The sequence below is a fragment of the Halomonas sp. A29 genome (assembly GCF_046723295.1).
GTDB lineage: Bacteria > Pseudomonadota > Gammaproteobacteria > Pseudomonadales > Halomonadaceae > Halomonas.
In genome coordinates, this window is the sequence record NZ_JAXQPR010000001.1 from 562,345 (window position 1) to 620,015 (window position 57,671).

At 64.9% G+C, this 57,671-nt stretch carries 53 protein-coding genes and 1 pseudogene (2 of these 54 only partly in view); 17 read left to right on the plus strand and 37 right to left on the minus strand.

Going from position 1 to position 57,671, the window contains the following annotated elements; translation table 11 throughout:
- The 8 genes from gltB to pilM all read right to left on the minus strand — a co-directional run.
- On the minus strand, positions 1-2,581 hold the 5' portion of the coding sequence (gltB, locus tag SPH52_RS02740) for a glutamate synthase large subunit (protein WP_411793463.1). Its footprint begins 1,871 nt before the window's first position; only the first 2,581 of its 4,452 coding nucleotides appear in the window; its start codon is at positions 2,579-2,581; its stop codon lies off the left edge, out of view.
- Positions 2,582-3,047: 466 nt separating this feature from the next.
- A complete protein-coding gene (aroB, locus tag SPH52_RS02745) occupies positions 3,048-4,157 on the minus strand; it encodes a 3-dehydroquinate synthase (protein ID WP_411793464.1) in 1,110 nt (369 codons plus the stop codon).
- Between the two features lie 3 nt (positions 4,158-4,160).
- Complete coding sequence (gene aroK, locus SPH52_RS02750; protein WP_411793465.1) at positions 4,161-4,703, minus strand: shikimate kinase AroK; 543 nt, start codon at positions 4,701-4,703, stop codon at positions 4,161-4,163.
- The gene (gene pilQ / locus SPH52_RS02755) at positions 4,703-6,835 is read right to left on the minus strand and encodes a type IV pilus secretin PilQ (RefSeq protein ID WP_411793466.1); all 2,133 of its coding nucleotides are present in this window, start codon (positions 6,833-6,835) and stop codon (positions 4,703-4,705) included. Before pilQ ends, aroK begins: the two co-directional genes overlap by 1 nt.
- A gap of 54 nt (positions 6,836-6,889) precedes the next feature.
- Entirely contained in the window at positions 6,890-7,405 is a 516-nt protein-coding gene (locus SPH52_RS02760) for a pilus assembly protein PilP (protein ID WP_411793467.1), read from the minus strand.
- 14 nt (positions 7,406-7,419) lie between these two features.
- Positions 7,420-8,043 (minus strand): type 4a pilus biogenesis protein PilO, encoded by a 624-nt coding sequence (locus tag SPH52_RS02765; RefSeq protein ID WP_411793468.1) that lies wholly within the window; start codon positions 8,041-8,043, stop codon positions 7,420-7,422.
- Entirely contained in the window at positions 8,040-8,615 is a 576-nt protein-coding gene (locus tag SPH52_RS02770) for a PilN domain-containing protein (RefSeq protein ID WP_411793469.1), read from the minus strand. Before SPH52_RS02770 ends, SPH52_RS02765 begins: the two co-directional genes overlap by 4 nt.
- Complete coding sequence (gene pilM / locus SPH52_RS02775) at positions 8,612-9,673, minus strand: type IV pilus assembly protein PilM (protein WP_411793470.1); 1,062 nt, start codon at positions 9,671-9,673, stop codon at positions 8,612-8,614. Before pilM ends, SPH52_RS02770 begins: the two co-directional genes overlap by 4 nt.
- A gap of 272 nt (positions 9,674-9,945) precedes the next feature.
- On the opposite strand from pilM, the gene SPH52_RS02780 reads away from it, so the two are divergent.
- Both SPH52_RS02780 and SPH52_RS02785 read left to right on the plus strand, forming a co-directional pair.
- Complete coding sequence (locus tag SPH52_RS02780) at positions 9,946-12,471, plus strand: penicillin-binding protein 1A (RefSeq protein WP_411793471.1); 2,526 nt, start codon at positions 9,946-9,948, stop codon at positions 12,469-12,471.
- A gap of 109 nt (positions 12,472-12,580) precedes the next feature.
- A complete protein-coding gene (locus SPH52_RS02785) occupies positions 12,581-13,330 on the plus strand; it encodes a YdiY family protein (protein ID WP_411793472.1) in 750 nt (249 codons plus the stop codon).
- A 90-nt stretch (positions 13,331-13,420) separates the two neighbouring features.
- Here SPH52_RS02785 and SPH52_RS02790 read toward each other — a convergent pair whose 3' ends face one another.
- Together SPH52_RS02790 and rpmE are read right to left on the minus strand one after the other, a co-directional pair.
- Positions 13,421-14,692 (minus strand): malic enzyme-like NAD(P)-binding protein, encoded by a 1,272-nt coding sequence (locus tag SPH52_RS02790; RefSeq protein WP_411793473.1) that lies wholly within the window; start codon positions 14,690-14,692, stop codon positions 13,421-13,423.
- A gap of 274 nt (positions 14,693-14,966) precedes the next feature.
- Complete coding sequence (rpmE, locus tag SPH52_RS02795) at positions 14,967-15,182, minus strand: 50S ribosomal protein L31 (RefSeq protein WP_411793474.1); 216 nt, start codon at positions 15,180-15,182, stop codon at positions 14,967-14,969.
- A 183-nt stretch (positions 15,183-15,365) separates the two neighbouring features.
- Between rpmE and SPH52_RS02800 the strand changes: the two genes are divergently transcribed.
- From SPH52_RS02800 to tatC, 13 genes are all read left to right on the plus strand, one after another.
- Complete coding sequence (locus SPH52_RS02800; RefSeq protein WP_411793475.1) at positions 15,366-17,603, plus strand: primosomal protein N'; 2,238 nt, start codon at positions 15,366-15,368, stop codon at positions 17,601-17,603.
- 127 nt (positions 17,604-17,730) lie between these two features.
- Complete coding sequence (gene argS, locus SPH52_RS02805; protein WP_411793476.1) at positions 17,731-19,416, plus strand: arginine--tRNA ligase; 1,686 nt, start codon at positions 17,731-17,733, stop codon at positions 19,414-19,416.
- A 3-nt stretch (positions 19,417-19,419) separates the two neighbouring features.
- Positions 19,420-20,148: an SPOR domain-containing protein gene (locus SPH52_RS02810; RefSeq protein ID WP_411793477.1), complete on the plus strand. Its 729-nt coding sequence runs from the start codon at positions 19,420-19,422 to the stop codon at positions 20,146-20,148.
- A gap of 139 nt (positions 20,149-20,287) precedes the next feature.
- Entirely contained in the window at positions 20,288-20,806 is a 519-nt protein-coding gene (gene hslV / locus SPH52_RS02815) for an ATP-dependent protease subunit HslV (protein ID WP_167112359.1), read from the plus strand.
- Positions 20,807-20,817: 11 nt separating this feature from the next.
- Positions 20,818-22,140 carry an ATP-dependent protease ATPase subunit HslU gene (gene hslU, locus SPH52_RS02820; protein ID WP_411793478.1) on the plus strand — a complete coding sequence of 441 codons (1,323 nt, stop codon included), beginning with the start codon at positions 20,818-20,820 and terminating at the stop codon, positions 22,138-22,140.
- Between the two features lie 70 nt (positions 22,141-22,210).
- Positions 22,211-22,594: a gamma-butyrobetaine hydroxylase-like domain-containing protein gene (locus SPH52_RS02825; protein WP_411793479.1), complete on the plus strand. Its 384-nt coding sequence runs from the start codon at positions 22,211-22,213 to the stop codon at positions 22,592-22,594.
- Positions 22,595-22,701: 107 nt separating this feature from the next.
- Complete coding sequence (ubiE, locus tag SPH52_RS02830; RefSeq protein ID WP_411793480.1) at positions 22,702-23,469, plus strand: bifunctional demethylmenaquinone methyltransferase/2-methoxy-6-polyprenyl-1,4-benzoquinol methylase UbiE; 768 nt, start codon at positions 22,702-22,704, stop codon at positions 23,467-23,469.
- 7 nt (positions 23,470-23,476) lie between these two features.
- The gene (locus tag SPH52_RS02835) at positions 23,477-24,115 is read left to right on the plus strand and encodes an SCP2 domain-containing protein (protein WP_411793481.1); all 639 of its coding nucleotides are present in this window, start codon (positions 23,477-23,479) and stop codon (positions 24,113-24,115) included.
- Entirely contained in the window at positions 24,115-25,737 is a 1,623-nt protein-coding gene (gene ubiB / locus SPH52_RS02840) for a ubiquinone biosynthesis regulatory protein kinase UbiB (protein ID WP_411793600.1), read from the plus strand. The genes SPH52_RS02835 and ubiB overlap by 1 nt, the downstream gene beginning before the upstream one ends.
- A 30-nt stretch (positions 25,738-25,767) precedes the next feature.
- Positions 25,768-26,103: a phosphoribosyl-ATP diphosphatase gene (locus tag SPH52_RS02845; protein WP_411793482.1), complete on the plus strand. Its 336-nt coding sequence runs from the start codon at positions 25,768-25,770 to the stop codon at positions 26,101-26,103.
- Between the two features lie 46 nt (positions 26,104-26,149).
- Positions 26,150-26,419, plus strand: a complete 270-nt coding sequence (tatA, locus tag SPH52_RS02850; RefSeq protein ID WP_411793483.1) for a Sec-independent protein translocase subunit TatA — start codon at positions 26,150-26,152, stop codon at positions 26,417-26,419.
- 6 nt (positions 26,420-26,425) lie between these two features.
- Positions 26,426-26,863 (plus strand): Sec-independent protein translocase protein TatB, encoded by a 438-nt coding sequence (gene tatB, locus SPH52_RS02855; protein WP_411793484.1) that lies wholly within the window; start codon positions 26,426-26,428, stop codon positions 26,861-26,863.
- Entirely contained in the window at positions 26,860-27,645 is a 786-nt protein-coding gene (tatC, locus tag SPH52_RS02860) for a twin-arginine translocase subunit TatC (protein ID WP_411793485.1), read from the plus strand. Before tatB ends, tatC begins: the two co-directional genes overlap by 4 nt.
- A gap of 90 nt (positions 27,646-27,735) precedes the next feature.
- On the opposite strand, the gene elbB is transcribed toward tatC, so the two are convergent.
- Positions 27,736-28,398, minus strand: coding sequence for an isoprenoid biosynthesis glyoxalase ElbB (elbB, locus tag SPH52_RS02865; protein ID WP_411793486.1), 663 nt, complete (start codon positions 28,396-28,398; stop codon positions 27,736-27,738).
- A 242-nt stretch (positions 28,399-28,640) separates the two neighbouring features.
- Between elbB and hemB the strand changes: the two genes are divergently transcribed.
- Entirely contained in the window at positions 28,641-29,639 is a 999-nt protein-coding gene (hemB, locus tag SPH52_RS02870) for a porphobilinogen synthase (protein ID WP_411793601.1), read from the plus strand.
- Position 29,640: 1 nt separating this feature from the next.
- On the opposite strand, the gene SPH52_RS02875 is transcribed toward hemB, so the two are convergent.
- From SPH52_RS02875 to SPH52_RS02915, 9 genes are all read right to left on the minus strand, one after another.
- Positions 29,641-30,153 carry a DUF3087 family protein gene (locus tag SPH52_RS02875; protein WP_411793487.1) on the minus strand — a complete coding sequence of 171 codons (513 nt, stop codon included), beginning with the start codon at positions 30,151-30,153 and terminating at the stop codon, positions 29,641-29,643.
- Positions 30,154-30,232: 79 nt separating this feature from the next.
- Positions 30,233-31,315 (minus strand): 3-deoxy-7-phosphoheptulonate synthase, encoded by a 1,083-nt coding sequence (locus SPH52_RS02880; protein ID WP_411793488.1) that lies wholly within the window; start codon positions 31,313-31,315, stop codon positions 30,233-30,235.
- Positions 31,316-31,317: 2 nt separating this feature from the next.
- Complete coding sequence (locus SPH52_RS02885) at positions 31,318-31,482, minus strand: hypothetical protein (RefSeq protein ID WP_411793489.1); 165 nt, start codon at positions 31,480-31,482, stop codon at positions 31,318-31,320.
- Between the two features lie 344 nt (positions 31,483-31,826).
- Positions 31,827-31,952, minus strand: a complete 126-nt coding sequence (locus SPH52_RS02890; protein WP_411793490.1) for a hypothetical protein — start codon at positions 31,950-31,952, stop codon at positions 31,827-31,829.
- A 40-nt stretch (positions 31,953-31,992) separates the two neighbouring features.
- The gene (gene folM, locus SPH52_RS02895; RefSeq protein WP_411793491.1) at positions 31,993-32,706 is read right to left on the minus strand and encodes a dihydromonapterin reductase; all 714 of its coding nucleotides are present in this window, start codon (positions 32,704-32,706) and stop codon (positions 31,993-31,995) included.
- Positions 32,703-33,482, minus strand: coding sequence for an NAD(P)H-flavin reductase (locus tag SPH52_RS02900; RefSeq protein ID WP_411793492.1), 780 nt, complete (start codon positions 33,480-33,482; stop codon positions 32,703-32,705). Before SPH52_RS02900 ends, folM begins: the two co-directional genes overlap by 4 nt.
- Positions 33,483-33,497: 15 nt before the next feature.
- Positions 33,498-34,979 (minus strand): 4-hydroxy-3-polyprenylbenzoate decarboxylase, encoded by a 1,482-nt coding sequence (ubiD, locus tag SPH52_RS02905; protein WP_411793493.1) that lies wholly within the window; start codon positions 34,977-34,979, stop codon positions 33,498-33,500.
- 72 nt (positions 34,980-35,051) lie between these two features.
- Positions 35,052-36,311, minus strand: coding sequence for a transcription termination factor Rho (rho, locus tag SPH52_RS02910; protein ID WP_411793494.1), 1,260 nt, complete (start codon positions 36,309-36,311; stop codon positions 35,052-35,054).
- Positions 36,312-36,400: 89 nt separating this feature from the next.
- Complete coding sequence (locus tag SPH52_RS02915) at positions 36,401-36,547, minus strand: hypothetical protein (RefSeq protein WP_411793495.1); 147 nt, start codon at positions 36,545-36,547, stop codon at positions 36,401-36,403.
- 225 nt (positions 36,548-36,772) lie between these two features.
- Between SPH52_RS02915 and SPH52_RS02920 the strand changes: the two are divergent.
- A pseudogene (locus SPH52_RS02920) lies at positions 36,773-37,720 on the plus strand (Ppx/GppA family phosphatase); the annotation flags it as partial.
- Positions 37,721-37,752: 32 nt separating this feature from the next.
- On the opposite strand, the gene tilS reads toward SPH52_RS02920, so the two are convergent.
- The 17 genes from tilS to tsf form a co-directional block, all read right to left on the minus strand.
- Positions 37,753-39,057 carry a tRNA lysidine(34) synthetase TilS gene (gene tilS / locus SPH52_RS02925; RefSeq protein ID WP_411793496.1) on the minus strand — a complete coding sequence of 435 codons (1,305 nt, stop codon included), beginning with the start codon at positions 39,055-39,057 and terminating at the stop codon, positions 37,753-37,755.
- Positions 39,041-39,994, minus strand: a complete 954-nt coding sequence (gene accA / locus SPH52_RS02930; protein ID WP_411793497.1) for an acetyl-CoA carboxylase carboxyl transferase subunit alpha — start codon at positions 39,992-39,994, stop codon at positions 39,041-39,043. Before accA ends, tilS begins: the two co-directional genes overlap by 17 nt.
- Before the next feature lie 391 nt (positions 39,995-40,385).
- Complete coding sequence (gene dnaE, locus SPH52_RS02935) at positions 40,386-43,889, minus strand: DNA polymerase III subunit alpha (RefSeq protein ID WP_411793498.1); 3,504 nt, start codon at positions 43,887-43,889, stop codon at positions 40,386-40,388.
- Positions 43,890-44,018: 129 nt separating this feature from the next.
- Entirely contained in the window at positions 44,019-44,630 is a 612-nt protein-coding gene (gene rnhB, locus SPH52_RS02940; RefSeq protein ID WP_411793499.1) for a ribonuclease HII, read from the minus strand.
- The gene (gene lpxB / locus SPH52_RS02945; RefSeq protein WP_411793500.1) at positions 44,627-45,850 is read right to left on the minus strand and encodes a lipid-A-disaccharide synthase; all 1,224 of its coding nucleotides are present in this window, start codon (positions 45,848-45,850) and stop codon (positions 44,627-44,629) included. The genes rnhB and lpxB overlap by 4 nt, the downstream gene beginning before the upstream one ends.
- Before the next feature lie 23 nt (positions 45,851-45,873).
- Positions 45,874-46,641: an acyl-ACP--UDP-N-acetylglucosamine O-acyltransferase gene (gene lpxA, locus SPH52_RS02950; protein WP_411793501.1), complete on the minus strand. Its 768-nt coding sequence runs from the start codon at positions 46,639-46,641 to the stop codon at positions 45,874-45,876.
- Entirely contained in the window at positions 46,638-47,081 is a 444-nt protein-coding gene (gene fabZ, locus SPH52_RS02955) for a 3-hydroxyacyl-ACP dehydratase FabZ (RefSeq protein WP_263582367.1), read from the minus strand. Before fabZ ends, lpxA begins: the two co-directional genes overlap by 4 nt.
- A gap of 120 nt (positions 47,082-47,201) precedes the next feature.
- Positions 47,202-48,242, minus strand: coding sequence for a UDP-3-O-(3-hydroxymyristoyl)glucosamine N-acyltransferase (lpxD, locus tag SPH52_RS02960; RefSeq protein ID WP_411793502.1), 1,041 nt, complete (start codon positions 48,240-48,242; stop codon positions 47,202-47,204).
- Positions 48,243-48,290: 48 nt separating this feature from the next.
- Complete coding sequence (locus SPH52_RS02965; protein WP_411793503.1) at positions 48,291-48,797, minus strand: OmpH family outer membrane protein; 507 nt, start codon at positions 48,795-48,797, stop codon at positions 48,291-48,293.
- Between the two features lie 26 nt (positions 48,798-48,823).
- Positions 48,824-51,166 carry an outer membrane protein assembly factor BamA gene (gene bamA / locus SPH52_RS02970; protein WP_411793504.1) on the minus strand — a complete coding sequence of 781 codons (2,343 nt, stop codon included), beginning with the start codon at positions 51,164-51,166 and terminating at the stop codon, positions 48,824-48,826.
- A 120-nt stretch (positions 51,167-51,286) separates the two neighbouring features.
- Positions 51,287-52,645 (minus strand): sigma E protease regulator RseP, encoded by a 1,359-nt coding sequence (rseP, locus tag SPH52_RS02975; RefSeq protein WP_411793505.1) that lies wholly within the window; start codon positions 52,643-52,645, stop codon positions 51,287-51,289.
- A gap of 43 nt (positions 52,646-52,688) precedes the next feature.
- Positions 52,689-53,882, minus strand: a complete 1,194-nt coding sequence (gene ispC, locus SPH52_RS02980) for a 1-deoxy-D-xylulose-5-phosphate reductoisomerase (RefSeq protein ID WP_411793506.1) — start codon at positions 53,880-53,882, stop codon at positions 52,689-52,691.
- 16 nt (positions 53,883-53,898) lie between these two features.
- Positions 53,899-54,699, minus strand: coding sequence for a phosphatidate cytidylyltransferase (locus SPH52_RS02985; RefSeq protein ID WP_411793507.1), 801 nt, complete (start codon positions 54,697-54,699; stop codon positions 53,899-53,901).
- Positions 54,692-55,468: a polyprenyl diphosphate synthase gene (gene uppS, locus SPH52_RS02990; RefSeq protein ID WP_411793508.1), complete on the minus strand. Its 777-nt coding sequence runs from the start codon at positions 55,466-55,468 to the stop codon at positions 54,692-54,694. The genes SPH52_RS02985 and uppS overlap by 8 nt, the downstream gene beginning before the upstream one ends.
- A gap of 63 nt (positions 55,469-55,531) precedes the next feature.
- On the minus strand, positions 55,532-56,089 hold the full coding sequence (frr, locus tag SPH52_RS02995) for a ribosome recycling factor (protein ID WP_411793509.1): 558 nt from the start codon (positions 56,087-56,089) through the stop codon (positions 55,532-55,534).
- 4 nt (positions 56,090-56,093) lie between these two features.
- Positions 56,094-56,855, minus strand: a complete 762-nt coding sequence (gene pyrH, locus SPH52_RS03000; protein WP_411793510.1) for a UMP kinase — start codon at positions 56,853-56,855, stop codon at positions 56,094-56,096.
- Positions 56,856-56,972: 117 nt separating this feature from the next.
- On the minus strand, positions 56,973-57,671 hold the 3' portion of the coding sequence (gene tsf / locus SPH52_RS03005) for a translation elongation factor Ts (RefSeq protein ID WP_411793511.1). Its footprint extends 171 nt past the window's final position; the window shows 699 of its 870 coding nt (coding positions 172-870); its start codon lies off the right edge, out of view; its stop codon occupies positions 56,973-56,975.

Consider the following 57,671-nt stretch of genomic DNA (forward strand, 5'->3'; position numbering starts at 1 on the left):
TGTCGAAGCGCGGGATCAGCTCATCGACCGACTCCACCTCTTCGAGAGGCAACACCGTCTCGGCGAGCTTGAGCTTGAACAGGTCGCGCAGGGTCGCGGCGGGACGCTCGTTAACCAGTTGGGCAAATTTCTTCCACTTGGTGTAGTCGCCCTCCTGCACGGCTTCCTGCAGCGCCTTGATCACGTCCGGGTTGTAGGCATGGTACTCATGGTCGTGCACGTACTTGAGCAGACCACCCTGGGCGATGCCCTTGCGCGGCGTCCAGGCGTCACGGGCCAGCAGCTCCTGTTGCAACTGCAGCTCGCTGAAGCCGGTGCCCTCGATGCGCGAGGCCATGCCGGTGAAGCACAGCTCGATCACCTCGGAGCCCAGACCCACCGCCTCGAAAAGCTGCGAGCCGCGATAGGAAGCCAGCGTCGAGATACCCATCTTGGAGAGGATCTTGTAGAGCCCCTTCTGCATGCCCTTGCGATAGTTCTCGCGGGCATCCGCCGGGTTGCCGGTCAGTTCACCGGTGCGGTGCATGTCGGCCATGACCTGGTAGGCCAGCCACGGGAATACCGCGGTAGCGCCGACTCCGAACAGCACCGCCATCTGGTGGGCATCGCGGGCATAGCCGGTCTCCACCACGATATTGGCCCGCGGGCGCAGCGCCAGCTTGCCCAAGTGATGATGCACGGCGCCCACCGCCAAGGCGGCATGGATCGGCAACTGCCCCTGCGGCAGGTCGGCGTCGGAGAGCACCAGGATCACCTTGCCGTCGTGCACCGCCGCTTCGGCCTGGCGGCACAGTTCGACGATGGCCGCCTTGAGCCCCAGCTGCTCCGGGTCGTAGCCCAGGCTCAGTCGGTGGTGGGAAAAGGCCGGGTCGTCCTGCTCGAGCAGCGCGGTAAACTTGCGCGGCGACAGCACCGGCGTGGTCAGTATGATCCTGTGAGCGTGCTCGGGAGTAGCCCTGAACACATTGAGTTCGGCACCAATGCAGGTTTCCAGCGACATCACGATCGCTTCACGCAGCGGATCGATGGGCGGATTGGTGACCTGGGCGAACTTCTGACGGAAGTAGTCGGTCAGCAGGCGCTGCTTGCGCGACAGCACCGCCATGGGCGTGTCGTCACCCATGGACCCCACCGCCTCCTGACCGCTCTCGGCCAGCGGACGCAGCACCTGGTCGCGCTCCTCGAAGCTGACCTGGAACATCTTCTGCCAGGTCTTGACCGCATCAGAGTCCATGTTCTGGAAGCTGGCCAGCTCGGTCAGCGCCGACTCGAGGTAGTGCGCCTCCTCCTTCAGCCAGCGCTTGTAGGGGTAGGCGGACTGCAGGCGCTCGTCGATGTCGCGGGTATGCAGCACTTCGCCGGTATGGATATCCACGGCCAGTATCTGGCCGGGGCCGACGCGACCCTTGGCCACCACATCCTCGGGCTTGTAATCGTAGGTGCCGATTTCCGAGGCCAGGGTAATGTAGCCGTTCTTGGTGATCACCCAGCGTGCCGGACGCAGGCCGTTGCGGTCGAGCATGCAGATCGCCTGGCGGCCATCGGTCATGACCAGGCCGGCGGGGCCGTCCCACGGTTCCATGTGCATGGAGTTGTATTCATAAAAGGCGCGCAGCTCCGCGCCCATGGTCTCGACGTTCTGCCATGCCGGCGGCACCATCATGCGCACCGCACGATGCAGCTCCATGCCGCCCATCAGCAGCACTTCAAGCATGTTGTCCATGCTCGAGGAGTCGGAGCCCACGGTGTTGACGATCTCGTCGAGCTCGGCGATGTCGGGCAACCGCTCGTTGACGAAGTTCTCCTTGCGCGAGTTCGCCCAACTGCGGTTGGCCTCGATGGTATTGATCTCGCCGTTGTGGGCGAGCAGGCGGAACGGCTGGGCCAGCGGCCAGCGTGGCGCCGTATTGGTCGAGAAGCGCTGGTGGAAGACGCAGATCGCTGTCTGCAGTCGCTCATCGCCCAGGTCCTGGTAGAAGGCGGGCAGATCCACCGGCATTACCAGGCCCTTGTAGGAGAGCACCTGGGACGACAGCGAACAGACGTAGAAGTCCTCTTCGTCGCGCAGCATCTGCTCGGCGCGGCGGCGGGCCATGAACAGGTCGACATCGAAGCGTGCGGCATCGCCGAGCTTGCCCGGCTCGACGAAGAGGTGACGGATGCGCGGCAGGCAGGCACGCGCGATGGGGCCGCAGTAGGAAGGATCCACCGGCACGTCGCGCCAGCCGCGAATCACCAGGCCACAAGCACGCAGTTCCCCCTCGAGAACACCTCGCGCGCGCGCCTCCTTGGCATCGTCGTCGGGCAGGAACACGGCGCCCACGGCAAACTGCTCGCCGAGCTCGACATCGAGTGTCTCGCTGGCGACTTCCCGCATGAATCCCTCGGGCATCTTGAGCAGCAGGCCACAGCCATCACCGGTCTTGCCATCGGCGGCGATACCGCCGCGATGGGTCATGCAGGTGAGCGATTCGATGGCGGTACGCAGCAGGTCGTGGCTGGCCTGCCCTTCCATATGCGCAATCAGACCGAATCCACAGTTGTCACGGAACTCGCCAGGATGATGAAGGCCTCGGTTCATGGGCGTGCCTCAAGAAAGTCTATTGACCAAATGGCAGCTTTGATATATAATCATTGGTTTTGTTTTTATTATGGCCACTAGCTGTAGCCTGCTGCCGTCGCGAGAAAAAAGGACGACCAGCATAGACACTTTCTACCCTTCCGCGCAATCTCCCGCCTCGCCACGCCCCCTAAAACTTCTAGAAAATCCGCAACTTGCTGGACAAGCAAGAGCAAAAAAAACCAACAGCTCAAGGACTTGCGCCACGCATAAACGAATTTCAAACGATGCCAACAGGGCATGCTACTTTAGTCTAGTTTTGCGTTTTTACCCCATACCGATACGGCATGAGGCATGCGAATTTGATGCCGCTCGCGTGAACTGAAAGCCAAGGACAGGCGAAGACGGCAAAGGAAAAGGCCGCACGAATCGCTTCGTGCGGCCTATCTACCTGCGCCGGCCCGCCCGCAAGGAGCAGGCGCTCGCTTCAATCTCGAGGAAAGGTTGTCAGCAACTCCTCGAGCAGCGGCTGGGGCGTTTCGTCGTAAACCACTGCCCGACCCAGCGCCTCAAGTAGAACGAGGCGCAGGCGAGCATCGATGTTTTTCTTGTCCAGCCGCATGCGGGAAAGGAAGTCCTCCACCCCCATGTCAGCGGGAGCCACCAGCGGCAACCCGGCCGCGGCGATGATCGCGGCGGTACGCTCGACTTCGGCCGACGAGAGCCAACCCAGGCGCTGCGAGAGTTCGGCAGCCATCAGCATGCCGGCACCCACCGCTTCGCCATGCAGCCAATTGCCGTAGCCCTGGTGCGCCTCGATGGCATGGCCGAAGGTATGGCCCAGGTTGAGCAGCGCACGCACGCCCTGCTCGGTCTCGTCTTCGGCAACGATATCGGCCTTGAGCTGGCAGCTACGCTCGATGGCATGGGTCAATGCCTGGGGCTCCAGCGCCCTAAGCGCCGGCATCTCGGCTTCGAGCCAGGCCAGGAACTCCGCGTCGCGAATCAGCCCGTACTTGATCACTTCGGCAAGGCCCGCCGAAAGCTCCCTGGCCGGCAGGGTGTTCAGGGTATCAGTATCGATCAGCACCGTCCGCGGCTGCCAGAAGGCGCCGATCATGTTCTTGCCCAGCGGGTGGTTGACGCCGGTCTTGCCGCCCACCGAAGAGTCCACCTGTGCCAGCAGCGTGGTGGGCACCTGGATGAAGGCCACGCCGCGCTGGTAGCAGGCGGCAGCAAAGCCGACCATGTCGCCAATCACGCCGCCACCCAGGGCGATCAACGTACAGCGGCGGTTAAAACCGGCCTCGAGCAGGGCATCCCAGATACGGCTGACACTCGCCAGGGTCTTGGTCGCCTCGCCGTCGGGCAAGATCAGCTCGCGTACCTCGGCGTCGCGCGGCAAGCCCTCACGCAGACGCACCAGGTAGTGAGGAGCCACTGTTTCGTTGGTGACGACCATGATCTGCCGCCCAGCCAGGTAGGGAGTGAGCCAGGTGGTATCACCCAGCAGCCCCGGGCCGATATGAATGGGGTAGCTGCGCTCGCCCAAAGCGACCTGCAGGCTACAGCGGGACTGGGATTCGCTCATGGTCATGATTCAGGCCTTGGCTTGTAGGGGATCGGCCAGCCGCTGCACGCGACGCACGATTTCGTTGACCACGGCGCGGGGGCTGCGCCGGTCGGTACGCACCATGATGTCTGCCGTGGCGCGATAGAGGGGGTCGCGCAGCTCGAACATTTCGCGCAGCACCTGCTCACGATCGGGACGCTGCAGTAGCGGCCGGTTGCGATCCTTGGCCACACGCTTGAGCTGCTGCTCGACGGTGGTGAACAGATAGATCACTGTGCCTCGCTCACGCAGGCGACGACGGTTCTCCTCGCGCAGCACCGCACCGCCCCCCGTGGCTATGATCATGCCTTCGAGCGCGGTCAGCTCCTCGATCATCTGCACTTCGCGCTGACGAAAGCCCTCTTCGCCCTCGACATCGAAGATCCATGGGATGTCGGCACCGCAACGCGCCTGGATCTCATGGTCGCTGTCGAGGAAGTCACGCGAAAGCTCGGCCGCCAGAAGGCGGCCGATGGTACTCTTGCCGGCCCCCATGGGGCCGACCAATATAAGATTGGGCAAGTCCTGCATCAGCGAATCGCCAGGCCGTCCTCGAGTATCCGTGGAGTGATGAACACCAGCAGCTCCACCTTCTGATTGCTCGACTCATTGTACCGGAAAAGCCTGCCCAGCACAGGCAGGTCGCCGAAGAACGGCGTCTTGACCAGGCGGCTGAGCTGTTCGGTGGTGAGGATGCCGCCCAGCACCACGGTCTCGCCGTTATCGACCAGCACCTGGGTCTCGATGCGATTGGTATCGATAGGCGGCGCCTGGCCCGGCGCGGCCTCGCGGAAGCTGTCGTTCTTGATCACCAGATCCATGATGATGCGGTTGTCCGGAGTGATCTGCGGCGTTACTTCCAGCGACAGCTCGGCTTCCTTGAATTCGGTTTGCGGCACGTTGCCTTCGCCGATGGATTGATAAGCGCGCTCCTCGCCCTGGATGATGGTCGCCTTGCGCTGATTGGCGGTGATCACCCGCGGTTGGGAAATGGTCTGGCTCTTGTTCTCGCTCTCCAGCGCGCGTAGCTCGAGATCGAGCAGAATGTCGCCGGAGAGATAACCGAAGGCGAAGCTGGTCATGGGGTTGGCACTGCCCAGGTCGACCGCCAGGCCGCCACGCTGGAACTGGCTGCCGGACGGATCCTCGAAACCGCCGGTGAACTGACCGCGCGAGTCGCGCTGACCGGTGAAGCCGTCGCCATAGGCCGCAATGGGGGCGCCGGATGAGGCACCGCCCAGGTTGAGACGGCTGCTGCCGCGCGACGAAAGCCCCCAGTTCACACCGAGCTCCTGAGTCACTCCGTCGCGGGCGATGACGATACGCGCCTCTATCTGCACTTGACGCACGGCCACGTCGAGCTGGTCGAGGGTGCGCAGGATCTCCTGGATCTGGTCGGCGGTATCCTGGATCAGCAGCATGTTGGTGCGCGCGTCCACCGCCACGCGGCCGCGCTCGGTCAGCAGGCCAAAGCCATCGCCGCCGCGCAGCAGCTGGGCCAGGTCCTCGGCTCGGGCGTAGCGGACCTGTACGTACTCCGAAACCAGTGGGGTCAGCGTCTCGACCTGGGCGCGCGCCTCGATCTCCTGGCGCTCGAGGCTGGCGAGTTCGCTGGCCGGGGCCACGACGATGACGTTGCCTTCCTGACGGCTGGCCAGCCCATGGCTCTTGAGTACCAGGTCCAGCGCCTGGTCCCAGGGCACATCTTGCAGGTTGAGGGTCACCTGGCCGGTCACGCTGTCGCTGGCCACCAGATTGAGCCCGGTGAAGTCGGCGATGATCGCCAGCACCGAACGCACCTCGATATCCTGGAAGTTGAGCGTGATGCGCTCACCGGTGTAGGGGAACTGCTGGCGCGTGCGCTGCTCGCGCTCCTGCTGGGTGACGGGCTGGGCTTCGATGGTGAGCTGGCGCCCGCTCTGGGTAGAGAGCATGGCGAACTCACCGCTGCCCTCGATCTCCAGCGTCACGCCGTCGCGTCCCACACGGGGCGTGATACGTCGCAGAGGGGTATTGAAGTCGCTGACGTCGAGCACCTGATTATGCGCCTCCGGCAGGTCGACACCGACGAGTTCGGCGACGATACGATTGCGGCCCGACTCACGCACCCGGGCATCGACACCAGCCCGGTCGAAGGTAACGACCAACCGACCCGCACCGCCTTCACCGCGGCGAAAGTCGATATCGGCGATGGAAGGCATGCCACTTGGCGCGGTCGGCGCGGCCGCCGGCTGAGATGTCGCTGCGGATGCCGGCTCGGCACGGGCTACCGTCGGTGCCGCCCCCCCACCGCCAATGGCGAGCCTCAGGCGGTTGCCGTCCTGCACCGTGTCGTAGGGCAGGGGGCCCTCCATGTTGAAGACCAGGCGTGTGCGCGAGCCGGCCTCGAGGGCCGTGACCTGCTCGACCCCGCCGACGCCCAGGTCGAAGCGACGACGCTCCAGCGCGTTGGCCGTATCCACCAGATCGATGGTCAGCCGTGCCGGCTCATCCAGCCGGTAGCCGCGGACCTCCGGCACGCCCCCGCTGAAGGTCAGGTCGACCAGCAGCTCGCCGCGCTCGCCCTGGCGGAAATCCAGGCCGGTCAGCGTGGTTGCCGCTACGACGGGCAGCGCCGCCAATGTCAGGCAGAGTACCACCAGTGTTCGAATCACATGTTTCATCGTTGCCCTACTCCCTGCCTGTTACCAGCGCCCTGCCGGGCTACCGCGATATCCTCAACGCCTTCTCTCTTCCAACGCCATGCGCGTGGTGCGCTCCATCCAGCCGCCCCCTCCGGTGGGCACCAGCTCCACCAACTGCACCGTCGAGCCGGTAATGCTGACGATGCGACCGTGGTTCCGCCCCAGGTAGCTGCCAGTTCGCAGCCGATGCACCTCGCCACCCGGCGCCCTGACCAGCGCGTGGGTCTGCCCGCTCATGGTCAAAATGCCCACCAATTTCAGCGCCTCGAGGTCATACGCCTCGAGCGCCTCGCGGGCACGCTCGGCGTCGGGTGTCAGGTCGCTGCTACCCGCCGGCGCCTCTTCTGGTTCCGGCAGCTGCGCGCGGAAAGGGCTGCGACGATCGCTGGCCTGGTAGGGTACTGCCTCATAGGAGGGCACCTCGGGCATCTCCAACACACGCGGCGTGCCCGGGTTGTCACGAATGTCGGCCAGGCGACGATCCAGCTCGCCCAACTGGGGATCGGCACAGCCCACCAGTAGCAAGGCAACCAGGACCACCTGAATCATCAACGAGCACCGCCTCATCGCATCCCCTCCCCACCCTGGGGCCGGTAGCTGTATGTGCGGGCGAGCATCGACAGCCGCAGCCGATCGCTCCCTTCCACCGGCGCCAGTATGAAGTCATGCAGCGTGACGATGCGTGGCAGTGCCGCCACGCTGGCAAGGAAGCCGGCGATATGATGGTATTCGCCCTCTACCTGGAGGTCGAAGGGGCGTTCGATGTAGAAATCTCGCTCGACGGTGCTACGCAGGCGGATGAAGTCTATCGTCAGGTGATGGTTGAGGGCGCTCTCGCTGATGCTATCGATCAGCGAAGGAATTTCGGCGCCGGAGGGCAGCATTGCCATGAGCTCAGCCATGCGCGATTCGAGCACCACCATCTGCTCGAGCATGTCGGGCAGTCGCGCGGCCTGGGCGGCGCGATTTCGGTAGTCGACCAGCAGCCGCGCCTCCTCCCCCTGGGCCCGCTGCAGCTCGTCCGCCTTGGGGCCCGCCAGGTACCAGTGTGCAGCGGCGAATGTCAGCCCCAGCACCAGCAGGCAGCAGATCCATTGCAATAACAGTGGCCAGGCCCCCGATTCCTTGAGGTCCAACCCACGCCAGTCGAGCTCGCGGAGGCGACGAATCTCGGCCCGCAGATTCATGGCTCGCCCTCCGCTACCCCTTGCCCATCCTGCGCCCCATCCATGAGCTGCGTCACGCCAAGGCTGAAACGGCGCCGCTCACCGCCGTCGGACTCGACCTCGGAGAGCACCGGCTCGGAGAAAGCAGGCGCGGCGGACAGGGCCCGCATCTGCTCGGACACCCGGCGGTTGCTCTCCGCGTGTCCCGACAGGCGCAACTGGTCCCCCTGCCGGCTCAGCTGGGTATAGTACACCCCGTCGGCCAGGCTCAAGCTCAGGTCGCGGAACACGCGCACGGTCTGGGAGCGCCCCTGCTGCAGGTCGCTGAAGACCTGGACCTGTCCGATCATGCGTTCGCGTATGGCTTCGTACTCGCCGATCGAACGAATGTCCCCTTCGAGCTGCTGCATGCGCTCACGAATGTGCGCATTGCGCTCGCGCTGAGCATCCATGGCAGCGTCGTAGTAGTAGGTCAAGCCGAGCCCGCCCACCGCACCGACCAGCACCATGACCATCAGAGCCATATAGAAGTAGCGGCTGCGACGCTCTCGCTGCCGCTCCCGCCAGGGCAACAGGTTGATTTCGATGCTCATGACAACGACCTCATGGCCAGGCCGCATGCGGTCACCATGGCCGGCGCATCGTTGGCCAGGGTCTGGACATCGATACGGGGATTGATCCTCATACGCAGGAAAGGGTTGGCGATGACGACCTGCATCGCGCTCTCCCGGGCGAGCCGCTCGGCCAGGCCAGGGATGACACTGGAGCCGCCGGCCAGGACCATGCGCCGCACCTCGTGTTTGCGGCCTGCGGTATAATAAAGCTGTAGTGAGCGCCCGACCTGCTGGACCAAGGTATCTATGAAGGGTGCCAGCACGCTTGTCTGATAGTCCTCGGGCAGGCCCCCGCGCTTCTTGGCCAGGCCGGCCTCCTCCAGCGTCAGGCCGTAGCGCGTGCGGATCTCCTCGGTGAGCTGGCGCCCGCCGAAGACGGTGTCGCGGCTGTAGACGATGCGCCCGCCGCGAAGTACATGGAAGGCGTTCATGGTGGCGCCGATGTCGACCAGCGCCACACAGTCGTCCTCGCCAGCGGCCGGTGGCAGTTGCTGGCGCAACTCGCCGAAGGCGCGCTCCATGGCGAAAGTCTCGACGTCCACGGCTGCGGGCAGCAGGCCTGCCTGCTGCAAGGCATCGGTGAGCTGGTTGACGTCCTGCTGACGACAGGCGACCAGCAGGACATCCTGCTGGTCGCCATAGCGGGCATTCAGCCCCAGGCGCTGGAAATCGAAGGCGACTTCACTGAACGGAAACGGAATGTGTTTGTCTGATTCGAGTTGAATGCGCGCTTCGATCTCGTCATCGTTGAGCGAGGCGGGCAATGTCAGGGTCTTGGTGATCGCGGCGCTGGCCGGCACGGCGGCCACGGCCAGCCGGGAGGTGGGCCTGGCGCTCTCGACCGCGCGGCGCAGGGCATCGGCCACTTCGCCCATGTCGCGAATGCGGCGCTCTACCACGGCGCCTTCGCGCAAGGGCCTTACGGCATAGCTGTCGATCTGGTAGTGAGAGCCCACCCGCTTGAGCTCGATCAGTTTGACCGTTGCCGAGGTGATATCGACACCGATCAACCCCTTGGCGGAGGGTCTGAGTCGCATCAATCGTTGCCCTTGCGTAAGCCGCTGCGATAAACGCTAGTTATGATCTTGCTTTTTTTGCCTGCTTGCCCGATACGCAGAGGCTGACAAAGATCATACTCGCATTACTAGGAATGAGGTTACATGATATTTGGCCACTGCACACAAAGTTGGACGGGGCATCGCCTCAACGCTGGTGGCGAGTGGCTCTGGTTCTTTATAATGGTCTCGCCAGTGAAGGCTCTCTTCCATCGCCATTTCCTTCCTGCTCTCACCACGGATAACGCCTTTTCATGAAGTGGATCAAGACTCTGGTTCTCTCGGCCTTCTGGCTGCTGGTGTCGCTGTCCGTCGCTGCCCTGCTCAGCGTGGCCGGCGCAGCGCTCTATTTCACGCCGGGCCTGCCCGACGTCCGCCAACTGCAGGATTTCGAACTGCACACGCCGCTGCGCATCTTTACCCGCGACGGCAAGCTGATCGGCGAGTATGGCGAGGAGCGCCGCATGGCAGTCTCCTTCGACGAGATTCCCGAGGATTTCGTCCAGGCCCTGCTGGCGGCCGAGGATGCGGCCTTCTTCGAGCATCGTGGCGTCGACCCTCGCGGCCTGGCACGGGCAGCGCTGGAACTCGTCTCCAGCGGTGGCGACATCCAGTCGGGCGGTTCCACCATCACCATGCAGGTGGCGCGTAACTACCTGCTCACGCTCGACCGCACCTTCACACGCAAGATCCGCGAGATACTCCTGGCGCTGCAGATGGAGCGCATCCTGACCAAGGAGGAGATCTTCGAGCTCTACGTCAACAAGATCTTCCTCGGTCATCGTGCCTACGGTATCGCCGCCGCCGCGGAGGTCTACTACAACAAACCGCTGGAAGAGCTCAGTCTGGCGCAGAAGGCGATGATCGCCGGCCTGCCCAAGGCTCCGTCACTGTTCAACCCACTGGCCAACCCAGAGCGTTCGTTGATCCGGCGCAACTGGATCCTCTATCGCATGCGCCAGCTCGGCAACATCGACCAGGCCACCTACGAAGCAGCCGTGCAGGAGCCGACCACCGCACGTCGGCACGTCGCCCAGGTCGAGGTCGACGCCGACTACGTGGCGGAAATGGCACGCCAGTACGCCATCGAGCGCTTCGGCGAAGAGGCCTACACCGGCGGCTACCGGGTCCACACCACCCTGGACAGCGAGCTGCAACCCTTTGCCCGTCAGGCCCTGGCGCGCGGCCTGATCGACTATGACACCCGCCACGGCTGGCGCGGGCCAGAGGAGCGCGACATCCCCGCCAGTCTCGCCGAAGCCCAGGAACGTACCGAACGCCGCGGGCTGGAGGAGGAACTCGACGAGTCTCCCGAGATCATGGAGACCGCCCGCCAAGCAGCGGCGCGCAGCCAGACCCGCGTCGAGGGCATCGATGGCGACGTCAGCAACTGGCTGCGGGTTCTGGAGCGAACCCCCGGCTTCGGCCCGCTTCAGCCCGCCATCGTGGTCTCGAGCGAAGGCCGCGAGATGCGCGTACTGACCCGCAACGCCGAGCTCGTCACCCTTGCCTGGGACGGTCTCTCCTGGGCACGCGCGTATCGCAGTCCCAGGGCGCGCGGACCGGAGCCCAGCTCTGCCCGCGAGATCGCCGAGACCGGCGACCTGATACGCATACTGCAGCGCGACGACGGCAGTTGGAGGCTTTCCCAGCGCCCCGATGCCGAGGGCTCGATCGTGGTGATGAATCCAGCCGACGGCGCCATCCTCGCGCTGCAAGGCGGCTTCAGCTTCAATGCCAGCAAGTTCAATCGTGCGGTTCAGGCACAGCGGCAGTCGGGCTCGATCTTCAAGCCCTTCGTCTTCCTGGCAGCGCTGGATACCGGCTTGATGACGGCCTCCACCGTGGTCAACGATGCCCCGGTGGTCATGCACGACGGCAGCAGCCTGTGGCGCCCGGTGAACTCCAGCGGCGATTTCCTCGGCCCGACCCGGCTGCGCGTGGCGCTGGCACGCTCACGCAACCTGGTGACGATCCGCATCCTGCAGACCCTGGGGCTCGACAACACCATCGAGTATCTGGAGGGGTTCGGCTTCAGCAGGAGCCGGCTGCCGCACGGACTGTCGCTGGCACTGGGCAGCGCCGACCTGACGCCGCTGGAGATGACCAACGCCTATGCCGTATTGGCCAACGGTGGCTTCCAGGTTTCCCCCTGGTTCATCGAGCGCATCACTCGCGGCAGCGACGACCAGGTCATCAGCGAGGCCCGCCCGGCCATTGCCTGCCGCGACTGCCGCGAAGGCCAGACCGAGATCGAGATCGACGGCAAGCAATACGATGTAGCCCGCCGGGTTGCCGACCCCACGGCCGTCTACATTCTGCGCGACATGCTGCGCGACGTGATCGAGAGCGGTACCGGGCGAGCGGCATTGTCACTCAACCGCAACGACGTGGTGGGCAAGACTGGTACCACCAACGATCAGCGCGACGGCTGGTTTGCCGGCTACAATGACGATCTGGTAGCCACCGTGTGGATCGGCAAGGACAACAACGAGTCGATCGCCGAGTATGGCGGCAATGCTGCCCTGCCGATCTGGATCGACTTCATGGGCAATGCCCTGAACGGACGCCCCGAAGCCAGGCCCGACGCACCCGCTCAACTGGTCAGGGTACGCATCGACGAGCAGACCGGACGACGCCTGGCCGACGGCCAGCCCGGCGGGATCTCGGAAATCTTCCACCCGGACTACCTGCCCGACATGGAACCGCGTCGGATTGAGCAGGAGGTCGAGCAGCGCAGTGGCTCGCAGGGCACGGGAAGCTACGAGGCAATCTTCTGACAGGGATGACCCAAGGGCGGCAGGGACGCCGCCCACCGTCTTGCCAACCGCCAATACAGCCGCCTCTCGAGGCGGCCCGTTATCGGGACAACAGGACAGGTTCGCTGCTATGCCACGACTGATGCCATGGAGCGTCATTGGACTGACGCTATTACCGGGCACCGCCCTTGCCGCCAGTGTCTTCTATGCGCCTCCGCCACCCGCGGACGACAGCCCCACCTTCAGCGGTGAAGCCGAGCTCGGCTTCACCCAGCTCAGCGGCAACACCAACAGCCGAACCTTGATCGGCAAGAGCCGATTGACCTGGCTGACCAGCCGCTACTGGACGCACACCCTTCGCAGCGAGGTGCGCAACGTCAGCCGCAACGGCGACACCAGCGCCGAGCAGTACCTGCTCTCCGGCCGCGAGCGCTATGACTTCGACGGCCCTCACTACCTCTTCGGCTTCGCCCGCTGGGAGAAGGACCGCTTCAGCGGCTACGACCAGCAGTTCACCACCATCGGTGGCTACGGCCGTGACGTCATCGAGACCGACCGGCACCGCCTATCGCTGGAGGCCGGTCCGGGGTACCGCCACGACCGGATCGATGGAGAGGAAAATAACAACCTGGGGGTCGTCTACAGCGCACTCGACTACCAGTGGACGTTCTCCGAATACTCCCACCTGCGCCAGGAAATGTCGGTGGAAGCGACCGACGAGAACACCACGTCGAGGTCGGTATCGTCAATTACCGCCCGGCTCAACTCGCGCCTGTCGCTGCGCCTCTCACACGAAGTCAAGCATGACTCCGACCCACCCGAGACGGCGGACGCGAATACCGACCAGACGACCAACGCGACATTGCTCTACACCTGGTAGCCGCCCGCGGCGATACGCACCCGAGCTATGACGCACCGCGCCGGCCCGAAGGCCGGCGCGGTCGTTTGATGGCGATCCCTGGGAGGGGAGTCAGCCGCCGTAGACGTCGTCCACCGTCTTCAACGGGTAATGGGCCGGGTATGGGCGCCGGGCCACGCCGGAGTCCACCGCCGCCTGGGCCACCGCCGCGGGGATTCGCTCGAGCAGGCGCACGTCCACTGGTGTCGGGATGATGTACTCGGGACCGAACTCCATGTGCTCGCGCTCGTAGGCGTCGAGCACCTCCTGAGGTACCGGCTCACGAGCCAGATCCTTGAGTGCATGGACGGCAGCCACCTTCATTTCCTCATTGATACGGGTGGCGCGTACGTCCAGCGCACCGCGGAAGATGAAGGGGAAGCCCAGCACGTTGTTGACCTGGTTGGGAAAGTCGGAGCGTCCGGTGGCCATGATCACGTCGGGCCGCGCCTCGCGCGCCACGTCAGGATGAATCTCGGGGTCGGGGTTGGTACAGGCGAAGACGATGGGGTTCGGCGCCATCTTGCGCATGTGCTCGGCAGTCATCAGGTTGGGCCCGGAAAGGCCAATGAACACGTCGGCACCGTCGATCGCATCGTCCAGCGTGCGCTTGTCGGTTTCCACGGCGAATATCGCCTTGTAGGGATTGAGCCCCTCGCGACCGGCATGGATGACGCCACGACGATCGAGCATGATCAGGTTCTCGGAGCGAGCCCCGCAGGCCACCAGCAGCTTCATGCAGGCAATGGCCGCCGCCCCGGCACCCAGGCATACGATCCTGGCATCTTCCAGGCGCTTGCCGGCGATCTCCAGCGCATTGAGCATGCCGGCCGCCGTGACGATGGCAGTACCGTGCTGGTCGTCATGAAAGACGGGGACGCTGCACTGCTCGATGAGCGCCTCTTCGATCTCGAAGCACTCGGGTGCCTTGATGTCCTCGAGATTGATGCCTCCCCAGGTGTCGGCAATGCGCGCCACCGTGTCGATGAAGGCCTGCGGACTCTCGGCGTTGACCTCCACATCCACCGAGTTGATGCCCGCGAAGCACTTGAACAACACCCCCTTGCCTTCCATGACCGGCTTGCTGGCCAGCGGACCAAGATTGCCCAGGCCAAGAATGGCACTGCCATCGGAAATCACCGCCACGAGGTTGCCCTTGCCGGTATAGCGGTAGGCATTCTCCGGATCTCGGGCGATCTCGCGCACTGGCTCGGCGACACCAGGACTGTAGGCAAGGGAGAGATCACGAGCGGTAGCGGTGGGCTTGGTCAGCTCCACGGAGAGCTTTCCGGGAATCGGCTTGGCGTGATAGTCCAGCGCTGCCTGCTTCTTGGCGTCTGTCATGCTGAGAATCCGGTATCCATGCTTTGGGAGGGCCACCTACCATATAGAAAAAAGTCTCATACCTCAACGGCCGCCCTGTTCGGCGATTTTAAATACTCATTCGCGAACGTTCGTCACCATTTGCTGCAACTTATGCTAACCCCCGCATCCATAACCCTTTCCTTATTACCCCGACCCCTGCAGGAATAACCCCAAGCTCCAAAGCATACAAAAAAAGAAAACCCGCCACGAAGGCGGGTTCTCTCGAGCGATGCGTCCGTCGCAGCGGGGCGAATCAGCCACGCTTCATGGCAGCACCGAAACGCTTGTTGAAGCGCTCGACGCGACCACCGGTGGTCGCCTGCTTCTGCTTACCCGTGTAGAAGGGGTGGCACTGAGAGCAGACATCCAGTGACAGGTCATGGCCGGCAGTGGTGCCGATTTCGAAGGTCGCGCCGCAGGAGCAAGTCGCGGTGACCATCTTGTAATCCGGGTGAATACCTTGTTTCATCTTGAGCCTCATGGAGCTGTATGCCGCCACCTGATCCATTGCCAGGCACCGCATACTGGGTTGTCTGTCGTCGCTATTCGTTCAACGTTAAGTCGTTCAACCAACCGGTAGCCGCCAAGCCTGTTTCACGAGCCAGGTGCCACGACGGCCGAACATTCTAGCAGAGTCGACGCCGGAGGCAAATTGCCCGATTCCATCTCTTCATCCCCGCCTCGCGTGCTGCGCGTGGCGGTACCCACGCCCCTGAGACGCCTGTTCGATTACCGCCCAAGCCGCGAAACCCCTGCCTGCGGATGGCGGCCTGGCGTGCGCGTGCGCGTGCCGTTCGGCCGTCGTCAGGTCATCGGCGTAGTGATGGAGTGCAGCGAGCGCAGCGACTTCCCCCTGGACCAGTTGAAACCGGTGGAGGCCTGGCTGGACGCCGAACCACTGCCGGAGGACTGGCTGTGGCTGTGTCGCTTCACCGCACGCTATTACCAGCATTCACTAGGGGATACCCTGCATCAGGCGATGCCTGTACTCCTGCGCCAGGGCCGCCCCCTCGCCGGGCGCATGCGTGAACGCTGGCAAGCCCTCGCCGAGCCCGGTGCCAACGACCCGCGCTTGAAACGTGCACCGCGCCAGACCGAGCTACTGGCCATGCTGCGCCAGCACCCGCACGGGCTGCACACCCAGGCAATCGTGGCCCAGGGCTTCAGCCGTGAACAGCTGCTCGTCCTGGTGGAGAAGAGGCTGGTCGACCGGGAGGAAATTCCCCTGGCCGCCGCCGAGCCCGTTACCTCTCAACTGCTCGCCGAGCCGGCATTGCCGCTCAACCGCGAACAGGCCACGGCACTGGCGGCGATACACGAACGCCTCGACGGTTTTCATCCCTGCCTGCTGCACGGCGTGACCGGCAGCGGCAAGACCGAGGTCTACCTGCAGTTGATCGAGGCCGTGGTCGCCCGCGGCCGCCAGGCCCTGCTGCTGGTGCCGGAGATCGGTCTCACGCCGCAGACTCTGGCGCGCTTTCGCAGCCGCTTTCGGGTGCCAGTGGTAGCGCTGCACTCGGGACTCACCGACAACGAGCGACTGGACGCCTGGGAAGCGGTGGCCAGCGGCCGTGCGTCGATCGTCATCGGTACTCGATCGGCGATCTTCACGCCATTGGCACGGCCCGGCGTGATCATCGTCGACGAGGAGCACGACGGCTCGTTCAAGCAACAGGAGGGGCTGCGCTATCATGCCCGGGACCTGGCCGTGGTACGCGCCAAGCATCACGCCATCCCACTGCTGCTGGGCAGTGCCACGCCGTCGCTGGAGAGCCTCTACCACGCCGAGCGTGGCAATTACCGCCACCTGCGCCTGACTCGCCGCGCCAGCCGCCACGCACCGGCCCAGCTGGAACTGATCGACCTGCGCGGACGCCCGCGCCAGGGCGGGCTGATTCCGCCGGTCCTCGAGGCGATCCGCGAGACGCTCGAGGCCGGTCATCAGGTGCTGGTGTTCATCAACCGTCGCGGCTTCGCTCCCACCCTGGCCTGCCACGCCTGCGGCTGGCTGGCCGACTGCGATCACTGCGATGCGCGCATGACCCTGCATCGCCAGCCGCCGATGCTGGCCTGTCACCACTGTGACAAGCGCCGGCCGGTGCCGGACGCCTGCCCCAACTGCGGCAGCGCCGACCTGCGTCCGCTGGGCAGCGGCACCGAACGTACCGAAGAGACCCTGGCTGCGCTCTTTCCCAAGGTACCGGTGCATCGCATCGACCGCGACAGCACGCGGCGACGCGACGCCTTCGAGCAAACACTTGGCGAGGTCAGGCGCGGTGCCCCCTGTCTGCTGGTCGGCACGCAGATGCTGGCCAAGGGGCACCACCTGCCCCACGTGACCCTGGTGATCGTCGTCAATGCCGATGCCGGGCTCTATGCCAGCGACTTTCGTGCCCTGGAGCACAGCGCGCAGCTTCTGGTTCAGGTGGCCGGACGCGCCGGACGTGCATCGCACCCGGGGCGCGTGCTGGTCCAGACCCTGCATACCGACGATCCGCATCTGCGCCTGCTCGGCGAACACGGCTATGACGCCCTGGCCGAGCAACTGCTCGCCGAGCGCCGCGCCGCTGCCCTCCCCCCCTTCCGCTTCCTTGCCTTGCTGCGCCTGGAGAGCCCCCGCGAGGAAGCCGCCATGTCGCTTGGACGTGATGCATCGGCCATGCTACGGCAGTGGGTCGGTGAGCATGCCCCCGACGTGAACTGCCTGGGCCCGGTGCCCGCCCCCATGGAACGGCGTCAGAACCGCTATCATATCCAACTGATGCTGAGCGCTGGCCGCCGCAGCCAGCTGCATGCCGCCTGCGCACGACTGACCGCCTGGCTCGAGGCCTTGCCCGAGGCGCGCCGGGTGCGCTGGTCGCTGGACGTCGATCCGCAGACGCTGAGCTGAACGCGGCCTTTAAAGCCGCGGCACAATTGCCGATAATGGTCGACCAGCCCATTTCTCGTGGCCGTGCCTTTTTCGCCAGTGCCGCAAGTCACCTCGTGCGCCCGCCGCTACAGGACATAACCGCTTCATGAAAGAGACGATCATTTCCCTGCTCGAGAATGCCCTCGACACGCTCAAGCAGCAGGGCACGCTGCCCGCCGATACCGCACCGGCCATCAAGGTCGACCCGACCAAGGACAAGGCCCACGGCGACTACGCCACCAACCTGGCGCTGATGCTGGCCAAGCCGGCCGGCAGGAAACCCAGTGAACTGGCCGAAGCGTTGATCGCGGCGCTACCAGCGAGCGATGCCGTGGAGAAGGTAGAGATTGCCGGCCCCGGTTTCATCAATTTCTTTGCCGCCACCGACGCCGCTGCCCAGATCGTACGCCAGGCGCTCGATGCCGGCGACGCCTTCGGTCGCAGCCTGGTCGGCTGCGGCCGAAAGGTCCAGGTCGAATTCGTCTCCGCCAATCCCACTGGCCCCCTTCACGTAGGCCACGGCCGTGGCGCCGCCATCGGCGACTGCATTGCCCGGCTGCTCGAAGCGACCGGCCATGACGTCACCCGCGAGTTCTACTACAACGACGCCGGCGCCCAGATCGCCAACCTGGCGCTGTCCGTTCAGGCCCGCGCCAAGGGTCTCACGCCCGACGACGACGCCTGGCCCGACGACGGCTACCGCGGCGACTACATCATCGAGGTGGCCAACGACTACCTGGCCGGCGAAACGGTGCACGCCGACGACCGCCACGTGACCGCCAAGGCCGACCCCGACGACCTCGATGCCATCCGCGACTTCGCCGTGGCCTGGCTGCGCCGCGAACAGGATCTCGATCTCAAGGCCTTCGGCGTCTCCTTCGACGTCTATTTCCTCGAGTCTTCGCTCTACCGCGAAGGCAAGGTCGAGGAAACGGCCGAGCGACTGATCGAGAAAGGCCATACCTACGAGCAGGACGGCGCCCTGTGGCTGCGCACCACCGGTTTCGGCGACGACAAGGACCGGGTGATGCGCAAGTCGGACGGCAGCTACACCTACTTCCTGCCCGACGTCGCTTATCACCTGAACAAGTGGCAGCGCGGCTTCACCACGGTCATCAACGAGCAGGGCGCCGACCACCACTCCACCGTCACCCGGGTTCGCGCCGGCCTGCAGGCGCTGGAGGTCGGCATCCCCAAGGGCTGGCCCGACTATGTGCTGCACCAGATGGTGATGGTGACCCGCTCCGGCGTGGAGGTGAAGCTCTCCAAGCGCGCCGGCAGCTACGTCACCGTGCGCGACCTGATCGACGAGGTCGGTCGCGACGCCACCCGTTTCTTCCTCGCCGCACGCCGGGCCGACTCGCAGCTCACCTTCGACATCGACCTGGCACGCTCACAGTCCAATGACAACCCGGTCTACTACGTGCAGTACGCCCATGCCCGGGTGTGCAGCATGCTGCGCAAGGCCGAGGCCCAGGACCTCGGTTTCGATCACGACCTGGCGATGGTCAGCTTGGCGAAACTGGAGGAAGACCAGGAAAAAGCAGTGATGAACCGCCTGGCACGTTTCCCCGAAGTGGTCAGCCATGCCGCTGCCTGCCGCGAGCCGCAGCAGGTCGCTCAGTACCTGCTGGATCTCGCAGCTGAGTTCCACTCCTGTTACAACGCCGTCAAGGTCATGGTCGATGACGACGAGTTGCGCAACGCCCGCCTGGCCCTGGGCCTGGCCACGCGTCAAGTGCTGCGCAACGGCCTCGATCTGCTGGGTGTCAGCGCCCCGGAGGAGATGTAAGCCATGGCCGCCCGTCGCACGCCCAAGAAACGCGGCGCCACCAGCAGCAGCCGCAAGCGAGCCCCTGCTCGTGGCCACGGCTTTCGCCTTCCCGGCTGGGTATGGGGGCTTGGCGGTGTCATCGCGGGTTTTCTGCTGGCCCAGCACCAGCACGGTACCGCCCCCTGGCAGGAGGGCAGCGACTCGCCGTTGGCCAGCCTGATGCCACGCGCTCCTACCGAGGAGACCCAGCCTGCGCCGACCGTCGAGCCACGCGAGCCGCGCATGCCGACCTTCGAGTTCTATACCTTGCTGCCCGAAGAGGTCGTGGCACCGCGGGAGGTGGCCTCGACCGCCTCGCCGCCGGAACCGACCGTCGTCGTGCCCCCGCCACTCGAACCCAGCGCCGCCACCGAATCGGCGCCGGACGACGACCCCATCGCCCAGGTCATTGCTGCCAACCTGCGTGATGAAGTCAATGCCACCCCAGAGCGCGAAGCGGAGGCACCGGCAGGCACGCGCTACATGCTGCAGGCGGCCTCGTTCCGCGAGCCGGGAGAGGCCGAACAGCTGCGCCAGCGGCTGCGCAATCTGAGTCTGGTGGCTCAGGTGAGCCAGGTGCAGTCCGCCGACGGCCAGACCTGGCATCGCGTGATGGTGGGCCCCTACGACGATACCCGCGAGCTCAACCGGGCCGAGGACCTGATGACTACCCAGGGAATCACGCCGCTGCGGCATCGCGCCACCAACTAAGCCGACGGCCTCTTCGCCCCAGCCGCTTGAATTCACCGCTCATCGCCCACACTTCAGTTGAACGCTCATTCACGGCCCCGGCTCGACCGGGTGCCGAAAGTCACCGGGAGCCCAGGCTCCCCGTTACGGAGTTATCTCCATGACCACGATCGTTTCCGTGCGCCGCGGTGACCAGGTTGCGCTGGCGGGCGACGGCCAGGTATCGCTGGGCAATACCGTGATGAAGGGCAACGCCAGCAAGGTACGCCGCCTCTATCGCGGCCAGGTGCTGGCCGGCTTTGCCGGTGGCACCGCCGACGCCTTCACTCTGTTCGAGCGCTTCGAGGCACAGTTGGAGAAGTACCAGGGCAACCTGGTCAAGGCCGCCGTGGAGCTGGCCAAGGACTGGCGCACCGATCGCGCCCTGCGCCGACTCGAGGCCTTGCTGGCCGTGGCCGACAGGAACGCTTCGCTGATCATCACCGGCAACGGCGACGTGGTAGAGCCGGAGCGCGGCATCATCGCCATCGGTTCGGGCGGCAACTTCGCCCTGGCCGCGGCCCGTGCGCTGCTCGAGAACACCGAACTCTCGGCTCAGGAGATCACCGAGAAGTCACTCGAGATCGCGGGTGACATCTGTGTGTTCACCAACCATCACGTCACCCTCGAAACGCTCTGAAGGCCGCCACCATGTCACAGATGACCCCACGCGAGATCGTCCACGCCCTGGACCAGTTCATCGTCGGCCAGCAGGACGCCAAGCGCGCCGTGGCCATTGCCCTGCGCAACCGCTGGCGGCGTATGCAGCTCGATGACGACCTGCGCCCGGAAGTCACGCCCAAGAACATCCTGATGATCGGGCCCACCGGGGTGGGCAAGACCGAGATCGCCCGACGCCTGGCCAAGCTGGCCCGTGCGCCTTTCATCAAGGTCGAGGCGACCAAGTTCACCGAGGTGGGCTATGTCGGACGCGACGTCGAGTCGATCATCCGCGACCTCACCGAGGCCGCCATCAAGCTGGTGCGCGAACAAGCCAAGGATGAAGTCAGTCATCGCGCCGAGGACGCCGCCGAGGACCGCATCCTCGACGCCCTGTTGCCGCCACCTCGTGGCCAGGAGGAGAGCTCGCGCAGCGACAGCTCCACTCGCCAGATCTTCCGCAAGAAGTTGCGCGAGGGCGACCTCGACGACAAGGAGATCGACATCGAGATCACCCCTCAGGGACCAGGCATCGACATCATGACCCCGCCGGGCATGGAGGAGATGACCAGTCAGCTGCAGAGTCTGTTCTCCAACATGGGCCGCCACAAGACCGAGACCCGCCGGGTCAAGGTCAAGGACGCCTTCGCCCTGCTGCGCGACGAGGAAGCCGCCAAGCTGGTCAACGAGGAGGAGATCAAGCACCGCGCCATCGACGCCGTGGAGCAGAACGGCATCGTCTTCCTCGACGAGATCGACAAGGTGGCCAAAGGCAGCGGCCAGTCCAGTGGAGGAGAGGTCTCCCGCGAGGGCGTTCAGCGCGACCTGTTGCCACTGATCGAGGGCTCCACGGTCTCCACCAAGTACGGCATGGTCAAGACCGATCACATCCTGTTCATTGCCTCCGGCGCCTTCCACCTGTCGCGTCCGTCGGACCTGATCCCCGAGCTGCAGGGTCGCTTGCCGATCCGGGTCGAGCTCGAAGCGCTGACGCCGGAAGACTTCAAGCGCATCCTCACCGAGCCTTCCGCCGCCCTGACCAAGCAGTACAAGGCGCTGCTGGCCACCGAAGGGCTCGAGATCGACTTCACCGAAGACGGCATCGAGCGCATCGCCGAGATCGCCTGGAAGGTCAACGAAGGCACCGAGAACATCGGTGCGCGACGCCTGCATACGGTAATGGAGCGACTGTTGGAAGACGCCTCGTTCAAGGGCGCCGATTTCGGCGGCCCGTTGACCATTGACGCCGACTACGTCGACTCCCAGCTCGCCGAGCTGGCCATGGACGAGGATCTGTCGCGGTATATTCTCTAAGCTGTCATGTGAGTAGTCGTCCAAGCGCGGCCCGGACAGCCGCGCTTCACCAATGCCAGTGGAGCCCTGCATGACTGCCCCCATCCCCAGCAAGATCCACTATCACAAGAAGGCCCGCGAGCTGGAACTCACCTATGCCGAAGGTGAGAGCCACCGCCTGCCGGTCGAGTACCTGCGCGTCTACTCCCCCTCCGCCGAGGTGCGCGGCCACCACCCCAGTCAGGCCGTGCTGCAGGTCGGCAAGAAGCACGTCGGCCTGAAGAACATCGAGCCGGTGGGCCGCTACGCCGTCAAGCTGGCCTTCGACGATGGCCATGACAGCGGTCTGTTCAGTTGGGAGTACCTGCATGAGCTGATCGAGCACCGCGAGGCCTACTGGGCCGACTACCTCCAGCGCCTGGAGAAAGCCGGCGCCAGCCGGGAGCCGCTGGGCATCGAGATCAAGCAACTCTAGCAGCCTGTCAGCAGGTCAAAGACAAGGGCGCCGGGGGAAGGCTACAATGTGGCGCACCAAGAGGCCCTGTCCTCACCTTTCCGCAGCGATTCGGGAGCCCTTTTCGCATGAGCCCTCACTCCACCCCCGGGGACCAGCGCACCACTCACTTCGGCTACCAGGAAGTGCCGGTAGAGGAAAAGGCCTCGCGCGTGGCCGACGTCTTCCACTCCGTGGCGGCGCGCTACGACGTCATGAACGATCTCATGTCGCTGGGCATCCACCGCCTGTGGAAGCGTCTCACCATCGAGCGCAGCGGGGTACGCCCCGGCCATAGCGTGCTCGACATCGCCGGAGGTACCGGTGACCTGACGCTCAAGTTCTCGCGCATGGTCGGTCCCCGCGGCCGGGTGGTGCTGGCCGACATCAACGAATCGATGCTGCGGGTCGGTCGCGACAAGCTGCTCGACAACGGCGTCGGCGGCAACGTCGAGTACGTGCAGGCCAATGCCGAGTGCCTGCCGTTTCCCGACAACAGCTTCGACTGCATCACCATCGCCTTCGGGCTGCGCAACGTCACCGACAAGGACGCCGCACTGCGTTCCATGGCCCGGGTGCTCAAGCCCGGTGGCCGGCTGCTGGTACTGGAGTTCTCCAAGCCGAACAACCCCGTGCTGACCCGCGCCTACGACGAGTACTCCTTCCGCCTGCTGCCCTTCATGGGCCAGATGGTGGCGGGCGACTCCGACAGCTATCGCTACCTGGCCGAATCGATTCGCATGCATCCCGACCAGGAGACGCTCAAGAGCATGATGGAGACGGCCGGACTGGAGCGGGTCGAGTACACCAATCTCACTGGGGGCATCGTCGCCCTGCATCGCGGCATCAAGCTTTGAGGTCGCAATGACGTTGACTCCGCCCCTGCTGTTGGCCGGCATCGAGCGCACTCTCAATGCCCTGCTCGCCCGCGACCTGGCTGCACCCACGCGCCTGGCCCGGCTGGCCGGCAGCCGGCTGTTGCTGCGTCTGGAACGCCCCTCGCTGACGCTGCTGCTGAGTTTCCATCCATATGGCGTCGACCTGATGCGACAGCAGGAACCCGACGAAGGCAGCGCCGATGTCGTGGTCGAACTCGATGCCGAGACGCTGGGTGAACTGCTGGGTGGCGAATCGCTGGAGCGGCTGATGTTCCGCGGGCGCCTGGCGGTGCGTGGACACGTGCACATGCTCGACGAGGTTCGCGAGCTGTTCTTCGATCTCGACATCGACTGGGAAGCGGAGCTGGCGCGCTGGCTGGGCGAGGTGCCCGCCCACAGCCTGGCCGAGGGGCTGAGGCGCGTGGCACGCTGGGGCCTGCGCGCCCAGGAGGAGATGCGCGCCGACATCGCCGAATACGTTTTCGAAGAGGCGCGCCTGCTACCCGGCCACCAGCAACTCGAGACCCTGCGCGACCATCTCACCGAGCTGGAGATGGCCACCGACCGCCTCGAGGCCCGCCTGGCCAGGCTGCGCCGAGGTCTGGAATGCGAGGGTTCGTCATGATGGGGCTTCGCCTGCTGCGCATCATGTGGGTGATCACCCGCTATCGCCTCGATACCCTGTTGCCGCTGCAGCGCCTGCCCTGGTGGCTGCGCCTGGCCTTCCTGCTCTCGCCGCTGCGCCTGGTACCGGTGGGACGGCGCTCGGGCGGTGAGCGCCTGCGCCTGGCCCTGGAGTCACTGGGTCCGATCTTCGTCAAGTTCGGCCAACTGCTCTCCACGCGCCGCGACCTGCTACCCGAGGAGATCTCCGACGAACTCAGGCGTCTGCAGGACCAGGTGCCCCCTTTCCCCGCCGACGAAGCCCGTGCGCTCGTCGAATCCGAGCTGCGCATGCCGCTGGACGCCGCCTTCGCCCATTTCGAGCCCGAGCCACTGGCATCGGCCTCCATCGCCCAGGTGCACGCCGCTCGCCTGCACAGTGGCGAAGACGTGGTGGTCAAGATCATCCGTCCCGCCATTGACCGCGTGATGCGTCAGGACATGGCGCTGATGTACCGGGTGGCAGGCCTGCTGACCCTGATCCCCGAAGCGCGCCGATTGCGCCCTGTGGAAGTGGTGCGCGACTACGAGGCCACCCTGTTCGACGAGCTCGACCTGCACAAGGAGGCGGCCAACACCTCGCAGCTCAAGCGCAACTTCAAGGACTCACCGCTACTTCACGTGCCCACGGTGCACTGGTCGCATACCCGTCGACGGGTCATGGTGCAGGAGCGTATCCATGGCATCCCGGTGGCCGACATCGCCGCCTTGAAGGCCCAGGGCACCGATCTCAAGCGGCTCGCCGAGCGCGGCGTGGAAATCTTCTTCACCCAGGTGTTCCGCGACAACTTCTTTCACGCCGACATGCACCCGGGCAATATCTTCGTTTCCCGCGAGCACCCCAACGACCCACAGTACATCGCCATCGACTGTGGCATCGTCGGCAGCCTGACCCGCGAGGACCAAGACTACCTGGCGCGCAACCTGCTGGCCTTCTTCCGCCAGGACTACTACGAAGTCGCCGCGCTGCACATCGAGTCGGGCTGGGTGGGCGAAGATACCCGCGCCAACGAGTTCGCCGCCGCCATCCGCACGGTGTGCGAGCCGATCCTGGAGAAGCCGCTCAAGGACATCTCCTTCGGCCAGGTGCTGCTGGGCCTGTTCCAGACCGCGCGCCGCTTCAACATGGAGGTCCAGCCGCAGCTGGTGCTGTTGCAGAAGACCCTGCTCAACATCGAGGGGCTGGGGCGCCAGCTCTATCCCGACCTCGACCTGTGGAGCACCGCCAAGCCCTACCTGGAACGCTGGATGCACGAGCGCGCCGGAGCGGTGGGCCTGTGGGAGTCGATCAAGCGCCAGGCACCGGAGCTTTCACGCCAGTTGCCCGAGCTGCCCTCCGTGGCCCACCAGGCGCTGAGCCGTATCGAACGCGAACATCGTCAGCGGCGCCGCCAGGCCCAGGCCCTGGGCGGCATCCAGCACCAGCTGCGCGAAGGGCGTCGCGGTGGCCGCCGCCTGCGCCTGGGGCTGCTGCTGGCCGGGCTGGCACTGGCCTGGCAGCCGCTCAGCGAATGGGCCGCCACGCAACCCTGGCCGGTCCTGGTCGCAGGCCTTCTTGGTCTGCTGCTGCTGGCTTGGCAATGAACTTGACTCACCGCAACCGGAATCGCTCCCATGCGTGATATTCTCGACGAACTCTTCGACGTGCTGAGCCAACGCCGTAGTGCCGATCCCGCCGAATCCTATGTGGCCGCCTTGCATGACAAGGGGCTTAACAAGATACTCGAAAAGATCGGCGAGGAAGCCACTGAAACCCTGCTCGCAGCCAAGGATGCGGAGGCCGGTGGCGACGCTGAACGCAAGGCACTGGTCGCCGAAACCGCCGACCTGTGGTTTCATAGCCTGGTGATGCTGTCGCATCTCGGACTCGACCACCGGGACGTGCTCGATGAGCTGGCCCGCCGCTTCGGAATTTCCGGGCACGAAGAGAAGGCCGCAAGGTCAAAGTAAAAATGTCTTCCGGATCCGCCGGAAACCCGAATCAGAGGTAAGTTTCATGTTAGGTGGCATCAGTATCTGGCAACTGCTGATCGTACTCGGCATCATCATCCTGATCTTCGGCACCAAGAAACTGCGTAACGTCGGCTCCGACCTGGGTGGCGCGGTCAAAGGGTTCAAGCAGGCCGTCAACGAGGAAGACAAGGAAGGCAAGGGCGACAAGACCCAGGCCAAGGTGACCCACGAAGAGCAACCCAATACTTATGACGTCCGCGCCGAGGAGAAGAAGGCCTCGGACAGTGTCGAGGAACGGGAAGAGCGCAAGTAAGCCTCCATGTTTGATATCGGCTTCCTGGAACTGCTGATCCTGGGGATCGTTGGCCTGCTCGTGCTCGGACCGGAGCGCCTGCCCAAGGCTGCGCGCACGGCGGGGCTCTGGGTCGGCAAGATCAAGCGCACCGTGTCGAGCATGCAGCGCGAGATCAACTCCCAGCTCGAGGCGGAGGAGCTGCGCCAGAAGCTCAAGGAGCAGCAGACCAAGCTCGACGAGAGCCTGAACAAGGCCAAGCGCGACGTGGAGAGCATCGCCCAGCCCTACTCGTCGTCGACGCCCCGCAAGGGCGACGATGAGCGGCCAGATGCCGTCGAACGCAAGGCCGACGGCGAAACGCCGCCGGCCGCTGCGCGTCTCGATGATGCCCTGGCCGATGCCAGGGCGGCAGGCGACAAGCCCTCCTCCTCCGACGATGACAAGGACGCCGCTTCCCGATGAGCGACTCCGACGACAAGCAGGAACTTGGCCAGGCTCCCCTGATCGAGCATCTGATCGAGCTTCGCTCGCGACTGCTGCGCGCCGTGCTGGCGATCTTCGTGATCTTCCTGGGGCTCTACCCCTTCGCCAACGAGATCTACACCTTCGTCGCCCAGCCGCTGATGGGCATGCTGCCGGAAGGTTCCCAGATGATCGCCACCGAGGTGGCCTCACCGTTCCTGGCTCCGTTCAAGCTGACCCTGGTGGTGGCGGTATTCGTCGCCATTCCCTACGTGCTGCACCAGGCCTGGGCCTTCGTCGCCCCGGGGCTCTACGACAACGAGAAAGCCCTGGCCCTGCCGCTGCTCGCCTCCAGCGTGGGGCTATTCTATGCCGGTGCGGCCTTCGCCTACTATGCGGTATTCCCGCTGCTGTTCCAGTTCTTCACCCAGACCGGGCCGGAGAACGTGGCGGTGATGACCGATATCAACCAGTACCTGAACTTCGTCCTCAAGCTGTTCTTCGCCTTCGGCGTGGCCTTCGAGATCCCCATCGCCACCTTCCTGCTGATTCTTTCCGGTGCCACCACGGTGGAAAGCCTGACGCAGAAACGGCCCTACATCATCCTCGGCTGCTTCGTGGTCGGCATGCTGCTGACACCACCTGACGTGATCTCGCAGAGCCTGCTCGCCGTGCCCATGTACCTGCTCTACGAGGTGGGCATCCTGTTCGGCCGCCTGGTGAGGCGCAAGAAGCGCAAGGAGAACGAGGCGACACCGGCCGAAGAACGTGACGACGCCTGAACTGACCAGCACTGCCCACCCCAGGTCTGAACGCGAAGCGCCCCCCGCTCTTGCCTAGCGGGGGGCGCTTTTCATCGGGCTCAGCGACGCCTACAGGTCCATCAGCTCGTCGATACGGTCGACCAGCTTGAAGATGCCTGTGGCGGCCTCGCTGATGCGAGTAGCGAGCATGTAGGCCGGGGTGGTCACCACGCGGTTCTCGAAGTCCACCACGATATCCTCGACGCCACAGCTGCGATGCAGACCGCCCATGGAGCTGATCGCACCGGAAACGCCAGGATCGTGGCCAATCGTCACTGCGATGCCCGGCCCCAACAGCTTGGGCACCAAGGCCGGGGCGATGCACATCAGGCCGATGGGTTTGCGCGCCTCGTAGAATGGCGCCACCGCCTCGACCAGTTCCGAGAGCGGCTCCATCTCGCTGCCGGCTTCGGCAAAATTCGACAGGTTCTTGGCCGCGCCGAAGCCACCGGGCAGAACCACCGCGTCGAACTCGTCGACCTCGAGTTCCTCCAGCGGGGCGATATCGCCCCGCGCCAGGCGCGCCGATTCGGTCAGTACGCTGCGCGACTCGCCTTCGACGACATCGCCACTACGATGGTCGATCACATGATGCTGCATGATGTCAGGCGCGAAGCAGCGATAGCCGATACCCAACTGATCCAGCCGCAGCAGGGTCAGGGTGGTCTCGTAGATCTCCGAGCCGTCCTGAACGCCGCAGCCCGACAGAATGACCGCCACTTGTTTGCTCATGCCTTTCTCCTTGTAATGAGGCGCCTCGAATGAAGGGCTCTGCCTTAATCCTGAAGCCAACACTTTAGAGAGTCGGACCGGGTGCGACAAGGCGTGACTTCCCGCACGGGGTAGCACTGATATACTCGATGCAACGTATTCGACGTCATCGCACAGTTATCCTTGCCGGGGCACACCTCCGTTACGCCATGGTCCACGGGTGCAACGCGGCCCCACAGCCGGAGTAGAACATCTTGAGTTTCATGACCACGCGCCAGTTCCCCGCCACACGCATGCGCCGCATGCGCCGTGACGACTTCTCGCGCCGCCTGATGCGGGAATCGACCCTGACCGCCGCTGACCTGATCTGGCCGGTGTTCGTGCTCGACGGCGAGCAGCGCCGCGAGGCCGTGCCATCGATGCCGGGCGTAGAGCGGCTGTCGCTGGATCTGCTGATAGAGGAGGCACGCGAGGCACACGACCTCGGCATTCCCGCCCTGGCGCTATTCCCGGTGGTGGACCAAACGCTGAAGAGCGAACTGGCCGAGGAAGCCTACAACGCCAGCGGCTTGGTCCAACGTAGCGTACGCGCGCTGAAGGCTGCCGTGCCGGAACTCGGCATCATCACCGATGTGGCCCTCGACCCATACACCATCCACGGCCAGGACGGCATCATCGATGAAAACGGCTACGTGCTCAACGACCGCACCGTGGAGACCCTGCTCAAGCAGGCGCTGTCCCACGCCGAGGCCGGTGCCGACGTGGTCGCCCCCTCGGACATGATGGATGGTCGTATCGGCGAGATTCGCCAGGTGCTCGAGCAGGAGCATCTGCACAACGTGCGCATCATGGCCTACAGCGCCAAGTACGCCTCGAGGTACTACGGCCCCTTCCGCGATGCGGTGGGCTCGGCCGCCAACCTGGGCAAGGCCGACAAGCGCACCTACCAGATGGACCCGGCCAACAGCGACGAGGCACTGCACGAGGTGGCGCTGGACCTGGCCGAAGGTGCCGACATGGTGATGGTCAAGCCCGGCATGCCCTACCTGGACGTGGTGCGACGCGTCAAGGACGAGCTCCGGGTGCCCACCTACGCCTACCAGGTGAGCGGTGAATACGCCATGCACATGGCCGCTTTCGACAACGGCTGGCTCGATGCCGACGAGGTCATCCTCGAGTCGCTGACGTGCTTCAAGCGCGCCGGCGCCGATGGGGTGCTGACCTATTTCGCCAAGCGCGCCGCCCGGCTCCTGGCTGGCTAGCTCAACCCCTCTTGAAGGCCGCCAGGTCGTGGGGGTCGAAGCCTTCGACCTGAGCGGAGAGCCCACGCTCCTCGCGGAGCTGGCGAACCCTGGCGCGCTCACCGATCAGCTCGCTGTCGTCATCCAGAGTACGACCATTGAGCTCGGCTAACTGGGCCATGCCCTGGTGATAGGCCGTCATCAGGTGCAGGGCCACGCCGTTGCCCTGTTCCATTTCGCGGCGCAGGGTGGCGAGATAACCGCTGAGCCGGGAGAGATGGTGCTTGAGCTGCCAGACATAGCGCATCTCGCGCATCCACGGGCGCTCGCGCAGCACGGCAAAGGTCAGGCTAGTGAACAGCAACCCGAGAAATACACCCAAGGCGTTGAGCCACAGGCTAGAACCGAAGGTCGCCACCAATAGCTGGGAGAACACCAGGCCGAAGACGATCAGCTGACCCGCCATGGCAACGCTGATGATTTTCGCCTTGCGACGGTAGGTTTCGGGATCGTGGTGTTCGAAGATGAACGACATGGAGGGGCTCCTGTGGCGATGCGATGCCGGGATTATCCCGGCATCGCCCGCCGAGGTACAGTCGCCCCGCGACCGAGAGTCAGCGTAGCCGTTCGGCCGCTTCCAGCAGCAAAGCCTCGGTGGCCTGCCAGCCCAGGCAGGGGTCGGTGACCGAGACACCATAGCGCAGCGCGCCGGGGGTCAGCGGCTGCTTGCCCTCCTCGAGGTGGCTCTCCAGCATCAGTCCCATGAGAGACGTTTCACCCGCCGCTCGCTGCGCCACCACGTCACGCAGCACCTCGGCCTGGCGGCGATGATCCTTGCGTGCGTTGGCGTGGCTGCAATCGACCATCAGCCTTGCCGGCAGCTCGGCATTCTCCAGCGCCTCACGAGCGGCGCGTACCGAGCCACTGTCGTAATTGGGCCCATGATGACCGCCACGCAGCACCATGTGGGCGTGGACATTGCCCGACGTTTCGCGCAGTGCGGGCCGACCCTGCTCGTCGAGACCGAAATGCCGGTGCGGATGCGCCGCGGCGTGGATGGCGTCCACTGCGACGCCCACCTCGCCACTGGTGGCGTTCTTGAATCCCACCGCCGCCTCCAAGCCACTGGCAAGCTCCCGATGCAGCTGCGACTCGGTGGTGCGCGCCCCGATAGCGACCCAGGCCAGCAGGTCATCGAGGTAGGCGGCCAGCATTGGCTGCAGCACCTCGGTGGCGACCGGCAGGCCCAGCGCAGCGACTTCATGCATCAGGTGGCGGGAGAGGTGCAGGCCACGCGCCATGTCGCCGCTGCCGTCCAGGTCAGGGTCGTAGGCCAGCCCCTTCCAACCCACCGTGGTACGCGGTTTTTCCACGTAGACCCGCATGACCGGGAGCAGCCGGTCGTCTACCTTGTGGGCCAGCTCGGCCAGTCGGTGGGCGTACTCCAGTGCCGCCATGGGGTCGTGGATCGAACAGGGGCCGACCACCACCAGCATGCGGTCGTCGCGCCCACACAGGATATCGTGGATGGCCCGGCGCTGGGCCGAGAGGCGTTCCGCCACCCGAGGCGCGACGGGCAGGCGGCTGCGCAGCTCGCCAGGGGTAGGTAGCGTCATACTCGCCCGGCTGGGGGCGTCGACAGAGAGATCGGCATGGCTATCGGCCAGGTGTTCAGCGAGGGATGCTGGGGCATTCATGGTCAACTCCGTGAGGTCGGCAAACATCGTGTCGTCTTGCCACCGGACATCTCACGGTCGGAGGTGGCGCACTGGGCCGACCGCGTGGCGCTAAATCGCCAGCCATAGCCCCAGCCATAATAGTCGTGGCGGGCCTGGGCGGCGAAAGTGGCGCTGCGTGCGGTCATGGTGCGTCTCCTGTGGTTGAATTCGATCGGGGTCAAATGTGCCTGGCTATCTCGCGCCCCCCACAACGCAAAACCCCCGATCGGGGTTGCCGACCGGGGGGTTTCTGGGGAGGCAACCCGGTTAGGGTGTGCCTTTGCGGCTGTCCTCGCTCAGGACCCAGCCGCCGGCACACCGGCACTAAACCAGTACCAATACTGACCACCGAAACCAACACCACGCACCTGCTCCGCGCGGGGGGCGCGGTCGAAGGCGTTTGCGGTCGAGGGTCGGTTCGGTGTCATGGTCGTCTCCAATGTTCTGGCTTTATCGTGCCCGATCAGCACAGGCTTGGCAAGCGCGGCCGTCAGCCCGTGATCACCTGGTACCAGCCGATCGTGGCCGGCAGCGCAGTCATACTCACCAGCACTACCAAGCCCAGCACTATCGACAGCAGGCCGCTGTCGTCCTTGAAGTCATGGTCGTTCGCCATGTTGGTTCCTCGTTCACGAGTTATCAGGGGGAGGAGTATTCTAGCGGAGGTGGCGACCGCCATCGACTGGAAGCGTGATACCGGTGACGTAGCGGTTGTCGAGCAGGTAGCGCAGGCTCTGATAGATCACCCCCGGCCCAGGCACCATTCCCATCGCCGACTTCGCCTTGGCTTTCTCGGCATACTCTTCACCGTCACCTTCGGCCAGCATGATCAAGGCCGGGGCAATGGCATTGACCTGGATCGCCGGGGCATACATTGCCGCGAAGGAGAGCGTCAGGTTGGCAAGCCCCGCCTTGGTGGCAGCATAGGCGATATGCTGCTTCGAGCCCTTCTGCACCAGGTAGTCGGTCATGTGCACGATATCGCGCTGTGGCTCGCCGCAGGCTTCGAGCAATTCGCGACAGTGCAGATTGATCAGGTAGGGCGCCAGCATGTGGATGCGGAACAGCTGCTCGAATGCAGCCCCCGCGGCCTCGCCCCGAGCATCGCGAGTCCAGTCGCTGGCATTGTGCACGATGGCCCTCAGCGTAGGCGTCTCTTCCTTTAGCCGGGCAATGAAGTCGAGAATGCCGCTCTCACTGGCAAAATCCGCCTGCAGCGTCACGATGCCGCGCTTGCGCATGGCTTCGAGTTCGGGCCGCTCGCGCCGGTAGCTGACGATGACGGGATGGCCATCCTCTACCAGACGCTCGGCACAGTGACGCCCCAGGCGCTGGCCACCTCCGGTAATCAGGATAGGCGCGGCACTCACCGCGCGCTCCCCCGACGCAGCACGCCGGCGGTGGGTACCAGCGGCTGACGCGGCGCATAGGCGAAGACGTCGGAGAAGACTCGCGACGGCTCGAGGCCCAGCGAGGCCAGCACGTCGACGCAGGCGTAGACCATGCCCGGCGAGCCGGAAAGATAGACGTCATACGCGCTGATATCTTCGAGCCCGGCGGCCAGCGCCTGGTCAATTCGGCCCAGGTGCCCCTGGGTACGCACACCAGACACCGGGGGCTCCGGCGCCACCTCGGTGACCACATGGAAGTGTACGCTGTCGTGCTGCTCGGCCCACTCCCGTGGCAGGCTCTCGAGGTACAGGTCGCGGCGTTCGCGGGATGCCCACCACAGCTCGATGGGCCGCTGCGGCGCCTGATGCAGCGAGGCTTCGACGATGGCCTTCATCTGGGAAAAGCCTGTGCCGGCAGCGACCAGCAGCAGCGGGCGCTGGCTAGTCGGGTCGAGCACGCAGTCGCCGTCTGGCAGGCGCACCGTCAGGTGATGCGCCACCACGATCAGTTCACGCAGGCGGGCGGAGTTTTCGCGCTCCGGCCAGTGCTGGATGTGCAGCTCAAGGGTACCGTCGCCGGCATGGGCGCTGGCAATGGAAAACGGTACCCAGGTCTCGTCATCAAGCTTGAGTTCGAGATACTGACCCGGCTCGTGGGCCATGGCCTCGGCACGTCCTTCCAGGCGCACGCGGAACACGTCGGGGGTCAGGTCCTCCACTGCCGTCACCTGGCAGGTCAGGGTCCTCGGGGTCATGCAGGCCTCTTGTCATCAGGGTGTGGGGGGCAGGCTGATACCCAGCTCGTTCCAGCGCTCGCTGACGCGGGCCTTTACGGCTTCGTCCATGACGATGGGCGTACCCCATTCTCGATCGGTCTCGCCGGGCCACTTGCTGGTGGCGTCCAGCCCCATCTTGGACCCCAACCCCGCCACCGGGGAGGCGAAGTCGAGGTAGTCGATGGGCGTGTTCTCGACCATTACGGTGTCCCGGGCGGGGTCCATGCGGGTGGTGATGGCCCAGATCACGTCCTTCCAGTCGCGAGCATTGACGTCATCGTCGAGCACTACCACGAACTTGGTGTACATGAACTGGCGCAGGAAACTCCACACGCCCATCATCACGCGCTTGGCATGTCCCGGGTACTGCTTCTTCATGGTCACTATCGCCATGCGATAGGAGCACCCTTCCGGCGGCAGATAGAAGTCGACGATCTCGGGAAACTGCTTGCGCAGGATCGGCACGAACACTTCGTTGAGCGCGAGCCCCAGGATCGCCGGCTCGTCGGGAGGCCTTCCGGTGTAGGTCGAATGATAGATGGCGTCGCGGCGCATGGTCATGCGCGTCACGGTAAATACCGGGAACTCGTCGACCTCGTTGTAGTAGCCGGTGTGATCGCCGTAGGGGCCTTCCGGCGCCACGTCATCGGGATAGATGAAGCCCTCGAGGATGATTTCGGCCGAAGCCGGCACCTCGAGGTCGGCGTGGCCGCACTTGACCAGTTCGGTGCGCGAGCCACGCAGCAGTCCGGCGAAGGCGTACTCGGAAAGCGAATCCGGCACCGGTGTCACTGCGCCAAGAATGGTGGCCGGGTCAGCACCCAACGCCACCGCCACCGGGAAGGGCTCACCGGGGTTGGTCTGCTGGAACTCCTGGAAGTCGAGCGCACCGCCGCGGTGGGACAGCCAACGCATTATCAGCCGGTTCCTGGAGAGCTTCTGCTGGCGGTAGATGCCCAGGTTCTGGCGCTTCTTGAGCGGCCCGCGGGTAACCACCAGTGGCCAGGTGACCAGCGGCGCGGCATCGCCGGGCCAGCAGTGCTGGATCGGCAGCCGGCCGAGGTCGACGTCGTCACCCTCCAGTACAACCTGCTGCACCGGGGCACTGCGCACCGTCTTGGGGCCCATGCTCATGACCTGCTTGAAGATCGGCAGCTTGTCCCAGGCATCACGGAACCCCTTGGGCGGTTCGGGCTCCTTGAGGAAGGCGAGCAGCTCGCCCACCTCGCGCAGGGCCGAAACCGAGTCCTGGCCCATGCCCATGGCGACTCGCTTCGGCGTGCCGAACAGGTTGCCCAGAAGTGGCATGTCATGCCCTTTGACGTTTTCGAACAGCAGCGCCGGGCCACCGGCACGCAGGGTACGGTCGCAGATCTCGGTGATCTCGAGGTAGGGGTCCACCTCGGCAGAAACACGTATCAGCTCGCCCTGAGCCTCCAGAGCGGCGATGAAGTCGCGCAGGTCCTTGTACTTCATTCCAATTCCCGTTTCCGGAACGACAAAAGGGGCAGCATAGCATGCTGCCCCTTTCCGCACCGCCGATCAAACCTAGCGGCGTTTCATGGCTTCGAAGAACTCGAGGTTCGTCTTGGTATCCTTCAGACGATCGATGAGGAATTCCGTTGCGGCGGTATCGTCCATCGGGTTGAGCAGCTTGCGCAGGATCCACATACGCTGCATCTCGTCTTCGGAGGCGATCAGATCCTCGCGGCGAGTGCCTGAGCGGCGGATGTTGAGGGCCGGGTAGACGCGGCGCTCGGCGAGCTTGCGGTCCAGGTGGGCTTCCATGTTGCCGGTGCCCTTGAACTCCTCGAAGATCACCTCGTCCATCTTCGAGCCGGTATCGACCAGCGCGGTGGCGATGATGGTCAGGCTGCCGCCCTCCTCGATGTTGCGCGCGGCACCGAAGAAGCGCTTGGGCTTCTCCAGGGCGTGGGCGTCGACACCACCGGTGAGTACCTTGCCGGAACTCGGCACCACGGTATTGTAGGCGCGGGCCAGGCGGGTGATGGAGTCGAGCAGGATGACTACATCCATCTTGTGCTCGACCAGGCGCTTGGCCTTCTCGATGACCATCTCGGCGACCTGCACGTGACGCGCCGGCGGCTCGTCGAAGGTCGAGGCGACCACCTCGCCGCGCACGGTGCGCGACATCTCGGTCACTTCTTCCGGACGCTCGTCGATCAACAGCACGATCAGGTGGCACTCGGGGTTGTTGCGCGTGATCGAGGTGGCGATGTTCTGCAGCATCAGCGTCTTGCCCGCCTTGGGCGGCGAGACGATCAGACCGCGCTGGCCCTTGCCGATGGGTGCGGTGAGATCGATGATGCGCGCAGTGAGATCCTCGGTGGAGCCGTTACCGATCTCCATACGCAGCCGCTCTTGGGGGAACAGCGGCGTGAGGTTCTCGAACAGGATCTTGTGCTTGGCGTTTTCCGGCTTGTCGAAGTTGATCTGGCTGACCTTGAGCAGCGCGAAGTAACGCTCCCCTTCCTTCGGCGGACGAATCTTGCCGGAGATCGAATCACCCTTGCGCAGATTGAAGCGCCGGATCTGCGACGGCGAGACATAGATGTCGTCGGGGCCAGCCAGATAGGAGCTGTCGGCGCTGCGCAGGAAGCCGAAGCCGTCCTGGAGGATTTCGAGTACACCATCGCCGTAGATATCCTCGCCGCTCTTGGCGTGCTTCTTGAGGATGGCAAAGATGATGTCCTGCTTGCGCGAGCGGGCCAGGTTGTCGATGCCCATCTCACGGGCGATCTCCAGGAGGTCCGGCACGGATTTTTGCTTGAGTTCGGTAAGATTCATCGGTGCGTTCGGAAGTTGCTCATGTCAGCGTGGCGGCACGGCGGCCGTGGGAATGGTGCGGAGAAAAACGGTACGCCGCTTGGGTGCGTTCAGAGCCCGGGAGGCTGTCGCTCATGAGCGATGCCCGTCACGGTACGACCACTCTGCGCAAGGGTCACCGGCACGGTATCGTGTTCGAGGGAGCAGCGCTTCTTGTCGCTTGGACTCATCGCCTGGTGCGTTTCAAGTGCCACCATGGCTATCGGCACATGACTACGAGCGACAAAAAAGGGGCTGACTGACGACTTGATGTTGACCGCGACGCGGACGTCGTGTCTCGGTCGGAAAGCATTTCGGAACAGGCGAACGACCCGATGTTAGTCAAGGCCGGCGAGGAACGCAACCCCGTAGATCAACCTCATGCGATTGACACGCCCGCGGAGTCGCAGCACCCTTTAGCCATTCGCTATCAGGATGCTTCGATGAACTCACCCACGGAACGGCCCCAGCTCGTCGGCGACGCCCCCGATTTGGCCCAGGCACAGCGCCTGGCCGCCATCGATCTGGGCTCCAACAGCTTTCATTTGTTGGTGGCACATTACCAGGATGATGGAGGGCTGCAGGTAGTGGCCCGGCTGGGTGAGAAGGTGCAACTGGCCGCCGGCCTCGATGCCGACAACCGTCTGGACGAAGCCTCGATACAGCGAGCCATGGCTTGCCTCTCCCGTTTCGCCCCGCTATTGGACGGGGTCGCTGCCGATCGCCTGCGCGTGGTGGGTACCAGTGCGCTGCGCACGGCTCGCAACCGTCAGGTCTTTATCGACCGGGCGGAAGCGTTGCTCGGCTGTCGCGTCGAGGTAATACCCGGGCAGGAGGAGGCCCGCCTGATCTACCTGGGCGCGGCCCATGCCCTGGCCGAGAACGGTCGTCGCCTGATCGTTGACATCGGTGGCGGGTCCACCGAATTCATTATCGGCGAACGGCTGGAACCGCTGATGCTGGAGAGCCTCGACATCGGTTGCGTCACCCATACCCAGCGCCACTTCGCCGATGGCCAGTTGAGCGCGGCACGCATGGATCAGGCCGAAGCGGACGTACTGGCTCAGCTCGCACCGCTGCAGGCGAGCTACGGCGAGCTGGGCTGGGACGAAGCGCTGGGCTCCAGCGGCACCATCAAGGCAGCCGCCTCGGTGCTTGCCGCCAGCGGCGGCCCCCCCGGCGAGATCAACAGAAGCGGATTGAAGGCGCTGCGCCAGCGCCTGATCGCCTGCGGCCATCTCGATCGGGTCGCCCTGGAGGGGCTCAAGCCCGACCGTGCGCGCATCTTCCCTGCCGGCGTCGCTATCCTTGGGGCGATTTTCGAGGCGTTCGAACTGACTACGATGTGCTATGCCGATGGCGCGCTGCGTGAAGGCGTGCTTCTCGATATGCTGGTCCATGGGGTAGCGAGCCGATAGGGGCCTTACCCGCGCCCTATCGAGGCCTGCCACCCTTCCGCCACTGCCACCCAGCGTAACGAATCGGGCTGAAGCGCCGCTACGGGCGTCTGGTCATGCCAGGCCACCAGCAGCCGTTCACGCTCCCAAGGCGGCACATCCAGCTCCTGCAGCAGGCGCTTGAGGTCCCGTCCGCCCCGCCCTGCCAAGCGCAGCCGCTCTCCTCCTTGTCTCGCCCTCAGGGTCAGCCGCACCGCACGACCATCGGCTGGAGCCAGCCCCATGTGCACCTCTCCCCAGGGTAACGGCAGCGGGGGCGCGCCATCCCACTCGGTGCACCAGCCCACCCCCAGGGTCGCGTGTATCGGTCGTAGGTAGAGTTTTCCGCGCCAGACCCGGGCCTCGGCCCCGGTCCAGTCGAGCCGCACCCGGGCGTCGTGGCGAGCCTCGAGCTGAATCAGCAGGTTCTCGAGCCGTGCAGACGGCGGCGGTGCCAGCCCCAGCCGGCGGCAGGCATACCGCACCAGCGAGCGTCGACGTGCCGGCGCCAGCGCCCTGAGCCCCGCCAGCGGCAGTCGGGCAGGGTCGCCGCCTTGCGCGGTGAGGTCGCAATGGGCCAGCTCGTCGAGCAGAAGCTCCGCTTCGGCGGCACGCTGCGCGCTGCCCGCCAGGGCTTGGGCGGCGTGGGGCCAGCGCGACTGCAGCAGCGGCAGCACGCTACGGCGCAGGAAATTGCGGTCGAACGCTTCGTCGGCATTGGAGGGATCGTCGACCCAACGTACCCCGAGCCGCACGGCCTCGGCTTCGAGTTCGGCCCGCGAACGGGCGAGCAGGGGGCGCACGAGATGCCTTCCCTGCCACTCGCGGCCTGGCGGCATGCCCGCCAGGCCGCGCACGCCGCTGCCGCGCAGGGCGGCGAGCAGGAAGGTCTCGGCCTGGTCGTCGCGATGCTGGGCCAGCCACAGCGTCTCGCCCGGCGCCACCCGGCGGGAGAAGGCGGCATAGCGCACCTGTCGCGCCGCGCCTTCGAGCCCCAGCCCGGCGGTCTGATCGACCGTTACACGCTCAATGAACAGCGGCACACCCAGCCGCGAGGCGAGCCGCCGGCAATGGGCCTCGAAGCCGTCGGCGGCAACCTGCAGGCCGTGGTGGACATGCAGCGCATGGATCGGTCGGGGATGGCGCCGGCACGCCGCTGCCGTCAGAGTCAGCAGCAGGCTCGAATCCAGCCCGCCGGAGAGCGCCACCCAGACGACACGCCCCGGCGGGGTCTCCGCCAGGGCGTCATCGATCAGGGCCTGGAGCGACACGTTGCTATGCCGGCGCTCCATAACTCATCAACCTTTCGTATCTCCGCTCCAGGAGGGCCTCGGTATCCATCGCCTCGAGCCGCTCGAGGCTCGCCAGCAAGGCCTCCTTGACCCGTTCGGCGGTGGTCTGCGGATGACGGTGGGCACCGCCCAGCGGCTCCTCGATCAAGGTATCGACGAAGCCCAGCTCCTTGAGCCGTTCGGCGGTGATGCCCATCGCCTGGGCGGCATCGGCGGCCTTCTCGGCGCTCTTCCACAGGATCGAGGCGCAACCCTCGGGCGAGATGACCGAATAGGTGGAGTACTGCAGCATGGCCAGCTCGTCGCACACGCCAATGGCCAGCGCCCCACCGGAACCACCCTCGCCCACCACCGTGGAGATGATCGGCGTCTTGAGCCGCGACATGACCGCCAGGTTGTAGGCAATGGCCTCGCTCTGACCGCGCTCCTCGGCATCGATACCGGGGTAGGCGCCCGGGGTATCGATGAAGGTGAGTACCGGCATCTTGAAGCGCTCGGCCATCTCCATCAGGCGGCACGCCTTGCGGTAGCCCTCGGGGCGCGGCATGCCGAAGTTGCGGCGCACCTTCTCCTTCACGTCGCGCCCCTTCTGGTGGCCGATGACCATCACCGGACGGTCGTCGAAGCGGGCAATACCGCCGACGATGGCCGGGTCGTCGGCAAAGCGGCGGTCACCGTGCAGCTCGTCGAAATCGGTGAAGATATGCTCGAGGTAGTCGAGGGTATAGGGCCGCTGGGGGTGGCGCGAGAGCTGCGACACCTGCCACGGGCTCAGGTCCTTGAAGATCGACTCGGTGAGCTTGCGGCTCTTCTCCTCGAGGCGACTGATCTCGTCGCTGAGGTTGAGCTTGCTGTCGTTGCCGACCAGGCGCAGTTCTTCGATCTTGGCCTGGAGTTCGGCGATGGGCTGTTCGAAATCGAGGTAATTGGGATTCATAGTGGCTGGGCCGCCTTGTCATTGCTGTCGCCGGGGCATGATGAACGCTGTTCGTCCCGGAAGCCATAAAATCGAGTGTCGGGCATTATCGCACCCTCAACGCACGGCGCAAGGCGCGGAACAGCGGCTTTTCCGGCGACAGGTCTCTGCGGAGGCGCTGTGAACCCATCCCTGGGCGCTACTTTTGCCATCCATGGCAAAAGACCTCCGCTGCGACCTGTCCCCGGCGCCGCTCGCAGCCAAGGTGGTGAGTCCAGGTCCTGTCGAAAAGTCGGCGAGCGATGGTCAGACAAGGCAAAAAACGGCGCAAAAGCGGAGTTTACTTTAGTAAATGAGCATTTTAAGCCGTTTTTTAACGCCGTATGACCGAGCGCAGGCACTTTTCTTAGGCCTAGCGGTATTTGAGGCGCACGCCATCCTGCCCCTCCACCTCGCGCAGCGCTATCAGCAACTCGTCGCAGGGCGATACGCGCCACTGCGCGTCCAGCTCCAGCCAGCCGGCGGCCGCGTCGTTGCGGTAGCGCAGGCGCACCGGCAGGCCACTATCGTCGCGGTGCGGCGTGAGGCTGGCGCGCAGGCTGTCCACCAGACGACCGTTGACCCGGGTGCCATCCAGCGACAGCTCCACCGCCTCGCCGAAGCGGGCGCGGGCGGCCACCATCGGCGTGACCTCCTTGCCGCGCAGGCGCAGGCCACCCGAGAAGTCGTCGCTGGAGACCTCGCCTTCGACGATCAGCACCTGGTCGGCCTCAATCTGGCCGCGCAGGGAATCGAACAGTTCGCCGAACAGCGACGCCTCGATGCGCCCGGTGCGGTCGTCCAGGGTGATGAAGGCCATGGTATCGCCGCGCTTGGACTTCATGGTCCGCATGGCCACCACCAGGCCCGCCACTCGCTGCGGCTCGCGCGAGGGTTTGAGATCGCTGATGCGCGTGGAGACGAAGCGCGAAAGCTCCTTCTCGTACTCGTCGATGGGATGCCCGGTGAGATAGAGCCCGAGGGTCTCCTTCTCGCCGGCCAGGCGCTCCTTGTCGGTCCACTCACGGGCACGGCGATAGGCCTCGTAGGGGTCGCTATCGGCCTGCTCGTCGACGAAGGCCTCGCCGAACATGTCCATCATGCCCAGATTCTGATTGCTCTGGGTCTGGGCCGCGGCCTTGAGCGCGTCGTCCAGCGCGGCGGCCAGCACCGCCCGGTTCGGTCCCAGGTTGTCGAGCGCCCCGGAACGGATCAATGCCTCCAGGGTGCGCTTGTTCATGCGCTTGGGGTCGACCCGACGGCAGAAGTCGAACAGGTCGGTGAAAGGCCCGTCGGCCTCGCGTGCCTCGACGATGGCGCCGATGGGGCCCTCGCCCACTCCGCGAATGGCGCCCAGGCCGTAGACCACACGCCCCTCGGTATCCACGGTGAACTTGTAGCCGCCGATGTTGACGTCCGGCGGGGTCACGGTCAGGCCGATGCGCCGCGACTCCTCGATCAGCGGTACCACCTTGTCGAGGTTGTCCATCTCGGTGGACATTACCGCGGCCATGAACGGGCCGGGATAGTGCGCCTTGAGCCAGGCGGTCTGGTAGGAGACCAGGCCGTAGGCCGCCGAGTGCGACTTGTTGAAGCCGTAGCCGGCGAACTTCTCCACCAGGTCGAAGATGTTGCCGGCCAGCTCTTTGTCGATGCCGTTGGCCGCACAGCCCTCCATGAAGCCGGCGCGCTGCTTGGCCATCTCCTCGGGCTTCTTTTTGCCCATGGCGCGGCGCAGCATGTCGGCCTGGCCCAGGCTGTAGCCCGCCAGCACCTGGGCGATCTGCATCACCTGCTCCTGGTACAGGATGATGCCGTAGGTGGGCTCGAGCACCGGCTTGAGCCACTCGTGCTGGTAGTCCGGATGCGGGTAGGAGAGCTCGGCGCGACCGTGCTTGCGGTTGATGAAGTCGTCAACCATGCCCGACTGCAGCGGCCCCGGGCGGAACAGGGCGACCAGGGCGATCATGTCCTCCAGCGAGTCGGGCAGCAGGCGCTTGATCAGCTCCTTCATGCCGCGGGATTCGAGCTGGAACACCGCCGTGGTCTCGGCGCGCTTGAGCATCTCGAAGGTCTTCCCGTCATCGAGCGGGATGCTGTCGATGTTGAGCGGTCCTTCGCCCTTGACGGCCCGTACCTTGTCGACCATCTCCAGTGCCCAGTCGATGATGGTCAGGGTACGCAGACCGAGGAAGTCGAACTTGACCAGCCCGGCCTCCTCGATGTCGTTCTTGTCGAACTGCACCACCAGCCCATTGCCCTCCTCGTCGCACAGCAGCGGCGAGAAGTCGGTGAGCTTGGTCGGCGCGATCACCACGCCGCCGGCGTGCTTGCCGGTGCCGCGGGTGATGCCCTCGAGCTTGAGCGCCATCTCCCAGATCTCGGCGGCCTCTTCGTCGTTCTCGACGAACTCCTTGAGCGCCGGCTCGGCCTCGATGGCCTTGGCCAGCGTCATGCCCACCTCGAAGGGGATCAGCTTGGAGAGCTTGTCGCCCAGCGAATAGGGCCTGCCCTGGGCGCGGGCCACGTCGCGCACCACGGCCTTGGCCGCCATGGTGCCGAAGGTGACTATCTGCGACACGGCGTTGCGCCCATAACGGTCGGCCACGTACTCGATCACCCGGTCGCGCTTCTCCATGCAGAAGTCGACGTCGAAGTCGGGCATCGAGACCCGCTCGGGGTTGAGGAAGCGCTCGAACAGGAGGTCGTACTCCAACGGGTCTAGGTCGGTGATCTTCTGCGCGTAGGCCACCAGGGAGCCTGCCCCTGAGCCACGCCCCGGCCCCACCGGGACGTCGTTGTCCTTGGCCCACTGGATGAAGTCCATCACGATCAGGAAGTAGCCGGGAAAGCCCATCTGGATGATGATGTCGAGCTCGAAATTCAGCCGCTCGCGATAGCGCTTGTCGATCTCGGCATACTCGGCGCTGTCGCGGGGGTACTTTTCGGGCGGGTAGAGGAAGTCGAGGCGCTCGTCGAGGCCGTCGTGGGAGACCTTGCGGAAGAATTCGTCCTGGGTCATGCCCTCGGGGATCTCGAACTCCGGCAGGAAGATCTCGCCCAGGCGCACGTCGACGTTGCAGCGCGCGGCGATCATCACGCTGTTCTCGAGCGCCTCGGGGATGTCGGCGAACAGCTCGGCCATCTCCGCCGGGCTCTTGAGGTACTGCTCTTCGGTGTATTTGCGCTCGCGGCGCGGGTCGTCCAGCGCCTTGCCCTCGCCGATCGACACGCGGGTTTCGTGGGCCCAGAAATCGTCGCGCTCGAGAAAGCGCACGTCGTTGGTGGCCACCACCGGCGTGCCCGTGGCCATGGCGAGCTCCACCGAGAGGTGCACGCACTCCTCCTCCAGCGGCCGCCCGGTGCGGGTCAGCTCCAGATAGAAGCGATCCGGAAAGGCGGCTTTCCACTCCTCGAGCAGCGTGCGCGCCTCGTCAAGATGGTCGGCCAGCAGATGCCGGCCGATCTCGCCTTCGCGGCCGCCGGAAAGGGCGATCAGCCCTGCGTTCTGAGCCAGCACCCAGTCCTTGTCGAGCAGTGCACGCCCCTGGCGCTGCCCTTCCATCCAGCCGCGCGAAATCAGTTCGGTGAGGTTGCGGTAGCCGACTCCGTTCATTGCCAGCAGGGTCAAGCGGTAGGGGTGTGTCTCGTCATGGGGATTGGCAAGCCAGAGATCGGCGCCGATCACCGGCTTGAGGCCGCTGCCCTGGGCACCGCGGTAGAACTTGACCAGGCCGAACAGATTGGTTTCGTCGGTCACGGCCAGCGCCGGCATGCCCTGCTCGGCGGTGGCCTTGAGCAGCGGCTTGAGCCGCACCAGGCCGTCGACCAGGGAGTATTCGGTATGGACGCGCAGATGTACGAAGGGCGAGGTCATAAGAGGCTCGGGGCTTGGCGGTAAATGGTCGACACGTAAAACAGGCTATCGATCCTGCGGTACGGCTCAGAGTCCTGCTCCGCTCGGGCCGATCCGGCGTCCTCGCTACGAGCAGCAGCGGCTAACGCTCTAGAGCAGCTCGAGCTGCCCCTTCAACGGGGCGAAGGAGCGGCGATGCTCCGGCAGCGGCCCGAGGCGCTCCAGCGCATCCAGGTGCTCGGGCGTGGCGTAGCCCTTGTGGCGGGCGAAACCGTACTCGGGAAAAAGACCGTCGAGGGCCACCATCTGGGCGTCGCGAGCCACCTTGGCCAGTATCGAAGCCGCGGCGATGGCTGGATGGCGAGCATCGCCCTTGACGATTGCCTGGCCGGGAACATGATGCCCGGGCAGGCGATTGCCGTCCACCAGCAGGTACTCCGGTACCAGCGGCAGCGCATCAATGGCCCGCCGCATGGCCAGATGCGTGGCATGGTAGATGTTGAACTCGTCGACCTCGGCGTGGCTCGCCTCGGCCACGGCAAAGGCCAGCGCCTTGTCGCGGATCTCGGCGTCGAGCACCATGCGGCGCTGGGGCGTGAGCCTCTTCGAATCGGCCAGGCCTTCGATGGGGCGCAGCGGGTCGAGGATCACCGCGGCCGCAACTACCGCGCCGATCAGCGGCCCACGACCCACCTCATCGACGCCGGCCAGCAGATGGCCCTGGTAGTCGATCGTCAGCGGTGGCAGTTGGCAATCGTTCATGCCTCGTTCCTCTTGCCTGAGGCAGTGGCAACGTGTTCCAGCATTTCGCTCGCCACCGACTCGGGCAGCGGCCGCCCTGCAACCAGCGCCTCGATGGCGTCGACCGCCCTCGCACTGGCATTGCGCTGCAGCCCTGCGTGCAGGGCGGCGAAGCGCTCCTCGAGGGCCGTGCGCCCTTCGATGTCGTCGAGCATCGCCCCCATCCGCTCGACGATCGCCTCCACGCTGACATCATCCTGGATCAGTTCGGGTACCAGTGTTTCCTGGGCGATGAGATTGGGCAGCGAGATCCACTGGGTCTTGACCAGGCGGCTCGCCAACCAGTGGGTCAGTGGTGCCATGCGGTAACCGACCAGCATCGAGCGGTGGCACAGCATCGCTTCCAGCGCCGCGGTACCCGATGCCAGCAGCACGGCGTCGCTGGCCACCATCGCCTGACGGGCCTGGCCGTCGAGAAGCACGGCTTGCTCGGCGAGCAGCGGCCGCTGTTCGAGAAGCCCTTCGAGGGCTTCGCGGCGCAGCGGAGTCGCTGCCGGAATCACCACTCTCAGCGCCGGGCGGTCGCGGCATAGCCGCTCGGCGGCGTCGAGAAAGGTCTCGCCGAGGAAGCGGATCTCGTTGGCCCGCGACCCCGGCAGCACGGCCAGCACCGGGCCGCTTGATGACAGGCCGAGTTCAGCGCGGGCAGCGGCACGGTCATTGGTCAATGGCAATTCATCGGCCAGCGGATGGCCAACGAAGGCCACCGGCAAGCGGTGACGCTCATAGAAGGCCGCTTCGAAGGGCAGGAAGGTAAGCATGGCGTCCACCGATCGGGCAATGCCCTTCACCCGGCCCTGACGCCATGCCCACACCGTGGGGCTGACGTAATGGGCCGTGGTGAGGCCCGCTTCGCGCAGTTGACGCTCGAGGCCAAGATTGAAGTCGGGCGCATCGATGCCGATCATGATGTCCGGTTGCCAGGCCAGGGCGTCGGCACGCAGCGCACGGCGCACCCGAATCAGCTCGGGCAGGTGCTTGAGCACCTCCACCAACCCCATGACCGAGAGCGTCTCGAGCGGGAAGCGGCTATCGATCCCCTCGGCGATCATGCCAGGCCCCCCGATGCCGCGAAACTCGGCGTGGGGATGACGAGCTTTCAGCGCCCGCATCAGGCTTGATCCGAGCTGGTCGCCGGACATTTCGCCAGCGACGATGTAGACACGCGCGATCTTGCTCATATCGGAACCGTGGCCAGGTCGTGTCAGCGTATGATGCCCCGTGTCGAGACTTCGATGGAGGCGGCAAAGGCTTCGGTTTCGGCCAGCGAATAGCGGCTGCGGATCTCCTCCAGCGCCTGGGCGACGGTCAGTCCCTGGCGATAGACCAGCCGGTAGCTCTCCCCCAGGGCCTTGATGGCCTCGGCCGAGAAGCCACGCCGCTTGAGTCCGATCAGGTTGAGCCCGTGGGCCTTGGCCGGGTTGCCATTGATCATGACGAAGGCAGGGGTGTCCTTGGTGATGATCGAGCCACCGCCAGCCATGGCGTAATCACCGAAATGACAAAACTGATGGATAGCCGACAGCCCGCCGAGGATGGCGAAGTTGCCCAGGGTGACGTGACCTGCCAGGGTAGCCTGGTTGGCCAGTACGCAATCGTTGCCGATGACGCAGTCATGGCCGACATGCACGTAAGCCATGAACAGGTTGCGCGAACCGATGGTGGTCTCGCCGCGATCCTGGGCAGTACCGCGGTGCAATGTCACACACTCGCGAATGACGTTGTCGTCGCCCATCACCAGTCGCGTCGGCTCGCCGGCATACTTCTTGTCCTGGCAGTCCTCGCCTACCGAGGCGAACTGGAAGATACGGGTCCGAGCCCCGAGCACGGTCGGCCCCTTGATGACCACGTGCGGGCCGATACGGCTGCCAGGGCCGATCTCGACATCGGGCCCGATAACGCTGAAGGGTCCGACTTCCACATCCTCGGCCAGACGTGCTCCAGGGTCGACGATGGCAGTGGTATGTATCAAGAAACCTTCCTCTCCGCACAGATGACTTCGGCCTCGCAGGCCAGCTCACCGTCTACCGTAGCACGGCAGGCGAATTTCCAGATGCCACGCTTTTCACGTTCGACCTTCGCTTCCAGCCGCAGGCGATCCCCCGGCATTACCGGCCGTTTGAAACGCACGTTGTCGCTACCCACAAGATAATAGACGTAGCCGTCGGCAGGCAGCTTGTTGACAGTCTTGAAGCCGAGGATGCCGCATGCCTGGGCCAGCGCCTCGAGCACCAGCACGCCGGGCATGATCGGATGGTGAGGGAAATGGCCGTTGAAGAACGGCTCGTTGATGCTGACGTTCTTGTAGGCAACGATGGATTCGCCGAGGTTCAGTTCCAGTACCCGATCGATCAGCAGAAAAGGGTATCGGTGCGGCAGATACTCACGAATCTCGTTGATGTCCATTACCATCGTAGCGACCTCTGAAATGAAGTAGGGAAGCCATTGCGAGCGTTGTCGCGCATCGCCTCGGCTCCCCGAAAAAACGCCCGCATCAGGCAGGCGAGAATTATAGCGCCGCCCGATCCCGTCTCAACCCTCGTGGTTACGCTTCTCGAGACGTGCCAGACGCCTGGCCATGTCGTCGAGCTGCTTGAAACGCACCGCGTTCTTACGCCACTGTGCGTTGGACATGGCCCCGGTACCCGAGGAATAGACGCCCGGCTCGTGGATCGAATTGGTCACCAGACTCATGCCGGTGACCTGCACACCGTCACAGATCGTCAGGTGCCCGGAGAGCCCCACTCCGCCGCCCAGCATGCAGTTCCTGCCCACCCGGGTAGAGCCGGCAATGCCGACGCAGCCGGCAAGGGCGGTATGGTCACCGATGCGCACGTTGTGTGCGATCTGCACTTGACTGTCGATCTTCACGTCATTGCCGATCACGGTATCGTCCAGCGCCCCTCGATCGATACTCGAGCAACTACCCACCTCGACGTCATCGCCCAGTATCACCCCACCGAGCTGAGCGATCTTGTGCCAGCGGCTACCATCGTGGGCGAAGCCGAAACCGTCGCCGCCGATCACGCAGCCGCTGTGCAGGATGGCCCGCGCACCAATGATCACGCCATGGCAGACGGTGGCATTGGGATGCAGACGCGAACCCGAGCCGATGCGCGAGCCCGCCCCGATGAAGCAACCGGCGCCGACCACTACCTCGTTGCCCAGTTCGACGCCGGCTTCGATGACGGCATTGGGGCCGATCACGACCCGCTCGCCAAGCGCCACGTCGTCGGCCACCACGGCCGCTGGATGGATGCCCCCCTGCGGTGCTGCCAGTATCGGGTCGAACAGCTGCGACAGGTGGGCATAACCCAGATACGGGTTCTGCAACTCCAGGCGAGCCACCGGGCAGGACTTGGCATGCTCCGGATGCAGCAACACGGCACCGGCCCGCGCGCTGGCGAGTTCCTTCAGGTAGGAGCGATTGGCCACGAAAGCTACCTGATCGGGGCCGGCATCCTTGAGAGTGGCCAGCCCCCGGACCCGGTGGCTGCCATCGCCGACCAGGTGAGCGCCAAGCCGTTCGGCCAGCTCGGCCAGGGTGAATTCTGGAGTAGCAGGGTGTGTCATGGAAACCCGTGTCGACAGCGTGCGGCAGGGTCGACCTGCCGCAATGGATCAGTTGAGAGAGTTGAGGATTTCGATCACTTCACCGGTCAGGTTGGGCAGGTCCCGATCGGAATGCAGCACGCCCTGGGGCTCCACCAGTACCTGGACCCCATGCCGCGAGATAACCTGTTCCACGGCCTGATCGAGCTTCGGCTCGGCCTGCTGCAGGAACTCCTGCTCGGCGCGCATCTGCTCTTCCATGATCTGCTGGCGCAACTGCTCGAAGCGGCTGCCCTTCTGCTGGAATTCCTGAATCAGGGACTGGCGCTCGGCATCGGGAAGGCTATCGCCCTCCTGCTGCAGGCGCTGCTGCAAGCGCGACAGTTCCTGGCCCAACGACTGTGCTTCCTGCTGTTGCCCGGACAAGCGGCTCTCGAGCTGCTGCATCGAGCGCTGGGCGGCATCGGAAGCGAGTAACGCCTGGCGCCAATCCAGCACCGCAACCTCGGCCGAGTGGGCCGGCGCTGCCAGGGCGACGGACAACCCCAGGCAAAGAATGGCTGTCAACTTGCGCATGTGGGGATACCCTCCTGGGGGCCGGATCAGAAAGTCTGACCCAGCGAGAATTGGAAGAACTGGGTGTCATCGCTACCTTCGGCATTGAGCGGCTCGGCAATGCTGAAGGTCAGCGGCCCTACTGGCGTCAGCCAGGAGAGGCCCACGCCGATGCTGTAGCGAAGCTCGCCCAGGTCGACCCCCGAAGAGCAGCGTGAAGGGCCGTCCCCTTCCACTACCGGGTAGCAACTGGTCAGGAAGGTATTACCGGCGTCGACGAAGAAGCCGGTCTGCAGCGAACGCTGATCCTCGATGAAGGGTAGCGGGAATAGCAACTCGGCGCTGCCTTCGATCAGCACGTTACCGCCCATGGTACGGTCACGCCCGGATTCGCGCGGCGTGGTGCGCTGCCCCAGGGTGTTGCCAGTAAAGCCACGCACCGAGCCCAGGCCGCCGGCGAAGAAGTTCTCATAGAACGGATAGGGATCGCTGCCGATGCTGTCGGCATAGCCCAGGGTGGTGCCGAACTTCAGCGCCCAGGTCTCTTCCTCATTGAGGGCGAAGAGCTGCTGGGCACGGGCACGCAGCTTGAAGTAGTCGGCGTCACTGCCCGGCGCTGCGGTCTCGAGCGACAGGCGCTGATAGTCCCCGGAAGTGGGCATGATGCCGCGGTTGAGATTGTTGCGCGTCCAGCTAGCGGTGAGCTTGAGGCTCTGCGCGCTCTCACCCTGCTCCTCGACGTAGCGCACGATCTCGGAGGCGGTATCGCGATAGGTCTTGACCGTCAGGTCCTCGAGGCTGGCACCGAAGTTGAGCCGCGACAACTCGCTGATCGGATAACCGAAGTTGATCCCCGCGCCGTAGGCGTCGGTGGAGTAGGTCGAGATATCCGAATCCTCGTAGTTGGTCTCGCGGTAGAACAGGTTGTAGCCGCGCGAGATGCCGTCGAGGGTCCAGTAAGGGTTGGTGTAGCCGAAATTGACGCTGGTGAAGGTGTCGCTGCGCTGGGCGCCGATGTTGACCCGGTTACCGGTACCCAGGAAGTTGTTCTGGGCCAGTGCCGCACCGTAGATCACCCCGGCGCTCTGGGAAAAGCCGATGCTGGCCGAGATCGAGCCGGACGGCTGCTCTTCCACCGTATAGGTGACATCGAGCTTGTCGGACTCGCCGGCCACCGGCTGAGTTTCCACTTCTACCTGACGGAAGAAGCCCAGCCGTTCCAGGCGGCGGCGCGACTGGCTGATCGAATCGGTGGAGGCTGGCGCCCCCTCCATCTGGATCATTTCACGGCGCAGCACCTCGTCCTGCGTAGTGGTGTTGCCGATGAAGTTGATACGTCGCACGTAGGCGCGCCGCCCCGCATCCACGCTGAAGGTGAGATCGACGGTGGAACCATCGGCCCGCGGCTGCGGTACGCCCTCGACCCGGGCAAAGGCAAAGCCCTCGGCACCCAGTCGCGAGCGCAGTGCTTCGGTGGAAGCCGTGACATCGCTGCGCGAGAAGATGTCGCCACTCTCCACCTGCAACAGGTTGCGTGCCTCGCGCTCGCTGATCTGCAGATCGCCGACGAAACCGATATTGCCCAGGCGGTACTGACCGCCCTCGTCGACGTTGACGGTGACGAAGATCTGCGACTTGTCCGGGCTGATCGAGACCTGGGTGGAGGTGATGTTGAAGTTGACGTAGCCACGGTCGAGATAGAAGGAGCGCAGCCGCTCCAGATCCCCCGCCAGCGCCTCACGGGAGTATTCGTCCTTGGAGAACCAGCCAAAGAAGCGACCCGGACGGTCGTTGAGCTCGAAGACCTCGCGCAGTTCGTCGTCGTCGAACTGACGATTGCCGACGATGTTGATCTGGCGGATCTTGGCCACGGCGCCTTCGTTAATGTCGATGTCGACCTGGACCCGGCCCTCGTCGATCTGCCGTACGCTGGTCTCGATACGGGCGCTGTAGCGCCCCTGGGCCTGGTAGACGCCCTCGAGTTCGCGCTGGATGTCCTCGAGCGTCGAGATCTGCAGCACCTGGCCTTCCGCCAGCCCGCCTTCGCGCAGTCCGCGGCGCAGATCGTCCTCGGAGAGCCGCCGATTACCGCTGATGTTGAGCCGTGAAATGGTCGGACGCTCGACGACCTGGATCACCAGCACGTCGCCGTCGCGCGCAAGCTGGATGTCCTCGAACAGGCCGGTGGCGAACAGGCTGCGGGCCGCCTCGGCAAGCTCGCGGTCATCCACCTGATCTCGCGCACTGATGGGAAAGGCGTTGAAGACGGAGGCGGCGGAAACCCGCTGCAACCCTTCCACGCGAATGTCTGAAACTTCAAAAGATTCGGCCAGCACCGTACTGGAACCGGCCAGCAGCAGTGCCGCCAGTCCGAGGGTCTTGATATTCATGCAGTCGCTTCGCTCGCGTTGATCCGCCTGCCTGTCCAGACAGGCACCATATACATATGTGCGGGTGACTGACAAGGCAGAGCGAAGCTCTGCCTCCCTGTGCCCCGAAAGGGGCGCTTGCTACCAGAGACGCATCAGATCGAAATACAGGGCCATCAGCATCAGCATGCCAACCAGCGCCAGACCGATCCGCAGCCCGAACGCCTGGGCCCGCTCCGAAACCGGTCGGCCGCGCACCACTTCGACGAAATAATAAAGCAGGTGGCCGCCATCAAGTATCGGAATCGGCAAGAGATTGAGCACCGCCAGGCTGATCGAGAGATAGGCCAGGAAGCTGACGAAGCTCTCCAGCCCAGTGCGCGCCGTATCCCCAGCCATCTGAGCGATGGTGATGGGGCCCGACAGGTTGGTCGGCGAAATCAGCCCCACCAGCATCTTGCGAATGGCGTCCAGCGTGAGGAGCGTCATTTCGCCGGTGCGGTTCACGGCCTGCCCCACCGCCGCCACGGGACCGTAGCGGATCTCGCGCCGAAACTCCTCGGGCCACTCTACCGGCTCGACGCCGGCGCCGACATAGCCAATGGAGGCCCCCGTCTCGAGTTCACGTGAGCCCGGCATGAGCGTCAACACGAGACGCTCGTCGCCACGGGCGACTTCCAGCTCCAGGGCCTCACCGGGGCTGGCCCGAACCACACTGACGAAGTCCATCCACTCATCGATGGCCGTGCCGTTGACGGTGAGTATCTCGTCGCCGCTCTCGAGTCCTGCCTCGGCGGCGGCCTGGCCTTCGATCACCTGGCCCAGCACGGCGGGGAAACGCGGCTGCCAGGGCGTAATGCCAAGCGTAGCCAACGGCTGGGGCGGATCCTGGCGCACCAGGTAGTCCTGCACGGGCAGCCGGTATTCGCGCGGGTCGGCGGAAGCCTCCTCGCGCGCCTGGATCGTCAGCTCGCCGCTGAAACCGATATCGGCGATCAGGCGCAGGTTGATCTCGTCCCAGGAGCGTACGCCATTGCCCTGCACCGCGACGATCTCATGACCGTGCTGCAGGCCGCTGCGAGCTGCGGGTGAGTCGGGGCTGACATCGCCCACCATCGGGGCCACCGTGGTGGTACCGGCAACGAACAGCGCCCAATAGGCGACGATGGCGAGCAGGAAATTGGCCAACGGGCCCGCTGCGACGATGGCGATGCGCTGCCACACCGTCTTGCGGTTGAACGCTTCGTGGAGCTGATCACCAGGCACCGGGGCTTCGCGTTCGTCGAGCATCTTGACGTAGCCACCAAGCGGAATGGCGGCCACGGCGAACTCGGTCCCGTGACGGTCGACACGGGACCAGATCGGCTTGCCGAAGCCCACCGAGAAGCGCAGCACGCGGACACCGCAGCGACGCGCCACCCAGTAGTGACCGTATTCGTGGAAGGTAATCAACAGGCCCAGCACCACGATGACGGCCAGCACGTTCTGGATCAGGCCCAAAGAAGCCTCCTTGAAAAACTACGCTCTACCGGTGCGAACCGGCTCATCGCCTTTCCAGCCACTCGCGCGCGCCCTGGCGCGACCGGGCATCGGCAGCGAGGATGGTTTCCAGGTCGCTGCCCGCCTCGACCGGCAGCGCCTCCAGAATTTCGGCAACCAGCTCGCCGATCCCCAGGAAACTCAACCGACCCGCCAGAAAGGCGTCGACGGCCACCTCGTTGGCCCCGTTGAGAACGGCCGGCGCCGTGCCGCCCAGCCGCATGGCCTCGCGAGCCAGCCGCAGGCAGGGAAAGGCCGTCTCGTCGGGCGCCTCGAAGTCGAGCCGGGCGATCTGGAACAGGTCCAGCGCCTCGACCCCGGCCTCGATGCGCTCCGGCCAGGCCAACCCGTAGGCGATCGGCGTGCGCATGTCCGGATTGCCCAGTTGCGCCAGCACCGAACCGTCGCTATAGGCGGCCATGGAGTGGATCACGCTCTGCGGATGCACCACCACCTGTACCTGCTCGGGGCGGGCATCGAACAGCCAGCACGCCTCAATGAGCTCCAGTCCTTTGTTCATCAGCGTGGCGCTGTCCACCGAGATCTTGCGCCCCATCGACCAGTTGGGGTGGGCACAGGCCTGCTCGGGCGTCACCGTGGCCAGGCGTTCCCGCGTCCAACCACGAAAAGGGCCGCCGGAAGCGGTCAGCAGCAGCTGGGTCACGCCATGACGGGACAGACCACCGCGATGCTCGGGTGGTAGACACTGGTAGATGGCATTATGTTCGGAATCGATCGGCAGAAGCGTGGCGCCATGACGCGCCACGGCATCCATGAACAGCGCCCCGGACATCACCAGCGCCTCCTTGTTGGCCAGCAGCACACGCTTGCCGGCGCGCACGGCTGCAAGCGTCGGCAGCAATCCTGCGGCGCCGACAATGGCAGCCATCACCACGTCCACCTCGGTGGCACTTGCCACCTCCATCAGCGCCCCCGCTCCGGCACGCACCTCGGTGGCCAGGCCCGCCTGGGACAGCTGCTCACGCAGCCAGGCGGCGTCTCGCTCGTCGTCGAGCACCGCCACGGCGGGACGATGATACAGACATTGCGCCAGTAGTGCCTCGCGGGAGCGGTGCGCGGTCAGTGCGTGCACGCGGTAGCGCCCGGGGTGACGTGCGACCACATCGAGCGTACTGGTACCGATGGAGCCGGTGGCCCCCAGCACCGTGACGCTCTGCTGCCGAAGCGGCTCGCTCATGTCACCGCCACCCACTTCACAGAACACCAAGGGAGAACAGGGCGAAAAGCGGCACGGCGGCGGTCAGGCTGTCGATACGGTCGAGCACCCCGCCATGGCCGGGCAGCAGGTTGCTGGAGTCCTTGATACCGCGAAAGCGCTTCAGCATGCTCTCGAACAGATCACCGAGCACCGAAACCAGTGTCACCACCGCAGTAACGATCACTAGCCCCAGGCCTCCCGCCACGCCCAACCCCTGCCATACGGCGAACAGCAGCGCCAGCAGCAGCGTCACGACGGCACCACCAGCGACGCCCTCCCACGACTTGCCAGGGCTGACCGCCGGTGCCAGCTTGCGACGCCCCCAGGCGCGGCCGCTGAAGTAGGCGCCAATGTCGGCCCCCCACACCAACAGCAGCACGTAGAGCAGCCACACGCCGCCGGTGTCGCGCAGCACGTTGAGGCCGACCCAGGCCGGCAGCAGCACCCACAGCCCCATGGCCAGACGCGTGGCAGTGGACTGCCATTGCTCGCGCTGCGCCGGGTAGCGAGTGACCCAGTATAGATTGACGAGCCAGCCAACCACTGCCAACCACAGCGGCCAGGCCGCAAGGGCGGCACCGAAAACCCACAGCAGCAACATCAGCAGCGCCAGGCCGGCCACCAGCACCAGGCGCTGGCGCGTATCGGCCACTCCGGCGAGATTGGTCCACTCCCAGGCGGCCAGCATCACGATGGCCCCGGTGAAGGCGGCGAACAGTACACCCGTGAGGCCGAACAGGCCGGCCAGCATCAGCGGCGCCAACCACGCCGCGGTAATGATCCGCTGTCTAAGCACCTTCGGCCTCGATCTGTTCGTCGGTCATCCCGAAGCGGCGCTGCCTCCGGCGAAAGTCGTCCACTGCCATGTCGAAGGCTTCGCTATCGAAATCTGGCCATAGCAGCGGCGTGAAATAGAGTTCGGCATAGGCCATCTGCCAGAGCAGGAAGTTCGAAATGCGCTGCTCGCCGCTGGTGCGAATGCAAAGGTCCACCGGCGCCTCGACGGCCAGGCACAGCTCGCTCTGAAGCCGGTGTTCATCGATCGTGGCGGGGTCGAGTTCGCCGGCCACGGCGCGCTCGGCCAGGCGTCGAGCCGCCGTGGCGATGTCCCAGCGACCGCCGTAGTTGGCAGCAACCACGAGGTGCATACGCCGGTTGTCGCGGGTCAGCGCCTCGGCCTTGTCGATATACTTCTGTATGGACGGGGAAAAGGCGCTGCGATCACCGATCACCGAGAGTCGGATACCATTGTCATGCAGCTTTCTCACCTCGCGCTTGAGCGCAATGAGGAACAGCTCCATCAGGGCACGAACTTCGGCTTCGGGCCGGCGCCAGTTCTCGCTGGAGAAGGCAAACAGGGTAAGGGTCTCGATACCGCGTTCGGCGGCACGCCGTATTACCGCACGCACGGCCTCGACACCGGCACGATGGCCGCGAATGCCGGAAAGCCCACGCGCACGCGCCCAGCGATTGTTGCCGTCCATGATGATCGCCACGTGTCGCGGCAGGTCGTCGCCGGGCGGCTTCGGTGGCATCTGCGATGCGGAGGTCTGCGCTGACGTCATGGTGTCTCGCAATGGGGATGGGAGGACCGGACAGCGACACGACAGGCCACCGTCCGGCGCTGCTCAGACCTGCATCAGGTCATGTTCCTTCGCCTCGAGCTGCTTGTCGATCTCGGCAATGTACTTGTCGGTCAGCTTCTGGATCACGTCTTCGCCGCGGTGCTGCTCGTCCTCGGAGATTTCCTTGTCCTTGAGCAGGGTCTTGAGGTCGTTGTTGGCGTCGCGACGCACGTTGCGCACCGCTACGCGGGCGTTCTCAGCCTCGGCGCGGGCCTGCTTGATGTAGCCCTTGCGCGTCTCCTCGGTGAGCATCGGCATCGGCACGCGGATCACGTTGCCTGCGCTCGAGGGATTGAGGCCCAGGTCGGAGGACATGATCGCCTTCTCGATCTTGGGCACCAGGTTCTGCTCCCACGGCACTACCGAGAGGGTGCGGGCATCTTCCACGTTGACCGAGGCGACCTGGTTGAGCGGCACCTGGCTGCCGTAGTAGTCCACGGTGACCGAATCGAGGATGCTGGAGTGAGCACGCCCGGTGCGGATCTTGTTGAAGTTGGCATGAAGGGCGTCGACGCTCTTCTTCATGCGACTTTCAGCATCTTTCTGGATGTCATTGATCACTGTATCAACCTCTGTCTATCAGCGTGCCTTCCTTGCCGCCCATCACCAAGTTCAGCAGGGCGCCCGGCTTGTTCATGTTGAAGACGCGAACCGGCATGTCATGGTCCCGCACCAGACAGATAGCGGTCAAATCCATGATGCCGAGCTTCTGATCGAGCGCGTTATCGTAGCTCAGATGATCGTATTTGACCGCATCGGCGTGCTTCACCGGATCCTTGTCGTAGACGCCGTCCACCTTGGTGGCCTTGACCACCACGTCGGCGTCGATCTCTATGCCGCGCAGGCAGGCCGCCGAGTCGGTGGTGAAGAAGGGGTTGCCGGTGCCGGCGGAGAACAATACCACGTCTCCCGATGTCAGGTAGCGAATCGCCGTGCGGCGATCGTAGTGCTCGACCACGCCGCTCATGGGGATCGCCGACATCACCCGCGAGCGAATGTTGGAGCGCTCCAGGGCATCGCGCATGGCCAGGGCATTCATCACCGTCGCCAGCATGCCCATGTGGTCGCCAGTGACGCGATCCATGCCCGCCGCGTTCAGCGCCGCACCCCGGAACAGGTTGCCGCCACCGACCACGATACCCACCTGAACCCCGATACCGACCAGTTGCCCGATCTCCAGCGCCATGCGGTCGAGCACCTTGGGGTCGATGCCGAAGTCGTGCTCGCCCATCAGGGCCTCGCCGGAGAGCTTGAGCAGGATGCGCTTGTACTTCGACTTGTCGGCGCGGGTCTTGGCGGGATTATCGACGTGATCGGGCGTGGACATGGCAACACTCCTGGGCGCAAGGGGATGAAGCAACTCTAACAGCTGGCCGACGCAGCGGCCGGATACGAGAAGGCGTGCGCTCGCGCGCACGCCATCATCGCACTGGAACCTCTGACCTTAGCGACGGCCAGCCTGTTCCATGACTTCCTTGGCGAAGTCGACCTCTTCCTTCTCAATGCCCTCACCCACCTCGAAGCGGGTGAAGCCCAGCACCTCGCCACCAGCCGCCTTGACGAACTCGGCCACGGACTGGTTGGGATCCTTGACGAAGGGCTGCTCGGTCAGGCTGTTCTCGGCCAGGTACTTCTTCAGACGGCCTTCGACCATCTTCTCGGCAATCTGCTCCGGCTTGCCGGCCATGTCGGGCTGGGCCAGGATGATTGCCTTTTCCTTGTCGAGCTGCTCCTGAGGCATGTCCTCGGGCAGCGCCACGGCCGGATTGATCGCGGCCACGTGCATGGCGACGTCCTTGGCCACTTCGGCGTTACCACCCTTGAGCACGGTGAGCACGCCGATACGGCCGCCGTGGACGTACTCGCCCACCAGCGCACCTTCCGGCGCCTCGACCACGGCGCAGCGACGCACGCCGATGTTCTCACCGATCTTCTGCACCAGTTGCTCACGGGCGCTCTCGAGCTCACCGGCCATTACGGCCGCGACGTCTTCGCTCTTGGCGGCGAAGAAAGCGTCGGCGACCTTGTCGGCAAAGGCCTTGAAGTTGTCATCACGAGCAACGAAGTCGGTCTCGGAATTGATCTCGACCACCACGCCGTAGCTGCCATCCTGGGCGACGCGGGTCGCCACGGTACCTTCGGC

Bases quoted from the DNA above. Each gene is read 5' to 3' on its own strand.
- SPH52_RS02765 (WP_411793468.1), bottom strand. From the start codon at position 8,043: ATGAATCTGCGGGCCGAGATTCGTCGCCTCCGCGAGCTCGACTGGCGT.
- SPH52_RS02900 (WP_411793492.1), bottom strand. From the start codon at position 33,482: ATGACCCCGAGGACCCTGACCTGCCAGGTGACGGCAGTGGAGGACCTG.
- uppS (WP_411793508.1), bottom strand. From the start codon at position 55,468: ATGACGTCAGCGCAGACCTCCGCATCGCAGATGCCACCGAAGCCGCCC.
- fabZ (WP_263582367.1), bottom strand. From the start codon at position 47,081: ATGGTAATGGACATCAACGAGATTCGTGAGTATCTGCCGCACCGATAC.
- SPH52_RS02810 (WP_411793477.1), top strand. From the start codon at position 19,420: ATGGCCGCCCGTCGCACGCCCAAGAAACGCGGCGCCACCAGCAGCAGC.
- SPH52_RS02835 (WP_411793481.1), top strand. From the start codon at position 23,477: ATGACGTTGACTCCGCCCCTGCTGTTGGCCGGCATCGAGCGCACTCTC.
- SPH52_RS02965 (WP_411793503.1), bottom strand. From the start codon at position 48,797: ATGCGCAAGTTGACAGCCATTCTTTGCCTGGGGTTGTCCGTCGCCCTG.
- hslU (WP_411793478.1), top strand. From the start codon at position 20,818: ATGTCACAGATGACCCCACGCGAGATCGTCCACGCCCTGGACCAGTTC.
- SPH52_RS02780 (WP_411793471.1), top strand. From the start codon at position 9,946: ATGAAGTGGATCAAGACTCTGGTTCTCTCGGCCTTCTGGCTGCTGGTG.
- ubiB (WP_411793600.1), top strand. From the start codon at position 24,115: ATGGGGCTTCGCCTGCTGCGCATCATGTGGGTGATCACCCGCTATCGC.
- argS (WP_411793476.1), top strand. From the start codon at position 17,731: ATGAAAGAGACGATCATTTCCCTGCTCGAGAATGCCCTCGACACGCTC.
- tatC (WP_411793485.1), top strand. From the start codon at position 26,860: ATGAGCGACTCCGACGACAAGCAGGAACTTGGCCAGGCTCCCCTGATC.
- lpxD (WP_411793502.1), bottom strand. From the start codon at position 48,242: ATGACACACCCTGCTACTCCAGAATTCACCCTGGCCGAGCTGGCCGAA.
- SPH52_RS02770 (WP_411793469.1), bottom strand. From the start codon at position 8,615: ATGAGCATCGAAATCAACCTGTTGCCCTGGCGGGAGCGGCAGCGAGAG.
- rpmE (WP_411793474.1), bottom strand. From the start codon at position 15,182: ATGAAACAAGGTATTCACCCGGATTACAAGATGGTCACCGCGACTTGC.
- SPH52_RS02790 (WP_411793473.1), bottom strand. From the start codon at position 14,692: ATGACAGACGCCAAGAAGCAGGCAGCGCTGGACTATCACGCCAAGCCG.
- SPH52_RS02825 (WP_411793479.1), top strand. From the start codon at position 22,211: ATGACTGCCCCCATCCCCAGCAAGATCCACTATCACAAGAAGGCCCGC.
- aroB (WP_411793464.1), bottom strand. From the start codon at position 4,157: ATGACCATGAGCGAATCCCAGTCCCGCTGTAGCCTGCAGGTCGCTTTG.
- hemB (WP_411793601.1), top strand. From the start codon at position 28,641: ATGACCACGCGCCAGTTCCCCGCCACACGCATGCGCCGCATGCGCCGT.
- ubiE (WP_411793480.1), top strand. From the start codon at position 22,702: ATGAGCCCTCACTCCACCCCCGGGGACCAGCGCACCACTCACTTCGGC.
- SPH52_RS02885 (WP_411793489.1), bottom strand. From the start codon at position 31,482: ATGACCGCACGCAGCGCCACTTTCGCCGCCCAGGCCCGCCACGACTAT.
- SPH52_RS02880 (WP_411793488.1), bottom strand. From the start codon at position 31,315: ATGAATGCCCCAGCATCCCTCGCTGAACACCTGGCCGATAGCCATGCC.
- dnaE (WP_411793498.1), bottom strand. From the start codon at position 43,889: ATGACCTCGCCCTTCGTACATCTGCGCGTCCATACCGAATACTCCCTG.
- pilQ (WP_411793466.1), bottom strand. From the start codon at position 6,835: ATGAAACATGTGATTCGAACACTGGTGGTACTCTGCCTGACATTGGCG.
- SPH52_RS02875 (WP_411793487.1), bottom strand. From the start codon at position 30,153: ATGTCGTTCATCTTCGAACACCACGATCCCGAAACCTACCGTCGCAAG.
- accA (WP_411793497.1), bottom strand. From the start codon at position 39,994: ATGAATCCCAATTACCTCGATTTCGAACAGCCCATCGCCGAACTCCAG.
- ubiD (WP_411793493.1), bottom strand. From the start codon at position 34,979: ATGAAGTACAAGGACCTGCGCGACTTCATCGCCGCTCTGGAGGCTCAG.
- aroK (WP_411793465.1), bottom strand. From the start codon at position 4,703: ATGCAGGACTTGCCCAATCTTATATTGGTCGGCCCCATGGGGGCCGGC.
- ispC (WP_411793506.1), bottom strand. From the start codon at position 53,882: ATGAGCGAGCCGCTTCGGCAGCAGAGCGTCACGGTGCTGGGGGCCACC.
- pyrH (WP_411793510.1), bottom strand. From the start codon at position 56,855: ATGTCCACGCCCGATCACGTCGATAATCCCGCCAAGACCCGCGCCGAC.
- lpxB (WP_411793500.1), bottom strand. From the start codon at position 45,850: ATGAGCAAGATCGCGCGTGTCTACATCGTCGCTGGCGAAATGTCCGGC.
- SPH52_RS02915 (WP_411793495.1), bottom strand. From the start codon at position 36,547: ATGGTGGCACTTGAAACGCACCAGGCGATGAGTCCAAGCGACAAGAAG.
- bamA (WP_411793504.1), bottom strand. From the start codon at position 51,166: ATGAATATCAAGACCCTCGGACTGGCGGCACTGCTGCTGGCCGGTTCC.
- SPH52_RS02845 (WP_411793482.1), top strand. From the start codon at position 25,768: ATGCGTGATATTCTCGACGAACTCTTCGACGTGCTGAGCCAACGCCGT.
- pilM (WP_411793470.1), bottom strand. From the start codon at position 9,673: ATGCGACTCAGACCCTCCGCCAAGGGGTTGATCGGTGTCGATATCACC.
- SPH52_RS02760 (WP_411793467.1), bottom strand. From the start codon at position 7,405: ATGATTCAGGTGGTCCTGGTTGCCTTGCTACTGGTGGGCTGTGCCGAT.
- SPH52_RS02890 (WP_411793490.1), bottom strand. From the start codon at position 31,952: ATGGCGAACGACCATGACTTCAAGGACGACAGCGGCCTGCTGTCGATA.
- SPH52_RS02785 (WP_411793472.1), top strand. From the start codon at position 12,581: ATGCCACGACTGATGCCATGGAGCGTCATTGGACTGACGCTATTACCG.
- rnhB (WP_411793499.1), bottom strand. From the start codon at position 44,630: ATGAACGATTGCCAACTGCCACCGCTGACGATCGACTACCAGGGCCAT.
- tatA (WP_411793483.1), top strand. From the start codon at position 26,150: ATGTTAGGTGGCATCAGTATCTGGCAACTGCTGATCGTACTCGGCATC.
- hslV (WP_167112359.1), top strand. From the start codon at position 20,288: ATGACCACGATCGTTTCCGTGCGCCGCGGTGACCAGGTTGCGCTGGCG.
- tatB (WP_411793484.1), top strand. From the start codon at position 26,426: ATGTTTGATATCGGCTTCCTGGAACTGCTGATCCTGGGGATCGTTGGC.
- elbB (WP_411793486.1), bottom strand. From the start codon at position 28,398: ATGAGCAAACAAGTGGCGGTCATTCTGTCGGGCTGCGGCGTTCAGGAC.
- tilS (WP_411793496.1), bottom strand. From the start codon at position 39,057: ATGGAGCGCCGGCATAGCAACGTGTCGCTCCAGGCCCTGATCGATGAC.
- rho (WP_411793494.1), bottom strand. From the start codon at position 36,311: ATGAATCTTACCGAACTCAAGCAAAAATCCGTGCCGGACCTCCTGGAG.